Annotated in this window: 71 protein-coding genes, 1 other RNA gene and 2 pseudogenes (1 of these 74 only partly in view); 34 read left to right on the top strand and 40 right to left on the bottom strand. The window is 41.0% G+C overall.

The annotated features are described in order from the left end of the window. The 14 genes from ACWIUE_RS08075 to ACWIUE_RS08010 form a co-directional block, all read right to left on the bottom strand. Positions 1–190, bottom strand: partial view of a hypothetical protein gene (locus ACWIUE_RS08075; RefSeq protein WP_454136211.1) — the 5' end (the start) only. Its footprint begins 425 nt before the window's first position; the window shows 190 of its 615 coding nt (coding positions 1–190); its start codon is at positions 188–190; its stop codon lies off the left edge, out of view. Between the two features lie 13 nt (positions 191–203). Beyond that, entirely contained in the window at positions 204–542 is a 339-nt protein-coding gene (locus tag ACWIUE_RS08070; RefSeq protein ID WP_454136210.1) for a hypothetical protein, read from the bottom strand. Beyond that, complete coding sequence (locus tag ACWIUE_RS08065) at positions 539–1,906, bottom strand: ankyrin repeat domain-containing protein (RefSeq protein ID WP_454136209.1); 1,368 nt, start codon at positions 1,904–1,906, stop codon at positions 539–541. Before ACWIUE_RS08065 ends, ACWIUE_RS08070 begins: the two co-directional genes overlap by 4 nt. 62 nt (positions 1,907–1,968) lie before the next feature. After that, complete coding sequence (locus ACWIUE_RS08060; protein ID WP_454136208.1) at positions 1,969–2,949, bottom strand: hypothetical protein; 981 nt, start codon at positions 2,947–2,949, stop codon at positions 1,969–1,971. 119 nt (positions 2,950–3,068) lie between these two features. Further along, entirely contained in the window at positions 3,069–3,764 is a 696-nt protein-coding gene (locus ACWIUE_RS08055) for a hypothetical protein (RefSeq protein WP_454136207.1), read from the bottom strand. A gap of 158 nt (positions 3,765–3,922) precedes the next feature. Beyond that, positions 3,923–4,453, bottom strand: coding sequence for a L,D-transpeptidase family protein (locus tag ACWIUE_RS08050; protein ID WP_454136206.1), 531 nt, complete (start codon positions 4,451–4,453; stop codon positions 3,923–3,925). 131 nt (positions 4,454–4,584) lie between these two features. Continuing rightward, positions 4,585–5,448: a sulfate ABC transporter permease subunit CysW gene (cysW, locus tag ACWIUE_RS08045; protein WP_454136205.1), complete on the bottom strand. Its 864-nt coding sequence runs from the start codon at positions 5,446–5,448 to the stop codon at positions 4,585–4,587. Continuing rightward, on the bottom strand, positions 5,430–6,269 hold the full coding sequence (cysT, locus tag ACWIUE_RS08040) for a sulfate ABC transporter permease subunit CysT (RefSeq protein ID WP_454136204.1): 840 nt from the start codon (positions 6,267–6,269) through the stop codon (positions 5,430–5,432). Before cysT ends, cysW begins: the two co-directional genes overlap by 19 nt. A 57-nt stretch (positions 6,270–6,326) precedes the next feature. Then, positions 6,327–6,593: a type II toxin-antitoxin system RelE/ParE family toxin gene (locus ACWIUE_RS08035; protein WP_454136203.1), complete on the bottom strand. Its 267-nt coding sequence runs from the start codon at positions 6,591–6,593 to the stop codon at positions 6,327–6,329. A 3-nt stretch (positions 6,594–6,596) separates the two neighbouring features. Continuing rightward, the gene (locus ACWIUE_RS08030) at positions 6,597–6,884 is read right to left on the bottom strand and encodes a type II toxin-antitoxin system RelB/DinJ family antitoxin (protein ID WP_454136202.1); all 288 of its coding nucleotides are present in this window, start codon (positions 6,882–6,884) and stop codon (positions 6,597–6,599) included. A 100-nt stretch (positions 6,885–6,984) separates the two neighbouring features. Then, positions 6,985–7,782, bottom strand: coding sequence for a Bpu10I family restriction endonuclease (locus ACWIUE_RS08025; RefSeq protein ID WP_454136201.1), 798 nt, complete (start codon positions 7,780–7,782; stop codon positions 6,985–6,987). Further along, a complete protein-coding gene (locus ACWIUE_RS08020) occupies positions 7,775–8,905 on the bottom strand; it encodes a DNA-methyltransferase (RefSeq protein WP_454136272.1) in 1,131 nt (376 codons plus the stop codon). Before ACWIUE_RS08020 ends, ACWIUE_RS08025 begins: the two co-directional genes overlap by 8 nt. Before the next feature lie 153 nt (positions 8,906–9,058). Then, positions 9,059–10,087 carry a sulfate ABC transporter substrate-binding protein gene (locus ACWIUE_RS08015; RefSeq protein WP_454136200.1) on the bottom strand — a complete coding sequence of 343 codons (1,029 nt, stop codon included), beginning with the start codon at positions 10,085–10,087 and terminating at the stop codon, positions 9,059–9,061. Positions 10,088–10,098: 11 nt separating this feature from the next. Then, complete coding sequence (locus ACWIUE_RS08010) at positions 10,099–11,853, bottom strand: nitrite/sulfite reductase (RefSeq protein ID WP_454136199.1); 1,755 nt, start codon at positions 11,851–11,853, stop codon at positions 10,099–10,101. Between the two features lie 133 nt (positions 11,854–11,986). On the opposite strand from ACWIUE_RS08010, the gene ACWIUE_RS08005 reads away from it, so the two are divergent. Next, the gene (locus ACWIUE_RS08005) at positions 11,987–12,148 is read left to right on the top strand and encodes a hypothetical protein (RefSeq protein ID WP_454136198.1); all 162 of its coding nucleotides are present in this window, start codon (positions 11,987–11,989) and stop codon (positions 12,146–12,148) included. Between the two features lie 239 nt (positions 12,149–12,387). On the opposite strand, the gene ACWIUE_RS08000 is transcribed toward ACWIUE_RS08005, so the two are convergent. Genes ACWIUE_RS08000 through ACWIUE_RS07975 form a run of 6 tightly spaced genes read right to left on the bottom strand, consistent with a single transcriptional unit; the run spans position 12,388 to position 18,186 of the window. Next, positions 12,388–14,052: a saccharopine dehydrogenase family protein gene (locus ACWIUE_RS08000; RefSeq protein ID WP_454136197.1), complete on the bottom strand. Its 1,665-nt coding sequence runs from the start codon at positions 14,050–14,052 to the stop codon at positions 12,388–12,390. Between the two features lie 43 nt (positions 14,053–14,095). Continuing rightward, a complete protein-coding gene (locus tag ACWIUE_RS07995; protein WP_454136196.1) occupies positions 14,096–15,622 on the bottom strand; it encodes an MATE family efflux transporter in 1,527 nt (508 codons plus the stop codon). Continuing rightward, entirely contained in the window at positions 15,622–16,494 is an 873-nt protein-coding gene (locus tag ACWIUE_RS07990; RefSeq protein WP_454136271.1) for a carbon-nitrogen hydrolase, read from the bottom strand. Before ACWIUE_RS07990 ends, ACWIUE_RS07995 begins: the two co-directional genes overlap by 1 nt. Before the next feature lie 6 nt (positions 16,495–16,500). After that, entirely contained in the window at positions 16,501–16,653 is a 153-nt protein-coding gene (locus ACWIUE_RS07985) for a hypothetical protein (RefSeq protein WP_454136195.1), read from the bottom strand. A gap of 2 nt (positions 16,654–16,655) precedes the next feature. Further along, positions 16,656–17,486, bottom strand: a complete 831-nt coding sequence (gene fabI / locus ACWIUE_RS07980; protein WP_454136194.1) for an enoyl-ACP reductase FabI — start codon at positions 17,484–17,486, stop codon at positions 16,656–16,658. A gap of 4 nt (positions 17,487–17,490) precedes the next feature. After that, positions 17,491–18,186, bottom strand: a complete 696-nt coding sequence (locus tag ACWIUE_RS07975; RefSeq protein ID WP_454136193.1) for a triose-phosphate isomerase — start codon at positions 18,184–18,186, stop codon at positions 17,491–17,493. Positions 18,187–18,253: 67 nt separating this feature from the next. On the opposite strand from ACWIUE_RS07975, the gene ACWIUE_RS07970 reads away from it, so the two are divergent. Beyond that, complete coding sequence (locus ACWIUE_RS07970; protein WP_454136192.1) at positions 18,254–19,366, top strand: hypothetical protein; 1,113 nt, start codon at positions 18,254–18,256, stop codon at positions 19,364–19,366. Between the two features lie 34 nt (positions 19,367–19,400). On the opposite strand, the gene ACWIUE_RS07965 is transcribed toward ACWIUE_RS07970, so the two are convergent. The 5 genes from ACWIUE_RS07965 to ACWIUE_RS07945 all read right to left on the bottom strand — a co-directional run bounded on the left by ACWIUE_RS07965 (position 19,401) and on the right by ACWIUE_RS07945 (position 22,924). After that, positions 19,401–19,676: a DUF362 domain-containing protein gene (locus ACWIUE_RS07965; protein WP_454136191.1), complete on the bottom strand. Its 276-nt coding sequence runs from the start codon at positions 19,674–19,676 to the stop codon at positions 19,401–19,403. Between the two features lie 88 nt (positions 19,677–19,764). Next, positions 19,765–20,481 carry a hypothetical protein gene (locus ACWIUE_RS07960; protein ID WP_454136190.1) on the bottom strand — a complete coding sequence of 239 codons (717 nt, stop codon included), beginning with the start codon at positions 20,479–20,481 and terminating at the stop codon, positions 19,765–19,767. Beyond that, entirely contained in the window at positions 20,478–21,827 is a 1,350-nt protein-coding gene (coaBC, locus tag ACWIUE_RS07955) for a bifunctional phosphopantothenoylcysteine decarboxylase/phosphopantothenate--cysteine ligase CoaBC (RefSeq protein WP_454136189.1), read from the bottom strand. The genes ACWIUE_RS07960 and coaBC overlap by 4 nt, the downstream gene beginning before the upstream one ends. Positions 21,828–21,837: 10 nt before the next feature. Next, complete coding sequence (locus tag ACWIUE_RS07950; RefSeq protein ID WP_454136188.1) at positions 21,838–22,662, bottom strand: Fic family protein; 825 nt, start codon at positions 22,660–22,662, stop codon at positions 21,838–21,840. A gap of 82 nt (positions 22,663–22,744) precedes the next feature. Then, a complete protein-coding gene (locus tag ACWIUE_RS07945; RefSeq protein ID WP_454136187.1) occupies positions 22,745–22,924 on the bottom strand; it encodes a hypothetical protein in 180 nt (59 codons plus the stop codon). Positions 22,925–23,112: 188 nt separating this feature from the next. On the opposite strand from ACWIUE_RS07945, the gene bcp reads away from it, so the two are divergent. The 6 genes from bcp (at position 23,113) to ACWIUE_RS07915 (ending at position 27,425) form a co-directional block, all read left to right on the top strand. Further along, positions 23,113–23,631, top strand: coding sequence for a thioredoxin-dependent thiol peroxidase (bcp, locus tag ACWIUE_RS07940; RefSeq protein ID WP_454136186.1), 519 nt, complete (start codon positions 23,113–23,115; stop codon positions 23,629–23,631). A 17-nt stretch (positions 23,632–23,648) separates the two neighbouring features. Then, positions 23,649–24,479, top strand: coding sequence for a threonine/serine exporter family protein (locus ACWIUE_RS07935; protein ID WP_454136185.1), 831 nt, complete (start codon positions 23,649–23,651; stop codon positions 24,477–24,479). Between the two features lie 2 nt (positions 24,480–24,481). Beyond that, entirely contained in the window at positions 24,482–24,997 is a 516-nt protein-coding gene (locus ACWIUE_RS07930; RefSeq protein ID WP_454136184.1) for a threonine/serine exporter family protein, read from the top strand. Between the two features lie 212 nt (positions 24,998–25,209). Next, the gene (locus tag ACWIUE_RS07925; protein ID WP_454136183.1) at positions 25,210–26,277 is read left to right on the top strand and encodes an aldo/keto reductase; all 1,068 of its coding nucleotides are present in this window, start codon (positions 25,210–25,212) and stop codon (positions 26,275–26,277) included. A gap of 104 nt (positions 26,278–26,381) precedes the next feature. After that, entirely contained in the window at positions 26,382–26,813 is a 432-nt protein-coding gene (locus tag ACWIUE_RS07920) for a cupin domain-containing protein (protein WP_454136270.1), read from the top strand. Positions 26,814–27,161: 348 nt separating this feature from the next. Continuing rightward, positions 27,162–27,425 carry a hypothetical protein gene (locus tag ACWIUE_RS07915; RefSeq protein WP_454136182.1) on the top strand — a complete coding sequence of 88 codons (264 nt, stop codon included), beginning with the start codon at positions 27,162–27,164 and terminating at the stop codon, positions 27,423–27,425. Here ACWIUE_RS07915 and ACWIUE_RS07910 read toward each other — a convergent pair. Genes ACWIUE_RS07910 through ACWIUE_RS07900 form a run of 3 tightly spaced genes read right to left on the bottom strand, consistent with a single transcriptional unit; the run spans position 27,344 to position 29,730 of the window. After that, entirely contained in the window at positions 27,344–28,285 is a 942-nt protein-coding gene (locus tag ACWIUE_RS07910) for a hypothetical protein (protein ID WP_454136181.1), read from the bottom strand. The two genes, ACWIUE_RS07915 and ACWIUE_RS07910, sit on opposite strands and share 82 nt — an antisense overlap. A gap of 26 nt (positions 28,286–28,311) precedes the next feature. After that, the gene (pseF, locus tag ACWIUE_RS07905; protein WP_454136180.1) at positions 28,312–28,998 is read right to left on the bottom strand and encodes a pseudaminic acid cytidylyltransferase; all 687 of its coding nucleotides are present in this window, start codon (positions 28,996–28,998) and stop codon (positions 28,312–28,314) included. Between the two features lie 27 nt (positions 28,999–29,025). Further along, positions 29,026–29,730: a flagellar basal body L-ring protein FlgH gene (locus tag ACWIUE_RS07900; protein WP_454136179.1), complete on the bottom strand. Its 705-nt coding sequence runs from the start codon at positions 29,728–29,730 to the stop codon at positions 29,026–29,028. Positions 29,731–29,803: 73 nt separating this feature from the next. On the opposite strand from ACWIUE_RS07900, the gene ACWIUE_RS07895 reads away from it, so the two are divergent. From ACWIUE_RS07895 to ACWIUE_RS07880, 4 genes are read left to right on the top strand one after another with little or no spacing between them, the layout of a single operon-like run. Further along, positions 29,804–30,244, top strand: coding sequence for a GatB/YqeY domain-containing protein (locus ACWIUE_RS07895; protein WP_454136178.1), 441 nt, complete (start codon positions 29,804–29,806; stop codon positions 30,242–30,244). Between the two features lie 24 nt (positions 30,245–30,268). Beyond that, on the top strand, positions 30,269–31,426 hold the full coding sequence (gene alr / locus ACWIUE_RS07890) for an alanine racemase (protein WP_454136177.1): 1,158 nt from the start codon (positions 30,269–30,271) through the stop codon (positions 31,424–31,426). Further along, the gene (locus ACWIUE_RS07885) at positions 31,423–31,605 is read left to right on the top strand and encodes a hypothetical protein (RefSeq protein ID WP_454136176.1); all 183 of its coding nucleotides are present in this window, start codon (positions 31,423–31,425) and stop codon (positions 31,603–31,605) included. The genes alr and ACWIUE_RS07885 overlap by 4 nt, the downstream gene beginning before the upstream one ends. Before the next feature lie 38 nt (positions 31,606–31,643). Then, a complete protein-coding gene (locus ACWIUE_RS07880; RefSeq protein WP_454136175.1) occupies positions 31,644–32,180 on the top strand; it encodes a phosphatase PAP2 family protein in 537 nt (178 codons plus the stop codon). Here the strand turns inward: ACWIUE_RS07880 and ACWIUE_RS07875 are convergent. Next, the gene (locus tag ACWIUE_RS07875) at positions 32,177–32,932 is read right to left on the bottom strand and encodes a TSUP family transporter (protein WP_454136174.1); all 756 of its coding nucleotides are present in this window, start codon (positions 32,930–32,932) and stop codon (positions 32,177–32,179) included. The genes ACWIUE_RS07880 and ACWIUE_RS07875 overlap by 4 nt on opposite strands. Before the next feature lie 95 nt (positions 32,933–33,027). On the opposite strand from ACWIUE_RS07875, the gene ACWIUE_RS07870 reads away from it, so the two are divergent. Then, positions 33,028–33,348: a hypothetical protein gene (locus tag ACWIUE_RS07870; protein WP_454136173.1), complete on the top strand. Its 321-nt coding sequence runs from the start codon at positions 33,028–33,030 to the stop codon at positions 33,346–33,348. Then, complete coding sequence (locus tag ACWIUE_RS07865; protein WP_454136172.1) at positions 33,338–33,631, top strand: type II toxin-antitoxin system RelE family toxin; 294 nt, start codon at positions 33,338–33,340, stop codon at positions 33,629–33,631. The genes ACWIUE_RS07870 and ACWIUE_RS07865 overlap by 11 nt, the downstream gene beginning before the upstream one ends. Here ACWIUE_RS07865 and ACWIUE_RS07860 read toward each other — a convergent pair. After that, positions 33,626–34,570, bottom strand: a complete 945-nt coding sequence (locus ACWIUE_RS07860) for a DMT family transporter (RefSeq protein ID WP_454136171.1) — start codon at positions 34,568–34,570, stop codon at positions 33,626–33,628. The two genes, ACWIUE_RS07865 and ACWIUE_RS07860, sit on opposite strands and share 6 nt — an antisense overlap. 5 nt (positions 34,571–34,575) lie before the next feature. Further along, a complete protein-coding gene (locus ACWIUE_RS07855; RefSeq protein ID WP_454136170.1) occupies positions 34,576–35,373 on the bottom strand; it encodes an SIR2 family NAD-dependent protein deacylase in 798 nt (265 codons plus the stop codon). 123 nt (positions 35,374–35,496) lie between these two features. Between ACWIUE_RS07855 and hemE the strand changes: the two genes are divergently transcribed. From hemE to ACWIUE_RS07840, 3 genes are read left to right on the top strand one after another with little or no spacing between them, the layout of a single operon-like run. Continuing rightward, a complete protein-coding gene (gene hemE, locus ACWIUE_RS07850) occupies positions 35,497–36,528 on the top strand; it encodes a uroporphyrinogen decarboxylase (protein WP_454136169.1) in 1,032 nt (343 codons plus the stop codon). Continuing rightward, positions 36,529–37,440: a radical SAM protein gene (locus ACWIUE_RS07845; protein ID WP_454136168.1), complete on the top strand. Its 912-nt coding sequence runs from the start codon at positions 36,529–36,531 to the stop codon at positions 37,438–37,440. Positions 37,441–37,487: 47 nt separating this feature from the next. Beyond that, complete coding sequence (locus ACWIUE_RS07840) at positions 37,488–38,183, top strand: ankyrin repeat domain-containing protein (protein WP_454136167.1); 696 nt, start codon at positions 37,488–37,490, stop codon at positions 38,181–38,183. A 55-nt stretch (positions 38,184–38,238) separates the two neighbouring features. On the opposite strand, the gene ACWIUE_RS07835 is transcribed toward ACWIUE_RS07840, so the two are convergent. After that, positions 38,239–38,478 (bottom strand): hypothetical protein, encoded by a 240-nt coding sequence (locus ACWIUE_RS07835; protein ID WP_454136166.1) that lies wholly within the window; start codon positions 38,476–38,478, stop codon positions 38,239–38,241. Between the two features lie 28 nt (positions 38,479–38,506). Between ACWIUE_RS07835 and ACWIUE_RS07830 the strand changes: the two genes are divergently transcribed. From ACWIUE_RS07830 to ACWIUE_RS07820, 3 genes are all read left to right on the top strand, one after another. After that, entirely contained in the window at positions 38,507–39,436 is a 930-nt protein-coding gene (locus ACWIUE_RS07830; RefSeq protein ID WP_454136165.1) for a tRNA dihydrouridine synthase, read from the top strand. Positions 39,437–39,480: 44 nt separating this feature from the next. Beyond that, positions 39,481–40,302 (top strand): SurA N-terminal domain-containing protein, encoded by an 822-nt coding sequence (locus tag ACWIUE_RS07825; RefSeq protein ID WP_454136164.1) that lies wholly within the window; start codon positions 39,481–39,483, stop codon positions 40,300–40,302. Between the two features lie 109 nt (positions 40,303–40,411). Then, positions 40,412–41,083: an MqnA/MqnD/SBP family protein gene (locus ACWIUE_RS07820; RefSeq protein ID WP_454136163.1), complete on the top strand. Its 672-nt coding sequence runs from the start codon at positions 40,412–40,414 to the stop codon at positions 41,081–41,083. On the opposite strand, the gene ACWIUE_RS07815 is transcribed toward ACWIUE_RS07820, so the two are convergent. Then, positions 41,024–41,152, bottom strand: coding sequence for a hypothetical protein (locus ACWIUE_RS07815; RefSeq protein WP_454136162.1), 129 nt, complete (start codon positions 41,150–41,152; stop codon positions 41,024–41,026). The two genes, ACWIUE_RS07820 and ACWIUE_RS07815, sit on opposite strands and share 60 nt — an antisense overlap. Beyond that, positions 41,121–41,327 (bottom strand): hypothetical protein, encoded by a 207-nt coding sequence (locus tag ACWIUE_RS07810; protein WP_454136161.1) that lies wholly within the window; start codon positions 41,325–41,327, stop codon positions 41,121–41,123. Before ACWIUE_RS07810 ends, ACWIUE_RS07815 begins: the two co-directional genes overlap by 32 nt. 33 nt (positions 41,328–41,360) lie before the next feature. On the opposite strand from ACWIUE_RS07810, the gene ACWIUE_RS07805 reads away from it, so the two are divergent. Next, on the top strand, positions 41,361–41,840 hold the full coding sequence (locus ACWIUE_RS07805) for a hypothetical protein (RefSeq protein ID WP_454136160.1): 480 nt from the start codon (positions 41,361–41,363) through the stop codon (positions 41,838–41,840). Here the strand turns inward: ACWIUE_RS07805 and ACWIUE_RS07800 are convergent. Genes ACWIUE_RS07800 through ACWIUE_RS07785 form a run of 4 tightly spaced genes read right to left on the bottom strand, consistent with a single transcriptional unit; the run spans position 41,794 to position 44,162 of the window. Then, on the bottom strand, positions 41,794–41,964 hold the full coding sequence (locus ACWIUE_RS07800; protein WP_454136159.1) for a hypothetical protein: 171 nt from the start codon (positions 41,962–41,964) through the stop codon (positions 41,794–41,796). The two genes, ACWIUE_RS07805 and ACWIUE_RS07800, sit on opposite strands and share 47 nt — an antisense overlap. 12 nt (positions 41,965–41,976) lie before the next feature. Continuing rightward, complete coding sequence (locus tag ACWIUE_RS07795; RefSeq protein WP_454136158.1) at positions 41,977–42,351, bottom strand: hypothetical protein; 375 nt, start codon at positions 42,349–42,351, stop codon at positions 41,977–41,979. After that, the gene (locus ACWIUE_RS07790) at positions 42,348–43,076 is read right to left on the bottom strand and encodes a hypothetical protein (RefSeq protein ID WP_454136157.1); all 729 of its coding nucleotides are present in this window, start codon (positions 43,074–43,076) and stop codon (positions 42,348–42,350) included. Before ACWIUE_RS07790 ends, ACWIUE_RS07795 begins: the two co-directional genes overlap by 4 nt. Positions 43,077–43,079: 3 nt before the next feature. Next, positions 43,080–44,162, bottom strand: a complete 1,083-nt coding sequence (locus ACWIUE_RS07785; protein ID WP_454136269.1) for a metallophosphoesterase — start codon at positions 44,160–44,162, stop codon at positions 43,080–43,082. A gap of 64 nt (positions 44,163–44,226) precedes the next feature. Between ACWIUE_RS07785 and ACWIUE_RS07780 the strand changes: the two genes are divergently transcribed. Then, positions 44,227–45,741, top strand: a complete 1,515-nt coding sequence (locus ACWIUE_RS07780) for an SH3 domain-containing protein (RefSeq protein ID WP_454136156.1) — start codon at positions 44,227–44,229, stop codon at positions 45,739–45,741. Positions 45,742–45,918: 177 nt separating this feature from the next. Next, a complete protein-coding gene (locus tag ACWIUE_RS07775) occupies positions 45,919–46,119 on the top strand; it encodes a hypothetical protein (RefSeq protein WP_454136155.1) in 201 nt (66 codons plus the stop codon). Here the strand turns inward: ACWIUE_RS07775 and ACWIUE_RS07770 are convergent. Then, complete coding sequence (locus ACWIUE_RS07770) at positions 46,091–46,372, bottom strand: hypothetical protein (RefSeq protein ID WP_454136154.1); 282 nt, start codon at positions 46,370–46,372, stop codon at positions 46,091–46,093. The genes ACWIUE_RS07775 and ACWIUE_RS07770 overlap by 29 nt on opposite strands. Before the next feature lie 9 nt (positions 46,373–46,381). Between ACWIUE_RS07770 and ACWIUE_RS07765 the strand changes: the two genes are divergently transcribed. Then, positions 46,382–46,879, top strand: coding sequence for a hypothetical protein (locus ACWIUE_RS07765; protein ID WP_454136153.1), 498 nt, complete (start codon positions 46,382–46,384; stop codon positions 46,877–46,879). Between the two features lie 345 nt (positions 46,880–47,224). On the opposite strand, the gene ffs is transcribed toward ACWIUE_RS07765, so the two are convergent. Further along, positions 47,225–47,322, bottom strand: an RNA gene (gene ffs / locus ACWIUE_RS07760) — signal recognition particle sRNA small type. Between the two features lie 573 nt (positions 47,323–47,895). On the opposite strand from ffs, the pseudogene ACWIUE_RS07755 reads away from it, so the two are divergent. The 10 genes and pseudogenes from ACWIUE_RS07755 to ACWIUE_RS07710 form a co-directional block, all read left to right on the top strand. After that, positions 47,896–48,255, top strand: a pseudogene (locus ACWIUE_RS07755) (LPP20 family lipoprotein); the annotation flags it as partial. Continuing rightward, positions 48,256–48,783 carry a hypothetical protein gene (locus tag ACWIUE_RS07750; protein WP_454136152.1) on the top strand — a complete coding sequence of 176 codons (528 nt, stop codon included), beginning with the start codon at positions 48,256–48,258 and terminating at the stop codon, positions 48,781–48,783. Then, on the top strand, positions 48,755–48,943 hold the full coding sequence (locus tag ACWIUE_RS07745; protein ID WP_454136151.1) for a hypothetical protein: 189 nt from the start codon (positions 48,755–48,757) through the stop codon (positions 48,941–48,943). The genes ACWIUE_RS07750 and ACWIUE_RS07745 overlap by 29 nt, the downstream gene beginning before the upstream one ends. A 76-nt stretch (positions 48,944–49,019) precedes the next feature. After that, entirely contained in the window at positions 49,020–49,955 is a 936-nt protein-coding gene (gene argF, locus ACWIUE_RS07740; RefSeq protein WP_454136150.1) for an ornithine carbamoyltransferase, read from the top strand. Next, positions 49,952–50,296 carry a DUF2603 domain-containing protein gene (locus ACWIUE_RS07735; protein ID WP_454136149.1) on the top strand — a complete coding sequence of 115 codons (345 nt, stop codon included), beginning with the start codon at positions 49,952–49,954 and terminating at the stop codon, positions 50,294–50,296. The genes argF and ACWIUE_RS07735 overlap by 4 nt, the downstream gene beginning before the upstream one ends. Next, a complete protein-coding gene (gene hemN, locus ACWIUE_RS07730; RefSeq protein WP_454136148.1) occupies positions 50,289–51,650 on the top strand; it encodes an oxygen-independent coproporphyrinogen III oxidase in 1,362 nt (453 codons plus the stop codon). The genes ACWIUE_RS07735 and hemN overlap by 8 nt, the downstream gene beginning before the upstream one ends. Before the next feature lie 64 nt (positions 51,651–51,714). Continuing rightward, positions 51,715–53,007: a (Fe-S)-binding protein gene (locus tag ACWIUE_RS07725; protein ID WP_454136147.1), complete on the top strand. Its 1,293-nt coding sequence runs from the start codon at positions 51,715–51,717 to the stop codon at positions 53,005–53,007. 53 nt (positions 53,008–53,060) lie between these two features. Then, positions 53,061–53,836: pseudogene (locus ACWIUE_RS07720) on the top strand (hypothetical protein). A 206-nt stretch (positions 53,837–54,042) separates the two neighbouring features. Beyond that, positions 54,043–54,441, top strand: a complete 399-nt coding sequence (locus ACWIUE_RS07715; protein ID WP_454136146.1) for a MarR family winged helix-turn-helix transcriptional regulator — start codon at positions 54,043–54,045, stop codon at positions 54,439–54,441. Between the two features lie 124 nt (positions 54,442–54,565). Beyond that, a complete protein-coding gene (locus ACWIUE_RS07710) occupies positions 54,566–54,751 on the top strand; it encodes a hypothetical protein (RefSeq protein ID WP_454136145.1) in 186 nt (61 codons plus the stop codon). The last annotated feature ends 47 nt before the right edge of the window (positions 54,752–54,798 follow it).

The following is a 54,798-nucleotide window of genomic DNA, read 5'->3' as shown; positions in this document are numbered from 1 at the left end:
CGGATTTGTCTAAATTTGCACTTGAATCTGCACTAGATTCGTTAGATTCACTCTGTGAATCGTTAGCATTTATCATTTGTGATTCTCCAGAATCTGCACTAGATTCAGCTTTTGAATCCTTTGAATCCCCACACGCGCTAAACCCCAAAATCGCCACGAAAATCAAAAATATCAAACCTAATTTTTTCATTTTCACATTCATTTTATTTGCAACTTTGCAATTTCATTGTTTGTATAAGTTTATCGCCTTTGTAAATCACTAGCGACTCATCGTGCGTTATATGGTAAGTGTAGCCTTGATTTACAAACTCATATCCAGCATATTTGTAAGCTATTATCGCCTTGCCTTTGAGCGTGATAAACTCGCCACTTTGTTTATTTAGCCCGATATATGCGACTTTATCGCAGGATATATCGCCCTCACCACAAAGCTCAATGATTTTTATCCAAAATGTGTCATTTTGAAAGGTGCATTGTTCGCCAAATGGCACAAAATCCGCCCATAAAATACTTGCCAAAAATATCAAACCCAACTTTTTCATTTTTTACTACTTCTCCCTTGCAAAATTTTAAGCATTTTGTTATCAGGTTTGTATTCGCAACCACAGCCTTCACTTTCAGCTAGTGAAATCGCACTTATTCTTTCTTTATTTTTCATATATGGATTCGCACCTTTTTGCATAAGCAATTTTGCAATTTCATAAATCTTATCGTTGCTCTCACACTCAGACGACCTAATCTCACAATTCATATCTACTGCTATAATCAGTGGCGTATCGCCATTATCATAGCGCATATTGACATCGAAATTTTTATTTTTCACCAAATATAGTGCTATGTCAAAACGCCCACTATACACGCTTTTGTCAAATGCACTGCGACCATTACAATCCGCCGTATTGACATTTGCGCCACTTTGTAACGCTTGCTTTATTGCCTCAATATCGCTTTTTGTTGCCTTTATATTACTTTGCCATATCGCTTCGCATAATAATTGATTTTTGCTTAAATCTTGCGCAGATTCACTTAAATCTTGCGAATCACACGACAATTTTAGCTGTGAGCTGTGGATATAGCCATAGATTGCCTCTTGGGGCTTTTTGGCATTTAGTGGGTAGTAAAAGACTTCCAACCATTTATTTTGTGGCAATTTTTCAATCTTTGTATCAGGTGGATAATCCGCCCATAAAATCTCATCATTTTCAGCTCCACAGCGCATATCCTCGCGCTTAATTTGTGCGATGATATTGCCATTTGGCTTATCGCGTAGATTTACAAAGCTATCTTTTGAGCCGTATTTAAGCGATATAAACTCTCCGCCGTCTTCGTAATGCTCATATACCTTGCCAAGTGGGCTAAATTCTATAAGCGTAGCGTAAGCATCGTGTCCCGCTTCGCCCTCGCCATAAAAGCTATAATCTTTTAAGCGCACTTTAGCGCGAATCCTACTCTCGCCTAAATGCTTATCCGCAATCGCTTTGGGTAAAAATACTTTTTTGCTATCGATTTTTAAAAGCACACCAAAATCTAATCGCTCAAATTTGACTTTAACCTTACTGCAATCCAATCTTTGCATTTTCTCATCAAACACGCCACCATCGCAATAACCCCAACGCAAAAAAGGCAAATCCAAATTGTTATCAGGGTAAAAGCGCGTTTGAAAAAAGTTTTCATCATATTCGTTATGATACGCGCTTACAACTACGCCTGTAAGTTCTACTTCACCACTAAAACAAGCCATATTCGCAAATTTATCAGCGCAATTTATGCGTTTGAGTGTGTTTTTACTCATCACGCCTTTATTGCTTAAATATGGCTTACATTCATAGCAAAAATCTGGCGGAAAAGCAAACGCCACTTGTGCTAAAAATCCTACTATCAACAACGCTAAACTTAATTTTTTCATTTTTTATCGCTCCATTTTTTGATTTAGATTCACATTTTAGATTCACGCGAATTATAGCCAATTTATTTGCACGACACTTTTAGCTGTGAGCTGTGGATATAGCCAAAAATTGCCTTGCTAACATCAAGATAATCTCCCATATCATTCTTTGTTATCATTTCTGTTATTTCTATTGTGGGCAGGTAATATACCTTTAGCCATTTCTTTTTGCCACTAGCAATTTGTCCCATTGATTTAGTATCTTCATCTATGAGATAAATCCTGCCTTTTTCTTTACCACAACGCATATCTTTGGCATAGATTTTGGTGATAACCTTGCCATTTGGCGAATCGCGTAGATTTACAAAGCTATCTTTGGAGTTGTAGTGCATTATAAGCAGTTTCCAATCTGTATTGCCTTTAAAAATACTATATACGCCCGAATATATGCAACTGTCGCATTCGCGCATACCTACGCAATCCGTCTCATCGTAATGCTTTAGTTTATGTATATATTTATATTCCTCATTTGCAAAGGGTGTAGCCTCCATAAGCGTAGCTTTTATATATAAATCATTATCCATATACCCGTATTTATGTAAATATTTGTAATCTTTTATTTTTATTTTTGCCATTATGCCTACACCACCAAAAGTGCGCTTTTGCAATGGTTGTGGTAAAGTTGCACTGCCTTTTGTAAGTAAAATTACATCAGTTAAGCTAGGTTTTCCCCACTCCATAATAGGTAAGCGAAAATTCTTATCTAAGACGACATACAATATATCGCCAAGCCTAGATTCCTCGCGCACTAACATACCGATAACCTCTATCTCGCCACCAAAGCAAGTGTAGCCCTCATCTAAATCCTCTTTACTTTGACATTTTGTCTCTTGCAACTTATATTCAATGTTGTTTTTGATGATTATTTGCGTGGTTTTATTTGTGCTTTCTTCTAACTTATCTCTCCATTCCGTATATGCGAAATTAACGCCACCAAAGAGCTGTCCCCCATATACAAAGGCTACAAACGCTATGATTTTTACTATTTTGCTTACATTTTGCATTTCTCACACTCCGTTTTAATCTAAAAATTTTAAAAGCGCGATTTTAGCAAAAAATTCGCCTTTTTTAGATTAGTTGTCATTTTATATCCTTTGTAATTGTGTGGTTATATCAACAATATTCATCTATTTATTTGTCCTATCCATTTGATAATATTTCCCTTATCGTCAATTTCTACTTCTAAATCTTTGTATTTATTAAAAAATCTTGGTGCTAAAATTTCATTAAAATATTTTGTGCCTTTGGGTGTTCTACTTACCCAAAATCTATATTTATCCCAAAATTGCGGAGTATCCCAAGCAGAGTAGATATAGTCATCATCGCTCATATCTTTATATTTTGTTCTAATTTCTATCATATCTCTATTATAGGCATTTGTATAAAAGAAATTGTCCCTAAAATATACCCAAGCTTGATATTTATCCACTTTTTGATTAGATAGCAGATTCTCTTTTTTATCTTGTAAGCCGCACATACCAAATTCTATATATCCAGCCAAAAAAAGTTGTCCTACGATATTTATATATTCACTAGCATAGCTAGGCTTGGCGTCATTTTCCAAAAGATTTTTATCTAAATCTCTTGGATATTCTAAAAATTGGCTATCAAGTTCTCTAATGCCATTATCCTCCCTAAAAGGTCCCGTTACTAAATCTAAAATCATATACTCAAAGCATTCTAAAATATCCACTTTGACAAGATTTGGAATCTGTAAAAAAAGTTCTAGTTGCCAACCGCTTTTATCATAAGCAATATTATTTAAAAAATCATAAAACAATATGGATTTTATTTCGTTTATTACTCTACCAATCGCCATTTTCTTACCTTAATTTTATTGTTTGTTGTATTTTTCATTATATTTGAATCTAAAATTTTAAAGACACAATTTTAGCGAAAAATTTATGCGTTAGATTCGCACACTTTTTAGATTCACGCCAACTTCACGCGAATCTAAAGCACAGATTCACGCTAGATTTATGGCACAATCATAATCTTTGTGCCGACTTTGACACTCTCATACAATTCTTTGATTTCATCATTTAGCACCGCGATACAGCCATCTGTCCAATCACCCGCCACATAGCTTAACTTCCCCAAAAATCCAAGCCCATTACGCAATCCGTGAATCTTTATATCCCCACCAGCACTCACGCCACGCGCCTTTGCCTCTGCCAAATCCGCGCTATTTGGGTAAGAAATGCCTAGATTTAGAAAAAAGCGCGATTTTGGATTTTTGCTATCGATGAGATAGAGCCCCTCAGGCGTCTTGCTATCGCCCTCTTGCATTTTGTGCCCTTGTGGATTGCCACCTAGCGCGATATGATAGGTTTTGGCGACATAGATTTCGCCATTTGTAGAATCTTTTGCCAACACTTTTAGCACTCTATCGCTTTTTTGGACAAGCAATGAATCGATTGCATTGCCTTTGAGTGCGGAGTCTAGCGAATGCGAATCACTAGGATTTATGCTTGAAATTTTCGCGCTTATAATCGCACCCAAGCCCACAGCGCACACCGCCACGACAATTACAATTGCTAAACTTAATTTTTTTATTTTTGCACTCCCATTATTTTGATTTGTATTCGCAGCAATCTTAAAAAACCTTGCGCTGATTTATGCCACTAGATTCTGCGTTTTTACGCTCTCTCATATTTCTCAATGATACATTTCAAAATAAGCGCGATGATTGAAAGTAGCGTTAGCACACTTGCCACCGCAAACGCCGCCGTGTAGAGATAGTCATTGTAGAGAATCTCAATGTATAAAGGCATCGTGGTAGTAAGCCCGATGATTTTCCCGCTCACCACCGCCACCGCGCCAAACTCGCCGATAACCCGCGCATTTGTCAGCACGATACCATAGAAAAGCCCCCATTTGATATTTGGCAAAGTTACCTTAAAAAAGCTCTGCCACCCATTTGCGCCCAAACTTATGGCGGCTTCCTCTTCCTCTTTGCCTTGCTCTTGCATTAGCGCGATGAGCTCTTTTGCGACAAAGGGGAATGTTACAAACGCGCTTACTAGGATTATCGCGGGGATGGCAAAAATGATTTTTATATCCCACGCGTTTAAAATCTCGCCAAAAAATCCGCTATTGCCAAACAAAAGCACAAAGCAAAGCCCCACGATGACGGGTGAAACGGCAAATGGAATCTCAATAAGACTTGATAATATAAACTTGCCACGAAATTCAAACTTTGCGATTGCATAAGCGATAAAAGTCCCAAATATCGCATTTATCGGCACGACAATGACAACGCAAGTAAGCGTCAAAAGCAATGCTTTTATAGTGTATTCATCGCTTAACGCCTCCACATACACGCCCACACCCTCACTCAATGCCTCCACAAAGACGATGATTAAAGGCAACGCCACCATAATGCCCAAAAACGCAAAGCTAATGCCAATGCCAATGTAGCGCAATGCCTTTGGCTCTGTGTTTTTTATCATTTGCGCGTTTTTTTGCGCCATATTTTTGCCATTCATACGCGCTTCCTCCATTGTCCTAAAAGATTGATAGCAAGTAAAATCACAAATGCCACGCTTATCATTAGCACGCCCACCGCGCTTCCGCCCAAATAATCAAACGAATCTAACTTCTTTACGATTAAAAGGGGCAGTATTTCGCTTTCAAATGGGATATTGTTTGAGACAAAAATCACTGAGCCATACTCGCCAAGCCCCCGCGCAAAGGCTAATGCGAATCCAATGAGTGCAGATGGGATTAAAGAAGGCAAAATCACAAAATAAAAACTCTGATAAAAGTTCGCTCCCAAGCTCCCTGCGGCTTCTAAACTCTCTTTGTCTAAATCTTTGATGACGGGTTCTAGTGTGCGAATCACAAAGGGAATCCCCACAAACACAAGTGCCACGACAACAGCTACAAAACTGCGCCCCTCCAAATCCACGCCGATTGCCAAAAATGCCTTGCCGATGATGCCATTGCTTGAGAGCAAAAAAGCGATTGCGATGCCCGCTACGGCAGTGGGGAGCGCGAAAGGCAAGTCGATTAGGGCTTCTAAAAGTCGTTTGCCAAAAAAGTCATATCGCGCCAAACTCCACGCCACGACAAATCCCAAAATGAGATTGATAAGCGCGGCGATAAGCGCGGTGGAGAGTGAGAATTTTAATGCACTTAGCACTTGTGAATCGCTGATGATTTCTATAAATTTTGCCCACTCAAGCTTAAAGCTAAACGCAAAAAGTGCGATTAGCGGGATAATCACAAGCAGACTAAAATATGTCATACCAAGCCCAAAGCTAAGCCCAAAGCCCTGCAAAATCGATGGCTTTTTGGCGATGATTTTGTTTAAAATTTGCATTTTTTAATCCTTAAATTTTATATGAAATCGCAGAATCTGCGCTAGATTCTGCGATTTTTATTTAAAAAGTTGCGAATGTGTGCCGATTCGCAATAGTCGAATTTCATCATTTTCAATCAAATAAATCACTAGCTTATCGCCACCGATATGAAATTCCCTAGCATCTGCATATTCCCCTTTTAGCGCGTGGTCATTTGCGCTTGGTGGCAGTGGTTTATCATTTGCTAATAATGAAAAATATTCCACCATTTTATTAAACTCGCTATCGCTTAATCGCACCTTTGATAAGTCATTGATAAATTTTTTCTCGCGTTTTAGATTCATCGCTTATGCCTTATTTTGCGCCTTTATTGCTTCAAATTCCGCCCTTAACTGCTCCAAAGTAAAACTCTCTAAATTCTCGCCTTTTCGTGCGTTTTCTATCGCCTTTTTGGTTTCATCATTTGGTATCTCGCTTCTACCTTGCAGGCTAAAAGGTATCGCATTTTCGCGTATCACGGCTTTGGCAAAGACATTAAACGCAGAGCTAAGATTTAGCCCCATATCGCTTATGATTCGCTCAAATTGCGCCTTGTCATCTTTATCCATTCTAAAAGTTACATTTATAGTTTGCATTGCTTTGTCCTTATTTTGAAATTAAAATATGGCATTTTACCATAAAATATATAAAATTCACAGAATCTATATTTGGTAATTTCCAAATATCTTGTTATTTTTATAGCACAATGCCATTTTCACGGATATTTTTCTCAATATTTGTCCAATCTTTTTGTAAATATTCTATTGTATCATCATAAAGCGTTTTGACGACATTAAAATCAATTTCTTTTGTTTTGTGATTTGCTTTGGTTGCATCTTTCTTTAGCACATAAATTTGGTCAATTCTACTTGAGCGAATATCTACTGATTTATCTACTTCATATCGCTCTGTTACAATGCAAAAACGACAACTTGGATTACCTGCTTTGATTTTTTCTGCCGTTGCTACACTAGATTCAAGCATAGTTTTGTCAAGATAAGTTTTACATTCAAAAGCTACAACAGGCACAGACATTTCAATTTGTTCGTCATTTTGTAATGCAAAAATTACATTTTTATAAATGGCAAAATCTTGGTCTTTGTGGTTGATTTTTATATTGTCTTTTATTTTAAATTCATCAAAATTTGCTGGACTAAAATACAGATTTGAATATGCTTTTGCGCCACCGATTTTAATTTCTTGTTCTTTTAGATGTTTAAATAGTCGAAACAATACCTCTTCTAAAATAGTAGATTCAAATTTGGATTGTGAAGTAAATAAATGATTATTGTTGCGCACAAAGTTTAAATATTGATTCCACGCATTAACTTGCAATTCTAAATTATCAACTCCAAATTCTCTATCAAAAATTTTATATTTTTCAATACATTGTCGCAAAAAATCCAAGTGTTCGCCTTTATTGAATTTTGTAAGCATATTTTTTGCGTGAATATATCCTTTATCAAATTGCTGTAAAAATTCCAAATCACTCATCTAAACTCCTGTGCGTAAAAAGTGTTGTCTCTACGCTTTTCAATCTCTCTTTTGCCACTTCACAGTATTTTTCGCTTATGTCTATGCCTATGAATCTACGCCCTAATTGTTTGGCTACCTTTGTAGTCGTCCCTGCACCATTAAAAGGGTCTAATATAATGTCATTTTGATATGAAAATAGCTTTAAACATCGCTTTGCTAACTCTTCGGGGAACATCGCATCGTGTCCATATTGCTTCATATTGCGTTCAGGTGCGAAGCTCCACTTGCCATAAACCCACTTTTTAAATTCATCATCGGTTATGTCTATGTTTTCTTTGTCGCCATCTTTTTTTAGGCTATTTTTGCAAAAGATTTCTATAAATTCCCACGAGTATTTTAGATAAGGTGAAGCGGGGCTTTTCCAGCTTCCCCAAGTGCAGTATTTGCAGTTGTAGTTGTTTTTCTCCCATAAAATCTCACCTTTCCAAATTAGCCCACTATCTATAAAAAATTTACTAACAAAATGGTGTGTAGGGATATAATCACTAAACATAGGCTGGATATTTACGATGATTCGCCCTCCGCTTTTAAGCACACGAATGCACTCTTTAAAAATTGCAAAAAGCTGATTAAAATAGCTCTGCCATTGATTCGCGTCATCTGTCGCGTTGTAATTTATACCAAAATTATAAGGGGGTGAAGTTAGCACAATGTCTATGCAGTTGTCGGGGAGCTTTTTTAAAAACTCCAAGCTATCCGCGCAGTAGATTTGATTAAGATAGCTTTGAATCTCATTTGTCTCATTGCTAAAATCTTTTTTATAAGATTCATAAGCTAATCTTGCCTTTGCATTTTGCTTTTTGTTTGCGACTTTTTTTGCTTTATTGAAGCTCTTAAATACAATTTTGCCATTTTGGCTAGAAAATGAGCGAATCTTATATAATTCCTCTAATGTCTTTTGAATAAGCGCGTTTTGCGCAGTAGATTCAAGCATTTTCAAATCTACAATGTCAAAATTAAGCGTAATATTTGAAGTATTTACGATAGATTCAATGCCACAGGATTGCAATATAGGCAAGGCATTGTTTATATCGCTATATTTATAAATATTTTGCAGTGTAATGCTTTTATAGTCAATCATCGTAATTCCCGTTTTTTTGTTATAAGTAACGATTGCGAAAAAATAATCATTTGGCATTCTACATCAAAATCACTTAAAGATATTTTGCCAAAAATTAAAATTTAAGCATAATTAGATTCGCGTGAATCTTACGCGAATCCACAAATTCACGCGCTATTTTTTCCCCTTTTTAATCGCTTCAAAAATCTTATCAAACTCCCCGCCATCGCTAAAATGTATCTTTTGTGCTCTGCTCCAGCCACCAAACGCATCGATTTTCACTAGCTCTAATGCAGGAAAATTCGCGCTATATTTTTTCGCCACCGCTTCATTTATGGGGCGATAGAAGTTTTTGGCGATGATTTCTTGCGCGCGTTCATCATACAAATGCGTGATATACGCCTTTGCAATCTCGCGCGTGCCTTTTTTATCCACGACTTTATCCACGATTGCCACAGGTGGCTCAGCCAAAATGCTAACACTAGGCACAACAATCTCAAATTTGCCATTGCCAAGTTGCTTTTGCGCTAAAAGGGCTTCGTTTTCCCACGCGATTAGCACATCGCCCACATTGCGCTTCACAAAGGTATTTGTCGCGCCCCTCGCACCTGAATCTAGCACAGGCACATTTTTGTAAAGTTTTGTCAAAAATTCTCGCGCTATATAATTTTGCGCCTGTGGTTTATCGTTGTTTTTCTCCATTTTAAGCGCGTAAGCTAGGGCTGCTAGGTGATTCCACCGCGCACCGCCCGAAGTTTTGGGATTTGGCGTAACGACTTTTACATCATCTCTAATTAAATCGTCCCAATCTTTTATGCCCTTTGGATTGCCCTTACGCACAAGAAAAACGATTGTTGAATAATATGGCGTAGAGTTGTTTGGAAACGCTTTTTGCCAATCTTTTTTTAGCAATCCACGCTCCGCAATCGCGTCAATATCAAACGCCAATGCAAGTGAGACTATGTCAGATTCAAGCCCATCGATGACGGAGCGCGCTTGTGCGCCTGAGCCTCCGTGTGATTGACGAATCGATACTTTATCGCCTTTTTGCTTTGCATACCACGCGCTAAATTCGGCATTATACGCTCTATAAAGCTCTCTTGTAGGGTCATAAGAGACATTTAAAATCTCATAATTCGCCCCAAACGCCACGCTTACAAATCCTAAAATCGATGCTACGATTTTGAATGCTGTTTTTTTCATTTTTTATCCTTTTAATGTGGTTTAATTTCTTTAAAATGCTCTTCGCCAATGCCTCGCTCTTTGCTTGTCTCGCCAAAGAGTTTATCGCTCGTGTAGTCATAATATGGCGCGGGATTTTCATCAAAGCTAGGAATCTCTTGCAATGATTCTGCGATAGCCACTATTTCAGCCTCGCCCACGCTATCGACATAATCCTCAAATAGCGGATATTGCGCTTTTTGCGGGATATATTTTGCCAAAACACGATAGATAAATTCAGGCAAGTGAAATGCCGAAATGTCCGCGACTTTTTTCGCAAAGCGCGATTTTTTCTCCGCACTCGCACTCACAATCCCGCCGATTACGACATTATACGCAGGATAGCTATAATCGCCATTGCGTTTAGACTTGCCAAAAAAGCCCAAATTCGCGCTAAAATGATTCGCACACGAATTTGGACAGCCAGAGAGCTGAATCCTAAATCCTTGAAGCGCGTCTAAATCTAACCCCTTGTCCTCCAAATATTCCTCGATTTTTAGCACTGCGCCACGCGGACGCGCGATACCTAGCTGACAAGTCGCCGCACCCGTGCAAGCCACCATATCGCCGATAATGGCAGGTTTGGCACTTTGGGTTGAAAACTGCGTAATCAAATCGTGCAAACTAAGCAAGTTTTTCGCGCTTAAATTTCGCAAATACATATTTTGATTTGGCGCGAAAAATAAGCTGTGATTGCCGATTTTTTCAAGCCTTTGCGCAAGCTCCCTTGCGTGAGTGGATTTCAAATCGCCCAAACTCAAAGGCACTTTGGCGCAAAAATAGCCATTTTGCACTTGCTTTATCACAAAGCGATTCCACCATTTTTGTTGCGATTCGCTCATTTGTGGAATCTCCAAATCCGCGCCACTTAATTTAGGCAATTTTGGGCTAGATTCAACATTCAAAGCACAATCAAAATTTGTCCGCACGATTTTCATCTCATCAAAAATCATCTTTGAGAGCTCCGATTCGCCGAATCGCTCCGCCACGAATCTAAATCGCGCTCGATTTTTGCGCTCTCTATCGCCGTGCCTATCATAAATCTGCTTTGCCGCCTGTGCCAAAACAAACAAGTCTGATTCGGGCAAAAAATCCATCAGTTTAAATCCAAGCAGTGGTTTTGCGCCCATTCCACCTGCTACCCACACTTCAAAACCGCGCTCTTTGCCTTGAATCTTAGCGATAAATCCCACATCAGTAATCGTTGCCATCGCTCTATCCGCGCTTGAAGCAGAAAAGGCGAATTTGAATTTTTTAGGCAAGTAAAAGGAATCTTTAAGCCCTAACATTTTGGTTGTGAGCGCATTCGCGTAGGGAATCACATCAAAAACACAATCACTTGCGACATTTGAGAGAATGTCTGCGTTAATATTGCGCACCGTAGCTCCTCCACCACCACGCGAAGTAAGCCCGATAGAGTGCAGATTCTCCAAAATCTCGCATAAATCATCTAACTTTGTATAATGCAACTGAATCCCGCCACGCGTAGTAATGTGAAGCTGATTGTTTGCATATTTGTCCGCATAGTCCGCTAAAATACCAAGTTGTTTTGGCTCTATCTCCCCGCCATAAGTTTTCACGCGCACCATATAAGTCTCGCGTTCCCTTTGCTCATACACTCCAAAAGGCACACGAATGCCCTTAAAATCGTCCTTTGTGATTTTGCCATTTTTTAAATCATTAAGCGACTTCTTAAAAAACTCAAAGTCGCCCCTGCTAACCGAATCTGGGATTTTATATCCGCTCATTTTTATCCTTTGTATTTTGTGATTTTTAAAAGCGAAAATATAGCATAAATTTTCAAAAAATCAAGCATAAATTTTTAAAATCATATTGTATTTGTAAAAATTCGCAAATTTTTGGAGCAAAAAAGGGCAAAAATTGCATAGATTCTGCGAATCGCAGAATCTACACATAAAATCGCAGAATCTCGCAGAATTTTCGTGGCAGATTCTGCGAATCACGCAAAAATCGCAGAATCTACTGAATTTTTCATTGCGAAATTTGTTTGTGATTCCTATAAATAAATTCATAGGATTTTAGTAAGAAATTCTGCGCTAGATTCGCAACTGCTTAGCGTTTTTTATATGGCACAATTTTATATTCTACATTATTTTCTGCCACAAATCACTCTACGCCAAAGTCCGTGCGCTTACAGCCCGTTACAAACACAGCGAATCTTGCGCTTGGCAAGGTATTTTTGATTGCGCTCAATATATGCCGTGCAGTCGCCTAAAAAGATTCGCAAAATTTTAATAAGCTGAAAAATCATTTATTGCCCCCTATTTAGTTTTGCGTCCGTCCTCCAAAACCTTTGCATTTCCATTTAAATCAAACTCCACCACGACATAGGGCAAACCTTGCAAATTTAGTTCGCGCATAAAGAAATCAGGGTCATTTTGCTCCATATTCCAAACTCCCGCGCCCTGCATTGTCTCTTGGGTAATTTCGCGGGAGTTTGCCACTCGCTTCGTCAATGAACGATTTAGTTCTATTTCCTCGCTCGTGGCTTCACAACCCACGAAATTCCCGCAAGATACTTCCGCAGGATTCCCTTTTTTTGATTGCAATTCCACTGCATTATCTACGCCTTGCCATTCTCCGCCTTTTGGCATATCATCATTATTTGCGTCATTTAGCGTTTTCTCACACCCCGCGCCCCATTTGCCCTCACAGATTAGCTTCGCCCCTATCATCGCAGGCACACCTGTGGTATAGCTAACCCCCTGTGCGCCGACTTCCTCATAGCATTTTTCGTGCTCGCAAATGTTGTAAATATAGATTGTCCGCTCCGCGCCATCTTTTATGCCCTTTATGTAGCAGCCGATGTGCGTTTGCCCTTTGGTGCGTGGGGCTAGGCTCGCTGGGTCTGGCAGTAGCGTTTTTAGCACTTCGATTGGAATGATTTTGCCCCCTTTGTGCGCGACTTCATCGATTCTCAAAAGCCCGACATTTTCTAGGCATTTCATATGCGTTAGGTAGGATTCGCCAAATGTCATAAAAAAGCGGATTTTGCGCAAGCCCTTTATGTTGCGGATAAGCGATTCTAGCTCCTCGTGGTAGAGTAAGTAGCTGTTTTTCACGCCCACGCCTAGATAGTCCCACTCTTTCATAAGTGCAAGCGGTGCGACATCGCGCCACTGCCCGCCAAAGTAGCTTTGATTTTGCAAATCTTGCGTGTTTGATTCTAATGCAAAATGCTTTTCCTCTCTCTCAAATTTGCGATAAATTTTATCCTCTTGCAAATCAGAATTTAAAGCAAGGTTTGATTCTAGGCTTGTAGAATCTACCCACCCCCTAGCCCCCTCCGCAAGGGAGGGGGGATTTGCCAAATCCACCCCATTTTTCACCCAAAATCTCCCCTTGCTACTCACCTCGCGCAAATTGATTTCAGGGTTAAAATTTGTCGCAAACGCGTATCCGTGGTCGCCTGCATTGCAGTCCAAAATATCGATACTATGAATCTCATCAAAATAATGCTTTTGCGCATACGCACAAAAGACATTCGTAACGCCCGGGTCAAAGCCACTCCCCAAAAGCGCGAAAATCCCCGCTTCCTTGTAGCGCGTATCATAAGCCCACTGCTCTTTATACTCAAAGTGCGCGCTATCTGGGTGCTCATAATTTGCCGTGTCTAAATAATGCGTTTTCGTGCGCAAACACGCCTCCATAATCGCCAAATCTTGATAAGGCAACGCCACATTTACCACGAGTTTTGGGCGGTATTTTTCTATCAAAGCCACCACAGATTCCACGCTATCGGCATCTACTTCGTCAATCTCAATCTCGCCAAAGCCTTTTGCGCGGATAGATTCTGCGATTGCTTGGCATTTACTCAAAGTGCGCGAAGCTAATATGATTTTTGAAAATACGCCACGATTCATCGCCATTTTGTGTGCGACTACGCCACCTACGCCACCTGCTCCGATTTGCAATACACACGCCATTTTGCACCTCCATATATTTAAAAATCAAATTTTAGCAAAATCGCTACCTAAAAATCCTGCCAAAATATTTTCTAAAAATATAAAAAAACACAAATCCACGCAAAAATGTCTCAATCAAAATAATGAGATATATCGCAAGGATAGGCATTTTTAGCATTAAACAAACATACATTGGCAAGATTCGTAAAATCCAAATACAAGTCGTATTTACAAAAAGCGAGATTTTTGTCGCCCCCGCCCCGCGAAACGCCCCATCGATGACAAAGATAAACACAAGCGGGATTTGCGACAATCCCACGCACACTAAATACAAATAACTACTATAAATCACTTCGCTTCTATCGCTAAAAAACGCGCTCAATCCCCCGCCAAAGGCAACCATCAAAATCCCCATAACGCCCATAAATGCAGACGCCAAAATGATTGTGGTGTGGATATATTTTCGCACCATATCCGCTCTCCCCGCGCCTAAAAACTGCCCTGTGAGTGCCATCGAAGCGACTACGAATCCAAATGATGGCATTATTGCGATAAATTCGATTCGACTGCCGATTTGAAGTCCTGCGAGATAGTCGCTCCCGTAGTTTGCGACAAATTTGGCGATTAGCATTAGCGAAATGATGGTGAATGCGCGTTCAACGCCGATTGGCACGCCGATGATTAGTCCTTTTTTGAAAAGTCGCCATTTTAGCGTGTAGCGCAGTTTTAGCACCGCATTTTTCCGCGCTAAGAGGCATAGTAAAATCAAAAACTCCATATACGCCGTGATGAGATTTGCAAGCGCAATGCCTACGATGTCGAGATTTGCGACAAAAATCAGCACCAAATTTAGCGCGATATTTAGCGCGGTGGTGAAAATCTTTATGTAAAAGGGCGTTTTTGTGTTGCCAATGGCGTTAAATGCGGCGATGATGATTGTGCGAAGTAGGACTGCGGGGATTGTGGCGATGATGATGGTAGTGAAAATCTCGCCTAAAATCTGCGAAGTGCCATCTACGCCAATCCACTCAAAATAGGTGCGTTGAAGCGAATCGGCGACTAAAAAAATCGGTAGCGACAGCAAACACACGCCAAAAAACATACTTGATAAAACCGCGCAAATCCCGCTAAAATCACCCATTCCATAAAGGCGCGAAATTTGCGCATTTGTGCCGACAAAAAAGATATTTGTGATGGCAAAAAGCATCATAAAGAAGTTTAATCCAAGTCCTACGGCGATGATGTGAAACTGCGAGAGCTGCCCCATCAAAAATATGCCGATGATGATGTTTGCGATGTCTAAAAGCGAGTTTAGTCCCGCAGGGATGGCGATTCGAAGGATTTTGCGTGCGCGAGATTTGAAGGTGGAGTGTGCGAAATTTGCGCGATTGGGTGAATCTTGCATTTGATTCACAGAATCTGTAATTAAATCATTTGCAATTCTAGTATCTTGCGCGAGATTCGTGGGTTGCGCTGAAAAATTCGAGCGAAAATAGGACATAAAGTCCATTAAGCGAGAATTTTTCAAGCTCCCGCGAAGGTTGCGTAAGAGACGAATTGCTTTAGATTCTGCGATTTTTTTGCGTGGCATTAGTCAATAAATCGTTTTGTCAAATTATGATAATATTCAATCCTTCTATCGCGCAAAAAGGGCCAGATATTGCGGACTTGTGAGATTCTTCGCCTATCAATGCAAATGCGTAAAATCTCATCTTTATCCGCACTCGCCATCGCTATTTCTTCGCCCTGCGGTCCAAAGGCAAAGCTATGCCCCCAAAAATTTATCGCACTTTGCGTGTTATTCGGTAGATTCTGCGTTTCAATCCCGTGCCGATTTATCGCACAAACAAAAATGCCATTTGCAATAGCGTGTCCCCTTTGCACCGCAATCCACGCATTTAGTTGCCTTTTTTTCTCGTCATCTGAATCGCTCAAATCCCACCCGATTGCGGTAGGATAAATCAAAATCTCCGCCCCGCCCAACGCCATCAAACGCGCCGCTTCGGGATACCATTGGTCCCAGCAAATTAACACGCCGATTTTACCAATCGAAGTTTTAATCGGCGCAAAGTCATTGTCACCGGGTGTAAAGTAAAATTTCTCATAGAAGCTTGGGTCATCGGGGATGTGCATTTTGCGATACTGCCCTGCTATGCTACCATCTTTGTCAAACACCACCGCAGTATTGTGATAAAGCCCCGCCGCACGCTTTTCAAAGAGCGAAGTGACAAGCACGACTTTATGCGCTTTTGCGAGTTTTGCAAAGAATGCCTTTTGGCTCTCAAAAGATTCTGCGTATTTGAAAAACTCGACATTTTCGCTTTGGCAAAAATACTCAAATGAATGCAACTCTTGCAATGCGACTAAATTCGCGCCAGATTCTGCGGATTTGGCGATAGATTCTGCGATGAAGTCATTTGTCGCTTCGCCTTTGAAGCTGTGCTGAATTAACGCGAGTTCTATCATCGCCTACTCATCCTCGTAATCATCATCGCTGTAAGTGTAATCGTCCTCATCGTAGTCGAAATCCTCATCATCTTCAAAGTCATCTAACTCATCAAAGTCAAAGTCCTCATCAAAGTCCTCTTCGCCAACATTTTCGTTTTCGTCAAAATCGCTCATTTTTATTCTCCCTTATTTTCCCACGCTATGTGGATTTTGCCGTCTTTTTCCTCTGTGGCAGCCATTCCCATTATGCTATATCCGCAATCGACATAATGCACTTCGCCCGTAACCGCGCTTGAAAGCGGGGATAGCAAATACATAGCCGAATCGCCAACTTCGCTAATGCCGACATTTTTTTTGAGTGGCGCATTTATTTCATTCCACTTTAAAATCATTCTAAAATCGCCAATTCCACTTGCCGCCAAAGTGCGAATGGGACCCGCAGAAATGGCATTTATGCGAATCCCGCGTTCACCCAACTCATAAGCCAAATATCGCACAGATGATTCAAGCGCAGCCTTTGCCACGCCCATCACATTGTAATGTGTGATATATTTTTGCGCTCCCAAATAGCTGAGTGTCAAAATCGCGCCATTTTCGTTCATAATAGGCAGCATTTCGCGCACAAGCTCCACAAGCGAATACACAGAAATCTCCATCGCCGTGTTAAACGCACTTTTTGAAGTCGCCAAAAACTCGCCATCTAACGCCTCTTTTGGCGCAAAAGCCACGCTATGCACGATAAAGTCGATTTTCCCAAAATCTCTTTTCAAACTCTCACGCAACGCGCCAAAATGCGATTCATTCCCCACATCTAGCTCATAAATCTTATCGCTACCAAACTCCGTAGCTATCGGCTCTACGCGCTTTTTTATGCTGTCATTCATAAAAGTGAATGCTAGACTTGCCCCTTGCTCGTGGCAAGATTTCGCTATGCCATAGGCTATGGACTTATTGTTTGCGATGCCTACAATTAGCCCTTTTTTGCCTTCTAAAATATTCCCTTGCATTATCTTAACTCCTTATGATTTGATAAAAATGCTCTACTTCCAAACTAGCACCACCCACCAAAACGCCGTCTGTCGCGGATATTATCTCTTTTGCATTGTTTGCATTTACGCTCCCGCCGTAAAGAATGGGCTTTTTGGCGATATTTTGCAAAAATTCATAGACTTCGCTAATCTGCTCCAAACTTGCATTTTGTCCCGTGCCTATCGCCCAAATCGGCTCATAGGCGATGATTAGATTTGGATAATCTAAATCTATTTTTTCAAGCTGTGAGCGCAAAAAATCTTTTGTTTTATTGGATTGGCGAATCGCCAAATTTTCCCCCACACAAAGAAAAATCTCAAAATTTTGCTTTGCAAAAAACGCAAATTTCTTTGCCACAACTTCATCGCTTTCACCAAAAAGCGTCCGCCGTTCGCTATGCCCGATTAAAATCGTTTTTATGTGAAATTCGCTCAAATGGCAAAGCGATATTTCGCCCGTAAATGCGCCGCCTTCGGCAAAATGCGCGTTTTGTGCGCCAAGCGTAAGATTCGCAAAATCATTTGCCACAAGCGAAGTAATCGCAGGAAAAATATAAATTTTTCGCGAATCCAAAAGCTCTTTTGTCGCCGAATTTAGGCGCGAATCCAGCGCATTTAGGTAGCCAATCGAATCGGCACGATTTTTGTTGCTCTTAAAATTACCAGCGATGATTTTCATTTTTCTAAAATCCTAATAAAAAAATTGTAGAATTTTAACAAAAATATTTAAGGATTTCACGCAAAAAATGCTCTATCAAAAATTTAAAAAAAATCTTAAAAAAACGCTCCAAACAATTATCCCAAACAAAATGCCCGATTTTAGCGTGTGTGAGGTTGAAAACCCGCTGTTTTTTGCGTATTTTGTGAATGGCGATATTTTTCACATTTCACATAGCGAAAATATCGCATTTAGCGAGGTTATCATCGATGAAGTGGTAAAAGTGGGATTTGAAAATGATGAGTTTATCTTTTATCCACAAAACGCAGAATCTGCCTATTTCAAGGGCGATTTTGAGCTTGATACTTATAGATTTGTCGAGTTAATTTTGGAGAATAATTTGAGCGAAATTGCAAGTGCGATTCACGCTAAAATCGCGCAATTTAGGGAGAAAATCGTAGATTCTGCGATGCTTTACAAGCTAAAAATGCAAAATGCGATTTGCAATGTGGAGTTTGTGGGCGAGGTATTTGATGAAGATTTGAAATGGGAGATTGAAAGCGCGATAAAGTCCCTTATTTGCGAGATTGCGAGTGAAAATATCATCGATTCAAAACGGCATATTTTTGAAGTGCTCTTTGAAAATGGCATTTATGATTTTGACAATATCGCTGAATCTGCCCCTGTGCGCGATATTTTCAAGCGATATTATAATCGCTCAAATCTAAGCGATAATATTCAAAGATCGCTTGAAATAAAACTAAACAAAATGCGATTTTTTATAAGTTATTTTTTTGAAAATATTTTTTTAAGCACAAATATTAAGGGCAAAATTTTTATAGATTCAAAGGTTTTCATAAATGATATTTTTCTCATCGGTGCGCCAGAAATCAACTATGCAAATGCGGATTTAAAAATCGCATTTAGTGGCGAAAATATAGAAATCACAAACTTGCAAAAAATACAAGTTATTTTACACAGCATAAAGAGCAATCTAAAAGCACAAAACGCAGAATCTACATTTGATTCAAACAACGAAATCATCATAAATGACAAAATTATAGTAAAAAACACCGCACTTTTGGCGATACAAAATAAGGCAAAAGATAGCAAAATCGCTCATAAATTAGAGCTAATTTACAGCGTAGGTGGCGTAGAGAAGCGATTTGTGGGTAGTGGGAGTGTGAAAAATATACTTTGAATGCGCTACTTGCGGACAAATAGCGCACTTAAAATTACACGCAGGCGGTGTCGCCACCTCGCATATTTTCGCCAATATCATCGCGATTTGTGCTTCCTAGCGCACTCCACACGATGCACCCATCAGTCGGGCACGCAGTGGCGCACGCTGGGGCGTCATTATGCCCTACGCACTCCACGCATTTATCGCCATACACATAGTAAATGCCCTCGCCTGTGGGATTATCATCATCATCGACAATCGCACTCACAGGACACTCATCAATGCACGAACCGCACGAAATGCAAATATCCGTAATCAAAACAGCCATCATATCTCCCTTAAATTTAAATTTTGGCAAAAGCCAAGTTGAAATTTTAGTGTGTTTTTTGCAAAAAATACCATAAATTTTGCAAATTTTATGCTTGTATAAACAAATCTTCCATCATCTCATAAAGCACCGAATTGTCCCGCACTGCGATATTAACCTCGCTAAAATCTAATTTATATGTATTTTTTTCTAGCAGTTTTTTGACATTTTCGTAATTCACGCTTAGATGCAAAATCTTATTTTTATAAATGCTTCCGCTTACAATCCCCAAATTATGAAACACCGCGCAGAAGGTAATTTGCTCGTTTTTTTGCCTTTTTATTTGGAGTAAAATGTGGCGATTTTGCTCTTTTATCACAAGATTTAAAATGCCCTGATTTAGCGCATACAGCGAGTTTGAGATGAAATCAAACTCATCTTTTAAATGCGTATTTAGCGCAGAATCTATCAATTTATCCCTAAATTCTCGCACGAAATCCGCATTTTTTGCCATCGCCTCCAAATCTTTTGGCGTGAAAAAAATGGGCGAATTTTTGGCAGATTCTGCGATTTTGGGGCGCATTTTTAGCTTTGAAATCAGCAACTCACCGCCCGAGTCTCTCACAATCGCCCAATATTTCGCGCCAAGTTGCAAATTTGCATTGCTTTTTGCCTCTATTGTGGTGTTGCCGAGTTTTAATAAAAATCCTTTTTGCGTTTTTTGCAAGATTTCTAAAAGCAATGGGAGCGTGGTGTTGAAATTTTTAATGCTATTATTTTGCGTTGTTTGGGCGATTTTGGCGATGTTTAAAATCTTTTGAATCATTTTTTTACAAGATTTTTGGCGATATTTTGCGCGATTTTAAAGCTAATATTTAGCTTTGAATCTTGTGGGATTTTTGCGCTAGACTCGCGTGTGAAAATGCGCACTTCATTGCTATCCCTGCCGATTTGATTAGATTCGCTAATCACATTTAGCACCACCATATCGCAACCCTTTGTATCAAGCATTTTTTGGGCATTTAAAATCGCAGAATCTGCGTTTGATTCTGCCTTAAATCCCACAATATAGCACGAATCGCCAAATTTGCCAGAAATCTGCGCTAAAATATCAGTATTTTGAATTAAATGCAAATCCCACTCTTTGCCGATTTGCTCTTTTTTTAACTTGCCTTGCGCAGGTTGCGCCACTACATAATCGCTAATTGCCGCAGCTGAAATGAAAATTGTGTTTTTAGATTCTGCGTTTTGATTTTTGTCATTCTGAGATTGCGAAGCAATCGAAGAATCTCTATTTTGAGATTTTTCGCTACGCTCAAAATGACAAAATGGAGCAGATTCTGCGTTTTTTGTGCGATTCGCATACGAATCTAACTCCGCTTCAATCGCATTTTGAAACTCCGCACTACTTTTCACAGCGATTTTTTTCACGCCTAGCGGGAGATTTAGCGGAAATTGTGATGCGATTAAACTCACATTTGCGCCCAAAAAATAAAACGCCAAAGCCAAATTTGACGCTTGTTTGCCACTTGAATCATTTGAGATATGGCGAATCGCATCGATTTTCTCTACGCTCCCGCCACCTGATATTATGACATTTTTATCACGCCAAAAATCGCCGTTTGATTGAGCGCAAAAAGCGCGTTTTAGATGAAATATGATTTCGCAAACCTCCGCCATCGCGCCATTTGCGATGATATTACACGCCAAAAGGCTAGTGCGGGGCGGGATTATGTGGTAGCCCATTTGTTGCAACGAATCCATATTTGCCCTATTTTGCGCAGATTTAAGCATATTTACATTTGCGCTTGGAGCGATAAAAACGGCGCATTTACACGCCAAAAGTGTTTCGATTATCAAGCTATCGGCGATTCCGTGTGCGAGTTTGGCGATACTATTCACACTTGCAGGGGCTAAAATTGCGATGTCAGCGAGATTTGCATAAGAGATATGCGATATTTGGGGGAAAGATTCGGTTGATTTGCAAAGGACTTTGTTGCCACTCATCGCCTCAAATGTGAGCGGAGCGATGAATTTTGTGGCTTCCTCGCTCATCACCACAAAAATCTCTGCGCCCTCTTTTTTAAGCGCACTGATTAAATCAAGCGACTTGTAAATCGCAATCCCCCCGCTTACAAGCAGTAAAATGCGTTTGCCATTTAATAGATTCATATTTTACCCCTTATAAATTTTGCGATTCTGCGATATTTTGTGGCATTGGCTCTAATTTCAATGATGGATTTTCAATAAGTTTCTTAAAAAAGCTCTCTAAATACACTTTATTTAGGGCGATGCCTTTTTGAATATCGCTATAATTTGCCATCACAAGGGCATTTCTAAAATATTTTGAGTGCTCTTTAAATATCGCATTATCACATAAAATCCCCTTGCTTCGCAAATATTTGATGGTAAATACCGCGATTGTCCGCGTGTTGCCCTCTGCAAATGGGTGAATCTGCCAAATATTAGCGATAAAATGCGCGATATTTTTGCTCCATTGCTCTTTTTTGATAAGTGCGTAATTTTTATTTGCTTCTGCGCTAAAATCATAATTTAAATATTCTATTATTTCATCATAATTGCCATAATGCACGGATTTATCGCCTAAAATCGCTTCTTTTTTTGCGATATTAAAGTCTCTAAAATTGCCGACATATTTTTCATCTATTTTTGTAAAAATACCGCTAAATAGTTTTTTGTGAATGACTTTTAGCGTGGCAGGCGATAAAATGAAGTGATTTTCATCAAGCATTTTGGCAATTCTTATGGATACCAAATCGCATTGCTTCTCATTGCAAATCGCCATATCGCTTAAATTTTGCGTGGCGTAATATGCCTGCAATTGGCTTTCGATTTCATTATATGTATTTGATTGAGCGATGGCGGTGTAGAAATATTTTGAAGGCATTAGATTATCGACTTTGTTTAATCCCACGCCTATTTCTACATTTTCCTTTTTGTAGGGCAAGTTTTCGTTATCAATAATCGCGTGCTCTTGCTTCTCCACAATCTGCCTTTTTTTGTTGAATGTGGCATTATATCATATTTTGATTTGTAGATTCTGCGAATTTTAAGTGAAAGATTCGGCTCTAAAATCGCAAGCACTTTTTTAGCAAAATCACACTTAATATTACCACGCAAATTTCAGCGAAAAATCCCACCAAAAATACGCCATTTACGCCAAAGATTCGTGGCAAAATTAGCAAAAATGAAAGCCCAAAATACACCAAAAAGCCCACTACGCACGAGATTCCCACTATCGCTAACACACAAGCGCAAAAAATTTCGTCTTGTTTCTTTGAGCGCGTTTTTGCGATTCAAAAATCACAAAAATTTTAGTTTCAAAAGCCACAAAATTCTGTGTGAATCTACAAAAAAATAGCGCGATTTTACTAAATTTTTCGCTAAAATTTCATTTTTAAAGATTCTGCGATTTATAAATTGAAAGGACGCAAAAATGAGATTAGAAGCAACTACAAAAGCCCCAGATTTTACCACCACAAATCAAAATAGCAAAAAAGTTAAACTTAGCGATTTCAAAGGCAAATTTGTCATTTTGTATTTTTATCCAAAAGATATGACAAAGGGTTGCACGATTGAGGCAAATGATTTTAGCGCGCTAAGCGCGGAGTTTGGCAAACTAGGCGCGGAGATTTTAGGCGTTAGCCCAGATAACGAGCAATCGCACCAAAAATTCATCGTAAAAGAAAATCTAAAAATAAACTTGCTTTGCGATGAAAACCACAAAATCGCCGAATCTTACGGCGCGTGGGGATTAAAAAAGAATTACGGCAAAGAATACGAAGGCATTATCCGCTCAACTTTTATCATAAAAGATGGCATTATTTTAAAGGCATTTTATAATGTCAAAGCCGCAAATCACGCACAAAAAGTGCTTGAATCGCTTAAAAATATCGCAGAATCTGCCACAGATTCTGCGAATCCAAGCAAAAAAAGCATAAAAAGCACGAAATAAAGGCGATTTTACGCACAATGCACTTTAATAAATTCACAAAATTTTACACGCCAAAAGCACCCGAATTTCACGCAAAAAGTGCCGAGATTCAGGCACTCGCGGAGTTTTTGATGGATTACACTTTGGCGATGCTATCCATCGGCACTTACACTTCGCGCGTGGAGAAGTGCGCAAAGCGCATAGGACAGGCGTTTGGCTACGATGTGCATATTGCCATTTTCTCACACACCATAAATATCAGCATTTTAGCGCACGATAACTACACCAAAAGCAAAACTTTCGTGCGTGGATACAGCGATTTGGCACTTGACTTTAATAAAATCTCCGCACTCTCCGCACTTTCGTGGCACGCCTATGATGATAAAATCACATTTGAGGCACTAAAAGCGAACTTCGAGCGGATAATGCGCCAAAAACGCTATGGATTTTTTGGCAATTTGATTTTGTCAAGCTTCGCATTTGCGGCGTTTTGCAGGATTTTTGGCGGGGACTTTGGGGCGGTTGGCGTGATTTTTGTATCGACTTTTATTGGCGTTTTGGTGCGCCATATTTTGGTAAAAATGAAAATCGATTCACGCATAATTTTCGTGCTGTGCGCGTTTGTGGCATCGATGATTGCCTATTTTGGCGGAGTGATGGGACTTACAAGCAAGCCAGATGTCGCAATCGGTAGCAGTGTGCTATTTCTAATCCCGGGCATTTACCTAATCAACGGCGTTATCGACATTTTGGACGGGCACTCGCTAAATGGACTCTCTCGCCTAATCCGCGTGACAATCCTTATATCTTGCATAGCTGTGGGATTATACGCCACGCTTAGCTTCTCAAAGCTACCGATGGAGTATTGAAAATGGATAGCGCATTGCTTATAAATTCGCTAATTGACGCGGGATTTGCCGCGGTGGCGGGACTTGGATTTGCCTACGGGTGTAATCCGCCTATGCGGACGATTTTTGTCTCCGCGCTACTTGCAGCAGTGGCGCACGGCGCGAGATTCTACCTACAAAAAAGCGGATTTGACATCACAAGTGCGACATTTTGCGCTGCATTTATCATCGGGATACTTGGTATGATGCTCGCCAAACGCCTAAAAACGCCCACTGAAATTATCACCTTCCCCGCGATTTTGCCAATGATACCGGGTATGTATGCCTACCGCACGATATTATCCATCGCTAACTTTTCAAGCGAGGGCGATTTAGAAGCGCAAGGACGCCTTTTAGTCCAAATCACAAATAATCTAATCACCACTTTCTCCGTCTCTCTTGCCATCGCCGTAGGCATTTCGATAAGCTTGGTAATCTTTTATGAACAGAGCTTTATGATGACACGCAAAAGCGTAAATGAGAACTTAAAGGGGCTGTGAGGGATTCGTAAGTGCGAATCTAAAATTTGCGATTTTTTATAAATTTTTGCGATTCGCCCCTTGACTTAGAGCTACTCTAATGTTTTATAATTTCAATCGTGGATTTTGGGTTTGCATTTCGATTTGCGATAATATTGCGCAAAATAGGCGCGAATCGCCAAATCAAAACTGCGAATCTAAACGCCACAAATTTAATTTTAAAAGGATAAAAAATGAAAAATGTAACATTGACAGGCGATTTGCAAAGGCGCGAATTTATCAAAAATAGCGCGAAAATGAGCGTAGCTTTGGGCGCATTAGCGACATTTGGCAATTCAACTCTTTTGGCAAAGAGCGCGGATTCAAGCGATTCAAGTGCGAAAAGCGCGGATTTAAAGGGCGCGAATCTAAACACAGATTCGACTAAAAACCCCGCAAAAATCCCCACATTCACGCTAAATAACGGCGTTGTAATGCCAGCAGTGGGATTTGGCACACTCAAACTTGGCGATGCCAAAGCCACGCAAAAAGCCGTAGAGGACGCGCTAGAAGCGGGTTATCGATTATTTGACACCGCACAAAGCTACGCAAACGAGGAAGCCATAGGCTACGCATTCAAAGCCACAGGGGTAAAACGCGATGAATTATTTATCACTTGCAAACTTTTTCGCCCCTACGCAAACGAAGCTTTGGCGGGAAAAGCCTACTTTGAGAGCCTAAAAAAGCTCAAAATCGACTACGCGGATTTATACCTAATCCACCAGCCCGTAAATGACACTTACGGCGCGTGGAGGGCGATGAGTGCGCTTTACAAAGACAAAGCTGTCCGCGCCATCGGCGTTAGCAACTTTAATCCCGCGCGGATTATGGACTTCGTGCAAAACAACGAAATCAAACCAGCAGTCAATCAAATCGAGTGCCATCCGCATTTTCAAAATGAAAAAGCATTGCAAAATCTAAAAGAATTAGGCATTCAAATGGAGGCGTTTAGTCCGCTAAAACAGGCGCGGGACAATATTTTGAATGACAAAGTTTTAAGCACAATCGCCAAAGCACACAAAAAGAGCGTGGCGCAGGTGATTTTGCGCTGGATTTATCAGCGAGGCATTATTAGCGTTGCAAAGACTACGAAGCCCACGAGAATGCGAGAGAATCTAGCTATTTTTGACTTTGAGCTAACAAGCACAGATATGGCAAAAATCGCCAAATTAGAGACAGGCAAACCCTTGCTAGACCATCAAGACCCCGCACGAATCAAGTGGTTTAACGAGCGCACAGCAGGGGAGAACTTTACGCGATAGGGATTTTGTTTGATGAAAGTTGTATAATTTTTAATTTGAAAGGATAAAAGATGAAAAAAATAGCAAAATCTATCGCGCTATGCGTGATTTTGGGAGGTTTGAGTATGGTAAATGCGAGCGAACAAGAGCTAGTCAAAGCGGGGAGTTTGGGCGGATTTGAAGGCAGCGATAAGATTTTCAGTGGCAAAGTCAAAGTAACAACGCTTTTTAAAGACGCGCCTTATCGTGCGTTTGGCGGGGGATTGGTAGAGTTTAGCAAAGGTGCGCGGAGCGCGTGGCATACACACCCTGCGGGACAAACGCTAATCGTTACAGAAGGCACAATCATCACAGGCACGGAAAATGGCGTGGTGCAACTCGCACACAAGGGCGATACAATCCTCTGTCCGCCTGATTTGAAGCATTGGCACGGCGCGACTGACAAGCAGAATGGCGCACATATCGCGCTTACAGGCGTAAAAGACGGGCAAAATGTCGTGTGGCTAGAAAAGCTAAGCGATGAGGAATACAAAAACGCGCTAAAAAAGGCGAAGTAGATTCGTGCGATTTGCGCAAATCTAAAATAAAAAAGAGGTGTCATTGCAAGGCGAATCGCAAATTCGCGCAAAGCAATCCACGCCGAATCGCCACCAATCGTCATTGCGAGTCCTTGCGACAGCAAGGCGAAGCAATCCGTAGGATTTACTAAAGAAACTTCGTTTTGCGAACGAAGTGAAGCAACCATCCAAATCACGCGAATCTAAAAGCTAGATTCGCGCTATGATAAATATGCGAATCGATAAATTATTACATTTAGATTCGCACAAAGTAAGAAATTCGCATAAGATTCATAAGTCGCTGAAATAGATTGCTTCGTTGTTTTCGTTTCATTCACGCGCTTCGCAATGACAAAATTTAATGCAGAATCTACCTTGATTTTGCCATTCTTATCGAAGCACAAAGCAAAGAATCTCTATTTTAGATTCTGCGTTTTTGTGCGATTCGCAGAATCTACGCTAGATTCTGCGAATTTTAATAAGATTCTGCGAATTTCACGCGATTTTCACGCGCATTTAGATTCGCATAATCACGCCAAAACGCGCTTTTTTAGCATTTCTACAAATTTTGGCAATTCCGCGCCGATGGCGACTTTGTTTAGCAAATTATAGACTTTGTTTCTATCCTTTAAGCGGACAAGCGATTTGATGAGCGGTTTTAGGGCATAAGGATTTTGGGCTATTCGCAGTCCTACTTTTTGCCACTGCCTTAATTGATAGCTTTGGTTGGGCGCGATTTCAAGCGCGATACTTGGGGTGCGCGTGGATTGCACTTCTACCGCCGTTACGCCCCCGCCACAGATGATTAAGTCGCTCTCAATCATTAAATCTTTTAGCTCTCTTGCGGATAGATTCGCGTGTATTTGCGTCCCAAAGCCACAATTTAGCGGTTCATAATATCGTGGCAAAACGACACTGATTTGCGAGTATGACAGCTCTTTTTGCACGATGTCAAGGGCTTTTTGCGTGTTGTTTGCAAAGTCATTGCCACCTAGCGTGATTAGCACTTTGTTTATTTCTTTGCTAATTTTTTTTGGCTCTACGCTACGAAATTCTTTTCTAAGTAGCCCATATTCCACCCCCGCAAAAATCTCATTTTGGATTTTGTCATTGTAAAGTCGCTTTGCGTTTAGCGCGGGATTTAGGATAATGCAGTCCTTTGGATAGGCTATTCGACTAAAATCATCTAGCGCAACGCAAATTTTGGCATTTTGCAATGCAAAAGCATAAAATTCAAAGGGCGCGTAGTAGGAATCTATCACGATTAGCACGGCATTTTTTATCAAATCGTGCGGATTTTCTAGCCAATTTGCATTTGTCGCATTTGCGCTCTCATAATCGCCCCTATTATAAATCTCCACCGCAAAATCCGCGTTTTGTAGATAGCTTTTTAGCGCAATGCAACGACTCAAATGCCCCAAGCCAAAGTTTTTCCCCGCTTCTGTGAAAATCACTGCCTTTAACGCGCTCATTTTGTTGCCCTGCCTTAAAAACTCGCCTAAATCTTGTGCGAATCAGCCAAAATCTTGTATTTTAGCTCGGCGATTTCCCAATCGCTAGGAGTATTTATGTCCGCTACAAAAATCTGCGGGATTTTAATAATGCGCGAATCCTCGCTAAAAATAGGCTTTTTTGATAAGAAATTTTCCGCACTTCCAAAATAAAACTGCCCCGCATCATAATACAATGCTTCTAAATCTTGCGAACGCGTAAGCTCGAATCTCTCGGCTAACATTTGAATCTTGTCATCTCTCACAAAAAAGCTTCGCAATGGATTTGCATTATACTCACACGCGCTAAAAATATAAGATTTTTGATTTTGCAAAAATTTCTCAAAGCCTTTTTTTAAAAAATCCACTTTTAGCAACGGCGCAGTGGGATAAATGCAACAAATATTGTCATTTTTTTGCAAATTTAGGCGATTCGCTTCGTAAGCCAAAACCTCCAAAGTCGTAGCAAAATCATCGCAAAAAGATTCGCGCAAATGTGGCACTTCCGCGCCAAAATCCACCGCGACTTGCGCAATCTCCGCGCTATCGGTGCTAACGATGATTTTATCAAAGATTTGCGAATCTTGTGCTACTTTAATCGAATATGCGATGATGGGTTTGCCGCAAAAATCTTTGATATTTTTACGCGGGATTCGCGCACTTCCGCCCCGCGCTGGGATTATGGCGAGATTCATCAGCAAATCTCTAACGCAAGATTTTTGCTAATAAGGCCACGCGTTTTCAATCTCTTTGCTCCCCCAATTTTTGTGCCTCTTATCGCTTATATCGCCCTCGCTTGTATAGTTTAGTTTCAGCTCAGAAATGTAGCGCGAAGCAATCGTATTGTTTGAAGTAATGTCATAGGGGCGAATCACGCCACTTAAAAGCATCACCTTTTTTTCGCCATCCACCATAATTTGGCGCGTCCCCTCAATGTAATAATTGCCGTTTTCTAGCACCTTTATCACTCGCGCCATAAGCTCAAAATTCACGCGCTCCGTGCGGTTTTGCGAACCGCCACCGCTGAAATTTGTCGCAGAATTTGCTAAATTCATATTAAACGCACTGCCATCTTTGAAAGAGTTGATATTTTGCGCGATTTGGGCGTCATTGCCCGTATAATCCACGCTAGGCGCGGTAAGTGTGCCGTTTTGATTGCCCGTGTATGCCTTTTGCGTGTTAAAACTCGCACTTGAACTCTCATCAACTAGCACTAGCAAAATGTCATTTACCCGCATAGCGCGTCTATCGGCAAACATAGGACGCTCACCTTGCCCAAATAGCGAACCAAGTTTGGGAAACTCTTCGATAAAATCTTTTTCGGGCAACTCTTCGACATATTTTGGCGGAGAAAAATCCATAATCGGGTCGGCAAACAGCGCAAATGGCGCAAGATTCGCACACACAAACAAAAAAATCTTTTTCATAAAATCGCCTTAAATTTTTGGTATAATTCGCGCATTTTTAAAGCAAAGTTTATTCCAAAAAAGGATTGTTACGATGACGATAAAAGAGCGATTAAGCGCGGATTTGAAGTCTGCGATGAAAGAAAATGACATTTTTAGGCGCGATACGATTCGCCTTATAAATGCGGGGATTAAGCAAGTAGAAGTCGATAAGCGCGTGAGTTTGGACGATGAAGGCGTGATGAAAATTTTGCTTGGCGCAAAAAAACAGCGATTAGATTCGATTGCGGCTTATGAGAGCGCGAAACGCGATGATTTGGTGGCAAAAGAAAAGGGCGAATTAGAAATTATTTTGCAATATTTGCCAAAACAGCTTGGCGATGATGAATTGCGCACAAAAATCGCTGAAATTATCAAAAATGTGGGCGCAAATAGCGCAAAAGATTTAGGCAAGGTAATGGGCGCGTGTAAGTCATTGCAAAGCGTGGCAGATGGCGCAAAAATCGCAAAAATTGCAAAAGAGTTGTTAGGCTGATTTTAGGCTAATTTGGGGGCTAAAATGGCGGATTTTGGGGAGTGCGAATCCTTTTGCTTTGCGGAGGTAAATTTAGCAAATTACGCGCATAATTTGGCGCAAATCAAAGCGCATTTGCCGATTAGTGCGAAAATCCTAGCAGTCATCAAAGCAAACGCCTATGGTTGCGGAATCGCAGAGATTGCAAAAATCGCGTATAAATGCGGAGTTTATGCGCTTGGCGTGGCTAGAATGGACGAAGCCTTAATCGTGCGAGAAGCCCTGCCAGAGGCAAAAATCTTAATTTTAGGCTACACGCCAAAAGAGTTGCTAAACACCGCAATCGCGCATAACATCGAGCTTTGCGTCTATCACAAGGACATTGCCAAATCAATCTCACGCGAAGCACAAAGGCAAAACAAAACCGCACACATTCATATCAAAATCGACACAGGAATGGGGCGAATCGGCTTTTTGTGCGATGAATTAAATACAGATGATTCGCTAAATATTATCGAATCTATCTCAAAACTGCCAAATATCCAAATCGCAGGGGTTTTCACGCATTTTTCAAGCGCAGATGAGGCGGATTTAGGCTACACGCAAATGCAGGTGGCGCGATATTGCGACTTTGTGAAAGCGTTAGAATCGCGTGGGATTAAGGGCTTTATGCGACACTGCTCAAACTCTGCGGGGATTTTCAGCTATCCGCAAGGCATTTTTGATATGGTGCGCGTGGGGATTGTGAGCTATGGTATCTCTCCACTTCCTGCACTACCCGTGAATCTAAAACCTGTATTAAGCCTAAAAGCCCGTGTGGTGCATATCAAAACGCTTCCAAAAGACTGCGCGATAAGCTATGGGCGGACATTTATCACGCCAAAAACTATGCGAATCGCCACGATTTGCGCAGGTTACGCCGATGGATATAGCAGACTTCTCTCAAATAAAGGCGAAGTTTTGATTCGCGGGATTCGCGCAAAAGTCGTAGGTAGCGTGTGTATGGACCAGCTGTGCGTGGATATTAGCGACATTAAAGACGCGCAAATCGGCGATAGTGCGGTGCTTTTTGGCGTTGATGAATGGGGCAATGAGATTAGCGCAGATGAGTTAGCGCAAAAAATCGGCACGATAAGTTATGAAATAATTTGCGCGGTGTCAAATAGAGTGCCAAGAATTTATAAAGGCGCGTTGTCTCTTTGATTCTTTCGCGGGATTCGTCATTGCGAGACTTGTTTGCAAGTCGTGGCAATCCATACGATAGATTCTGCGAATCGCACGAAAAACGCAGAATCTGCGAAAGATTTATGATTTTTTATGATTTTTTCGTGCGAGATTCTGCGATTTTGCGAAAAAATATTATGTTTTCGCTACAATTTTGACTTTTTAGATTTTTTATGAGTTTTTTAAAGGTTGCATTATGCCAAATTCAAAAATAGAAAATATCGCCCAAATCGTGGCATTTATCGCGCTAATACTCACCGCAATCGCGCTAATTGCGTGGGACTTTAAGATTTATGGAGATATTTTTCGCTTCATCTTGCCTATTTTGTGCGCTTTTGCGCCATTTTATGAAAGAGATTTTGAGAAATTAAAAGAGTTGATTTTTGCTATTTTAATCAGCAGTTTAGTCGTGTATGTGGCAAAATTTGGTATTTCGTATATGGTGGCAAATTACGATGTGGCGGAGATTTTGAGCTTTGCACGGCGTCCCATAAATGACGAATACAAGGGCTTTCCAAGCGGACACACACAAGGTGCGTTTATCGCGGTGGCGTTTGCCTTTGTGTATTTTCATCTGCGATGGAAAATATTGCTTTTTTGCCTTGCCACTCTTGTCGGGATTTCGCGCATTTATAGCGAGTATCACACGATTTTGCAGGTAATTTGTGGGGGGATTATTGGATTTTTTATAAGTTATTTTGTGATTAAATTTTTGCAAAATCGCAGAATCTAGCTAAAAAATAGCAATTTCACGCACATTGCGAATGATACGGCGACAACAAGTGGTTTTATGATTTTTATGCCGTATTTTAGTGCCATTTTCGCGCCCAAATATCCGCCGATGATTTGCCCCACTGCCATCGCCGCAGCAAGCGCAAATATAATATGTCCAAATACCGCAAACGCAAGCACGGAGGCAAAATTCGTGGCGAAGTTGTAGAGTTTTGCCTGTGCTAGGGCGTCTTTTATGCCAAAGCCACCAAGTGAGATTAGCGCAATCATCAAAAACGAGCCTGTGCCCGGTCCAAAAAATCCATCATAAAAGCCAACTATCCCGATGATAAAGGCAAGTGCGATTTTGCCGATTCGCGCTTTGTTTGATTCTTCGCTCACTTTTGGCGAAAAAAGAAAATACAGCGCGAAAAACATTAGCAAAAATGGGATTGCCTTGCGTAAAATATCCGCGTTTATCACTTGCACCGCAAGTGTCCCGCCTAGCGCAAATACAAAGGCAAAGGTAGCAAAAAGTGCGCATTTTCGCCATTGCAAATATCCCTTGCGCCAAAAATGCAAAGTCGCGCTAAAAGAGCCAAAAACCGCCTGAAATTTGTTTGTGCCAAGTGCTTCGTGTGGCGGGATTCCTGCAAACATTAGCGCGGGGATTGTTATCATTCCGCCACCACCTGCGATACTATCGACAAATCCCGCCACCAACGCCACCACGCTTAAAATTAAAATAGTGGTTATATTCAAATCAAAATCCATTTTTGTCCTTTGTGTGCGCTAGATTCTGCGAATCGCAGAATCTACATTAAAACTTTTGCTATAATTTTGCGAAATTTTAACTTTAAGGACAAAAAATGGCAAGTATAAATTATGAAAAATATGCGCGTATGTCGCAAAAACAGCTTTTTAACTCGCTATTAAATGCGGAGAAAAAAGAGCGCGATATTATGGAGCGGACAAATCAAAAGTTAAGCGATACGCGGGATTTGATAGCGTTTTTAAAGGCGAAAATCAAAGATAGCTTTGAGCCAAAATATGAGTTTGTGCCACTAAAAGAAACACAATCTTACAAGTTAGCAATGGAGTATAAAAAGACGCTCACTCCGCAAGAATTAGCAGAGATTGAGAGAGAGTTAGACGAAGAAATAAATAGGGATTATGGCGATGAATTTTGAAATAATTGTAGATAAAAAAGCTGATAAAGCCCTATCAAAACTGCAAAAATCCGCGCCAAAAGCACATTTACGGATTATCGAGTTTTTAGATAGCAAGCTCTCAAACGCCAAAAATCCGCACCTTTTGCCAAATGCGAAGCGTTTGCAGGGCTTTGATGATAATCGCTATCGGTGGCGCGTGGGCGAATATCGCATTATAGGCATTATCGAAAATGGCACTTACAAAATTATCCAAATCATCAAAATCGCCAAGCGTGATGATGGCACTTATAAAGGACTATGATTTATCCCGCAAAGTGCGCAAAAATCGTCCCAAAAATCTAAAATGCTTTTTATTATAAAGGCTGATTAGATAAATGGCGATGATTGCCAAAATACCGCCGATTGCCGTGCTAATCTCTGGCTTTTCGCCCAAAATGATAAATGACAAAAGCACCGCAAAAAACGGCACAAGTAGCGTGAAACTTGCGCTTTTGGTAATGCCTACCACTTCAATGCCTTTGTAATAAATGCTTGTGCCAAAGACGGTGGATAAAAGCGCGATAATTAGCAAAAATCCAAGCGATTCGCCCTCGCTAAATATCGCAAAATCCGCGCTTTGCAAAAATGGCACAAACAGCACCGCACTAAAAAACGCGCTATAAAAATTTATCACAAGCGGGTGGAGCGGAAGTTTGCGGACGCTTAAAGTTACACACGCCCACAAAAACGCCGCCAACATAAAAAATAGATTAAATGAATCAAAAATCGCACCCTTACCAGAGATAAAGAAAACACCCGATATTAGCCCGATTCCAAGCCCTATGCACTCCAATCTGCTGAGTTTTGCGCCAAAAATTACCACGCTTAACAAAGTCGCCAAAATAGGCGATAAAGTCGTGGTTATCACACCTGCGCTCCCTGCGTTGCCTAAATTTATCGCGTAGAAAAATACAAGCGAATAAAGCGCGTTTGAAGCGATATTTGCGCCAAGTCGCACAAAGCAAGAGCGTGGGACTTTTAGGCTTAAACCCAAATATTTTATGATAGGCAGTAGGCACACTGCCACAAGCGCAAATCGCCCAAATGCCACGATAAAAGGCGAATGAGTTGATGATAGGATTTTGGATATGGGCCACGAAAGCCCCCAAAAAAACATTGCGACAAATAGTAAAAAAATAAAAGTTTTTTGCATTTTAGATTTGTGCTTTGCGCTTTGGATTCGCGCTAGATTTACAGCCACGAATCTTAACCATTTTTTAGCCTTAAAATCTCATCATAAATCTTTGGAAACGCGCTTGTGCTAGGCTCTAAATACACGCTATCAAAGAGATTTTCATTGATTCCACGCGCGGAGTTGAGATTATTTAGAATTTTGTAGCCTTTATTTATCATCGCACAAATATTCACAACCTCCCCGCTAGTGCCACTTACGATGATTATGTCATTATCTCTCACGCGTCCAAAAATCTCATACATTTGCGCGTATTTGGGAGCTTGCTCATAAAAAAATACGATATTTGGCTTTAAGATGGCATTTCCGCATTTAGGACAGGGCGAAAAGTCGTAAGGCGCGTAGCCGATATTGATAATATTTTCGCAATTTTTGCAACGAATCTCCCATAATTTCCCGTGTAAATGCAAGATATTTGCATTGTCGTATTGTGAAAAATCTAAATTGTCATTGCGAGAATTGCTTTGCGATTCGTGGCAATCCAAAGTATTAAAATCCCCCAAAAGCTCCAAATACGCTCTCTCAAACAAATCATCGACATTTTGCGTGATATTTATGACTTCAAAATTTTGCGCTAATTTTTGGGCGATTTGATGTGCGATATTTGGCTTCACACGCGCTAATTCCTCGCGCCGCAAATTATAAAATTTATGCACAAGTTCGTAATTTTGTCGCCACGAATGGTAATTGCAAACGACATTTATGTCATAATTTGCCCAAAGTCCATTGCTATCTCTAAATGTCGCTAACCCACTCTCCGCGCTGATTCCCGCACCGCTAAAAATGATAATTTTGCCATTTTTGAAATTCATTTGGATTTGTCCTAAAAATTATTTTAAAAGCGCGATTATAGCAAAATCATTTTTGTGCTAAAATGCCGAATTTTCACGCCAAAATTTATTAAAAAGAATTTATTTAAGAAAAAGGGGGAAGCGATGATTTTTATCGATGCTTGTTTTAGGAAAGAGACGCCATATACGCCCATTTGGCTTATGCGTCAGGCGGGGCGATATTTGAGCGAATACCGCGAAGTTCGCGCAGAGGCGGGGAGTTTTTTAGATTTGTGTAAAAATGTAGATTTGGCAACGCGCGTAACGCTTCAACCTGTGGAAATTTTCGACTTTGATGCGGCGATTTTATTTAGCGATATTTTGCTAATCCCGCTTGAAATGGGACTAAATTTAGCATTTATCAAAGATGAAGGACCGAAATTTAGCACCACAATCCGCAGCGATGCTGACTTAAAATCCCTAAAAAGTGGCGCACACACGCGCCTAAATTATGTTTATGATGCTGTGAGTGCCATTCGCGCAAAACTGCCAAAAGACAAGGCGTTGATTGGCTTTTGTGGCGCACCTTGGACGCTTGCGACTTATATGATTGAGGGGCAGGGCAGTAAAAATTATGCGAATTCTAAAAAAATGCTCTATCAAAATCCGCAGTTGCTCCACGCCCTTATGGCGCGAATTAGCGATGAGCTAAGCGCGTATTTGGAGGCGCAAATCCGTGCTGGGGCGGATGCCGTGATGCTTTTTGACTCGTGGGCAGGGGCGTTAGAGGGCAGTGCGTATTTGGAGTTTGGATTTAAATACATTTTGGCGATTGTCTCGCATTTAAAGGCGAAATATCCAAAAACGCCAATAATCGTCTTTCCAAAGGGCGTGGGCGGGTATTTGCAGAGATTTGGCGAGTTTGGCGGGAAGTTTGAGGTTTTTGGGATTGATTGGGGATGTGATTTGGGAGGTGCAAGGGCGATTTTGGGCGATAAATTTGTCTTGCAGGGGAATTTAGAACCCGCGAGATTATATGATGGATGCGCGATGGAGCGGGGCGTAGAGGTGATTTTGGAGGTATTTGGCACACAAAGTGGGCATATTTTTAATTTAGGGCACGGAATGTTGCCTGACTTGCCCCGCGAAAATGTCGCAAAATTAGTGCAGATTCTGCGAGAAAAGACGGCGCGATAGATGAATATCATCTTTGGACCGCTGCGCTCACGGCGGTTTGGAATCTCGCTTGGCGTGGATTTATCGCCAAATAAAAAGCAGTGCAATTTTGACTGCATTTACTGCGAGTTGCGTGGTGCAAAGAGCGTGGAGCGATTTAGCGAGATTTTGCCACTTGAAGCGTTGCTAGATTCTGCGAAAGAGGCACTAAAAAAGCATAAAAATATCGATGTTTTGACAATCACGGCAAACGGCGAACCCACGCTCTATCCGCATTTGGAGGATTTTATCGTAGAGATTAAAGCATTTTTGCCAAAGGGCGTAAAAACGCTAATTTTAAGCAATGGTTCAAAATTCGCAGAATCTAGCGTCCAAAACGCCCTAAAACACTTCGATATCGTAAAATTTAGTTTAGATTCTGCGGATGAAAAATCGTATAAAAAAATCGATAGAATTCACAAATCTTTGGATTTTGAAGCGATAAAAGATGGCATTAAATCTTACGCAAAAGTGCGCCAAAACCTGCTAATTTGCGAGGTTTTGCTAGTGAAAAATATCAATGATAATGAAAAGTCCTTGCGCCCTTTGGCGGAGTTTTTGCGGGAAATCAAAGTCGATAGGGTGGATTTGGGGAGCATTGATAGACCGCCGGCATATAACGCAGAATCTGTCGAAGTGGCGCAAATTAGCGAGTTTGCGAAGTATTTTGAGGGACTTTTTGTAAGCATTCCTACGCGCGAGATTCTGCGCCAAAATGAAAAGTTAGATTTGCAAAAAAGCGAAATTTTGGATTTATTAAAACGGCGTCCATTTGAGGTAAATGAGGCAGATTCTGCGTTTTGTGCGCGAAGTTTGGCGCATTTGAGAGATTTGGTAAAGGCAAATAAAGTAAAAATAAAAAGCGTAGGTGTGCTAAAATTTTACGCAGTTTAGAAAAATTGTAGTATAATCGCAAAAATTTACACAATTAAGGGGAAAAAATGGGTTTGTTTGATAGATTGAAAGATAAATTTATAAAAAAAGAGGAAGAGGAAGTAGTGCCACCGCCAAAGGTTTATGAAGGCAATTTCTTCACCGTGGCGCGCAGAGGAAGCGCGGATGATGTGAAAAGCGCGATTTTGGATGGGGCGAGTGTGTATATCAAAAATGACGCGCATTGCACGCCTTTGATGTTTGCTGCGGAGGAAAATGGCGACCCGGGCGTGATAAAGGTGCTTTTGGAGGCGGGTGCGATTTTGGAAGCACCCACAAAAGGCGGCGCAACCCCGCTTATGGGCGCAGCGCAGAAAAATAAGAATGTCGAGGTTTTACAGGCGTTAATTGACGCGGGGGCGAATGTGAATAAAATCAACGATATTGGTTTCACGCCCCTAATTTACGCTGCTGCGTATAATCCAAACGCCGAATTCACCCTTCGCCTTTTAAAGGCAGGTGCGAATGCGAACTTTACGAATAAATTTAGTCGCTCGGTTTTCATTTATGCTGCGCTAAATAACCCAAATGCCGAGATTCTGCGACTTTTGCTAGACTTTGGCGCGGATTATACAAAGCAGGATTTGCAGGGGAAAACGGCGTTTGAAATTATCAAAGATGAGGGCAAAATCAGCGCGGATAGCGAGGTTTATAAGCTATTAGAGAGCATCGAAGCAAACGGATATGAGAAGCGCACACACTAGATTCTGCGAATCGAATAAAAAACGCAGAATCTACCGCAGATTCTGCTCCGCTTTGTCATTGTGAGGCACGAAGTGCCGAAGCAATCCACAGCATTTGCGAACGCAGTAAAGCAACCATACACGAATCAAAAAATAGATTGCCACGAAGTCGCCCAAGTGCGACTTCTCGCAATGACGGAATTATTTTTTTTGGATTTGCAAGTGTGGGTCGGTGCTTCGCACAGACGCCACGATTCTGCGAATGTGAGATTCTGCGAATCAAATAAAAATCGCAGAATCTGCTATAATTTTCCATAATTTTTAAAAAATCTTTCGAGGAAAATATGCAAATAAATTTCGACAATGTCCTAATGCTTGCTCCGCTTGCTGGGTGGAGCGATTTGCCATTTCGTGCGGTGGTGAAAAAATTTGGCGTAGATATTACGGTTAGCGAGATGATTAGCTCTTACGCGCTAAATTATAGCACACAAAAAACGCTAAAAATGATAGCCAAATCCCCCGCTGAATCGCCTTTTAGCGTCCAAATCTCTGGCAACAAAGAGGAAGTGATAAAGCGAAGCGTAGAGATTTTAAATGAGCAAAGCGGCATTGATATAATCGACTTAAATTGCGGTTGCCCCGCGCCAAAAGTTAGCTCTCACGGCAATGGAAGCGGACTTTTAAAGGATTTAAATCTGCTTGTGCGCCTTGTAAATACAATCAAAAAGCATTCAAACAAGCCCTACACAAGCCTAAAAGTGCGTTTAGGCTTTGATAAAAAAATCCCGCTTGAATTAGCACACGCCATAAACGACAGCGGAGCGGACTTTGTCGTAGCACACGGGCGCACAAAAGTCGATGCCTACAAAAAAGAGCGCATTGATTATGATGCAATCGCGCTGATTCGCCAAAATATCCGTATCCCGCTAATTGCAAATGGCGAGATTGATTCGTATCAAAAGGCAAAAGAAGTGCTTAAAATCACAGGCGCAAATGGGCTTATGATAGGACGCGCCGCGCTAAAAACCCCTTGGATTTTCTATCAAATAAAACACAATGACGCAAACCCGCCAAATCTCATCAAACGCGACATTGTTTTGGAGCATTTTGACAATATGATTAGCTTTTATGGGGAGCGCGGGTGCATAATGTTTCGCAAAAATCTGCATAATTATGCGCGTGGATTGCCCGATTCAAGCGAGTATCGCGGGATTGTAAATAATATTAGCGATTCAAAAATTATGCGCGAATCAATAATGCGATTTTTTGGCTAAATTGTGCTAAAATCGCGCTTTAAAATTTTATAAAGTGAGTGATTATGAAAAAACTAATTTTAATCGCAATTTGCGCTATTTTAAACGCTGAGACAATCGATGGAATCGCAATCAAAGTCGATAGCAATATCATCACGCTTTTTGAGATTAGCGAATTGCAAAAGAGTAAGAAAATCCCGCGCCAAAAGGCAATTGATGAGCTGATAAGCGAAAAATTGCGCGAAAATGAGATTCGCCGACTAAATATCAATGTCGATGATTCGCGCATAGAAGGCGAGATGAATAGTATCGCAATAGCAAACAAAATCACACGCGCAGAGCTTGAAAACGCGCTAAAAGGGCAAAAAATCGATTTGACGCAATACAAAGCGCAGTTAAAAGAGCATATTGTAAATCGCGAGTTAATGCAAAAGATTTTACAGACAAACTCAAACATCGCAAGTGAGAGCGATTTGATGGCGTTTTATGAGAAAAATAAGAGCGATTTTGCCATCCCTACGAAAATCAAAGTTACGAGCTACGCTTCAAATAGCGATGTGGAGTTGCAACGATTTTTGCAAAATCCAATGATGCTAAATCCAAACATTCAATCAAAGGACGAAGAAATCGACATTCGCACTCTGCCCGTGCAGATAATGGGGATTTTTTTAGACACGCCTGAGCGAAGTTTCACGCCCGTGCTAAACTCGGGCAATACGCTGATTGTCTTTTTTGTCAAAGCAAAGGGTGGTAAAGAGATTTTGCCATTTGAGAGTGCCAAAACAATGGTAATGCAGAAATATTCACAGGCGCGAGAGAGTGAGATTTTGAATGAATATTTTGCCAAAATCAAGGCAAATACGCGCATTGAGATTGTGAGAGAGTGAAAATTGAGCGCAGAATCTAGCGAGTTTTTGGCGATTCGTGTGAAATTTGTGGCGAATCGCAGAATCTTATGGCGAATCTAACAAATCTAACGCAAATTAGGCGAATCTAATGCGCTTTGGCAAAATTAGCTACCTAAATTTAGTGCCATTTGATATTTTTATCAAAAAATATCCTGCCCCAAGCGCATTTAAGGCGTTTTTAAATCATCATAAAAGCTACCCCGCGAAACTCAATAAAGATTTTCTTTTTAGGCGCATTGACGCTGGATTCATCTCATCTATTGCGGGGGTGAGGGCGCAAAAGACAAATAGCGGGATTGTGGCTTATGGGGCAGTTTGGAGCGTGATTGTCCTCCCAAAGGCGACAAAAAGCGACTATCAGTCCGCTAGTTCAAACGCTTTGGTGCAGATTTTAGGCATAAAAGGCGAAGTGCTAATCGGCGATAGAGCGTTGCGATATAAATTAAATGGCGGAAAATATGTCGATTTGGGTTTGGCGTGGTGGGAAAAGCACCACCTGCCCTTTGTTTTTGGGCTGTTGTGTTTTAATAAAAATGCGGATTTTTATAATAAGATTTCGGCGCGATTCAACGCCTCACGCGTGAAAATCCCGCAGTATTTGTTAGAAATTTATGCGCAAAATTCTAGCGTAGCAAAGAATGATATTTTAGAATATCTAACGCACATTCACTACCAAATCACACCCAAAGGCAAAACCGCGCTAAACCGCTTCTACCGCGCCTTGCGAATAAAGGGCATAAAACCGCCCCGCCGATTTTAGATTCTGCGCAATTGAGATAGATTCTGCGTTTTTAGTTTCATTCGCAGAATCTAGCGCGGTTTCCGTCATTGCGAGATTTGCCAAAGGCAAATCGTGGCAATCCAAACCTTAAAGCAAATCGCCCCCACGCCGTCATTGCGAGAAAATGCGTAGCATTTTCGTGGCAATCCACATTTAGATTCTGCGATATTTTCGCCATTTTGTTTATTAGATTTTGTATTCGCAGAATCTGTGCTAAATTCACTTAAATCTTAAAATTCCCCCTCCCTTGCGAAGTTTGAATCCAAACTTTTCCCCCTCCCTTGCGGAGGGGGTTAGGGGGTGGGTAGATTCTACGAATCACACAAAAAACGCAGAATCTATCAAAACCATCATTGCGAGGCGAATCAAAAAAGCCCACGCCGTCATTGCGAGATTTTGCGTAGCAAAATCGTGGCAATCCATTAGGGATATTTTGCAAAGGTGTGTTTTTTTGTCATTCTCGCGCGAAGTCGAAGCACAAAGCGAAGAATCTTTTTTTAGATTCTGCGATTTTAAGATTTTCACGCGAGATTCTGCGAATTTGATTTGGATTGCCACGAAGTCGCCCAAAGTGCGACTTCTCGCAATGACGGAATTGATTTTTTTGGATGGTTGCTTCGCTTCGCTCAAACTTCCTCGCAATGATGGCGTGGGGGTAGATTCTGCGAAAGACAACAAAAACGCAGAATCTATTTCAAATTCGCAGAATCTAATGCGAAATTTACCCGCCCCCTAACCCCCTCCGCAAGGGAGGGGGAACAAATCGCAGAATCTGCCACAAATTTCGCAGAATCTAAAAATGGATTGCCACGAAGTCGCCCAAAGTGCGACTTCTCGCAATGACGGAATTTGGCATTCACAAAATCTCAAATTTATTTCATCACGCCCTCAAATATCACGCCATCGATGCCAGATTCTGCGGTTTTGGCGATTTCTTTTTCGCTTTTAATGACAAGCAAAATTTTTGCGTCAAAAAAATATTCATTTGCGAGTTTTTGGCATTTTCGTGCGAGTTTGGGCGACTTTATGATTAGATATTTCGCGCCAAAGTTCGCATTTAGCATTAACTCCAAAATATTTTTGACAATCACGCCAAAGGCGATTTCATTCTCCGCGCAATGCCTCGCAAACTCCACGCTATGCGGGAAATACACAATATCACTCGCGCTAGTTTTTGCGATATCTTTAATGCTCTTTATCTCGCGGAATTTCGCGCATTTTATCGCGCTATGCCCGATTATTATCACGCTTCATCCTTGCAGTTTAGCGTTAGATTTATCATAATCTCCACCTCCACTTCATCGCTAATGGGTGCTTTCGTATGCGTGGTGTCCGCCTCTGCACTCGCATTTAGCGCGGACTTTGCCATCAAAAGGCGAGGTTTTTGGATTGTGGAAATATCATTTGTGCTAATCTTTGCCACCGCGCACTTCTTTCGCAGAATCTGCGAGTATTGCGCGCTAATCTCGTTGCTTTTTGCCAAAAAGTCCTCGAAAAGTCGCTCTTTTTTTGCGTTGATTTCAATGTGCGTGATTTGGGACTGCACTTGCGGTTGCGGGAGGGATAGAAGCGGATTTTGCTTAATTTTGTCATTGATATTTTTTAGCAAGGCATTATATTCGCCCAAACTCTCATTTGTAAATTTGCAATTTAGCGAGAAATCCACGCTCTGCCCGATAGTGTTTCGCGCTTCGTTTTTGTAACTAATGATTGGATTTATGCTGTAACTTCCGCCCGTGCAAATCTCGCTTTTTTTTGCCTCTTGGATGATTGCATTTAGCGCGGTTGTGATTGTGCCTCTGTCTTTTTCCTTTAACTCGCCTATGTTGCGGAGTTTCGCGCTACTTTCAATGCGGATATTTGCATAAAGCAAAGCAGGTTTCACCACGCCACTTTGAATAAATGACTTTGTGATACTCACTTCACTCGCCCCTAAAATCACGCACACAGCGCATAAAACTAACTTTTTCATAACTCATTCCCCCTTTTTTAATGTGATTAAATTTATCTCGCTTCTGCTTAAAAATCGCCCATAGGTTACCGCCAAATGCGCACCTTGCGAAATGTAAAGTTGCGTCCCGTCAATTTTTTTCACTCCATAAAGAAACGGATTTGCAAAATATGCCCCCACGCTAAAAGGGAAAATCTGCCCGCCGTGCGTGTGTCCGCTCAAAATCAAATCTGCTTTTTTGGATTCTGCGATTTTAATAATATTTGGTTGATGAGATAGCAAAATCTTTGGCAAACTCGCATTTGTGCCTTGTAGCGCGTCATTTATGTTTGGCAAATGCTTCCCCCACCGCTCCGCGCTCAAATCGCTAATGCCAAGTAGATTATAATTTCCATCAATGATTTTGCTTTGATTGACGAGTGGCGTGATATTTTTTGGCAGTTGAGATAACGCAGAATCTGCGTCAAATAAAAACTCGTGATTGCCAAGTGCGAAAAATACGCCGTTTTTTGCGCTCAATCTTTCAAGTTCGGGTAGAAACTTTTCCATTACGCTTGGTTTGGAGTCGATGATATCGCCTACAAGCACGATGGTATCGGCATTTTGCGCGAGTGCTAAATCGATTATTTTTTGCGTTTTTTCAAGCGAAATGAGATTTGATAGATGCAAATCGCTAATCATCAAAATGGTAGATTCTGCGTTTAGGTTCGGCAAATAAATGTCGGTTTTTACGACATTTGGCAAACGAGCGGCGTTGAAAATCGAAGCACAAATGCAAACAATGCAAATGTAAAATAATATTTCTGCGATAAATGCGCGTTTTTTGCCCTTCAAAGCGAGTAAAAACGGCACATTTAAAATGCCAAAGGTAAAGAAAAGCACGGCATTTAGGATTGTGATTGAGAGTGATGCGTATAGAAAATGCGGGATTTCGGCGCGGAAGAGCATTAAAAATCCAAAAATTAGCGCGAGGGCAAAATGCGCCAAAACGCAAAATCCGCCGATGATTTTCCCCTTTGCGGTGACGCACATTGCGCGGATTAGCGCGTAATACGCCACCAAATGAAACGCCACAAAAAAGCACAGAACCACAATTATAAATTTCATCAAAGTTAAATCCAAAAAATTTAGTTAGAATTTTGAAATTATAATTTAATTTATGGAGATTTTTTTGAAAAATTTTATTTTTATTTTGGTGGCGTTGATATTTAGCGCGTGTGCGGTGGAGCGGACGGACTCGATAAACTATATGGCAAATCTCCCGCAAAATGCGATGATTTATGTGAAAGATTCTGCGAAAATAGATTATGCGATTTTAGATTCTGCGAAATTATCAGCAGAATCTAGCGCGAAAAACGCAGAATCTAACTCAGATTCTGCAAAAATCGCAGAATCTAATGCGAAAAACAAAGAAATCTCCGCAGATTCTGCGCCACAAATCGCAGAATCTAGCACAAAAAACGCAGAATCTAACTCAGATTCTGCAAAAATCGCAGAATCCAAACCGCAAAGCGAGTTAAAAAAGCAGTATTTAAAAAAGCATTTTAGCGTGTGGAGCGAGGAATATCCCACGCCAAAAAGGGATGATATTTTTTGGGCGGCAAACACAAAAAAGGGATTTGATGAGACCAAAAGAGCGATAAATGAGGCGTTTTTCGATAATTTAGTCGCTTCGATGAATATCGCTTCCTACCCATCGATGCGAAAAAGGGCGATTATGGTGAAAACCACAAATATTCGCGCCCTGCCGACAAATAAACCGCGATTTTCAAAAAATGATGGATTTCCATTTGATAGATGGCAAAACTCGCTTATTTTCGCATACACGCCGATTTTGGTGCTTCATAGCACGGAGAATAAAGAGTGGTTTTTGGTGCAAAGTTCCTTTGTGGCGGGGTGGGTGAAGGCAGATGAAGTCGCATTTATGGGCGCAAAAGAGAGGCGAGAAATGCAAAATGCCGAGTTTTTGCTCCCGCTACGCGATAATATCGCACTTCATCACAAAGGGCAGTTTTTGCAAAATGCCTTTATTGGGATGTTGCTCCAAAAAGGCGAGATTACAATCACTTCGCGCCAAAATAAACAGATTAAAAAACCGCAAATAATCGCCTACAAGCGCGATTTAAAAGGTAATGCGGTGAGGATAAAAGTGGATTTTGAAATGGGGGACTTTGCGGAATTTCCACTGCCTTTTAGCGAGGTGAATATCGCAAAAATAATTACTGCAATCGGCGCGCAAAACTACGGGTGGGGCGGAATGTATGATAATCGCGACTGCTCGTCATTTATCCGTGATGTGTTTGCGAATGTCGGCATTTGGTTACCGCGAAACTCAAAAGCACAAGTCTTGCAGGGGAAAATCACGCAAGGCAGTCAATATTTGGACTTGCCAAAGGATAATGACGCCAAACTCGCCTTTATTACGAAGTTTGCCAAACCATTTCGCACGATTATTTGGCTGCAAGGGCACATAATGCTGTATGTGGGCGCGGTGGATGGAGTGCCGATTGTCGCGCATCAAGTGTGGGGCATTAGCGGGGAGGCGGGAAGCGAGATTTTAGGTGGCGTATCTATCACAACGCTCACACCGCAAATAAACATAAATAGTCCAAATTTCAGCGATGAGGGCGGAGGGAAAAAGCGGAGTTTGCTAGATAGAATAGAAGCGATAAATATCATAAAATAGGGGCAATTTGTTCTGGGGTATGTAATTTCGCGGATTTTGGGATTTTTGGGAGGCTCACAGACTCAAGTCTAGCTTCGCTCCCAAAAATCCCAAAAAACCACGAAAGCCACACCGCCATTACTTCGATTGTGATTCGCAAAGCGAATCAAATTATAAAATTTTTGTCATTCTGAGGGAGTGCAACGAGCGAAGAATCTCAAAAAATCCGTCATTGCGAGAAGTCGCACTTTGGGCGACTTCGTGGCAATCTATATTTTTTTGTCATTACTACCGCGAAGCACTTATGCAAAGCGCAGAATCTCAAATTTCCCCCTCCCTTGCGGAGGGGGATTAATGGGGTGGGTAGATTTTATATTAGATTCTGCAATTTTAATATAGATTCTGCGAAATTAGCGTGAATCGCAGAATCTGCCCCCATTTCGTCATTGCGAGGCAGTTTGAGCGAAGCGAACACAACGAAGCAATCCAATAAAATCAAAAAAAATAATGGATTGCCACGATTTTGCGTTGCAAAATCTCGCAATGACGGAGAGTAATGTAGATTCTGCGAATTGCACCAAATTTTGCAGAATCTAGCGTGAAAAATCGCAGAATCTCTAAATTCCGCAGAATCTACCCCCCCCCACCCCATACTTCGTCATTGCGAGAAGTCGCACTTTGGGCGACTTCGTGGCAATCCAAAATAAAATTAAATCCGTGCGAAGCGCCCAAATCTCGCCCGCTTCGTGGTGCAAAAAATCGGATTCAAGGTTGCAGTAGTGCAACCGCCGATTTTTTGCTAGAAGCGGAAAAGCGAGGCACTCCCCCTAAAAGCGAAAAAGCGGCTGCTTTTTGGCGAGTAGGGGGAGCGGGGCGGGGGGGGGTGCAGCCCTTTTTGCGAAAAGAAACTATCGAATCTAATTTAAAAAACGGCGAAAATATCGCAGATTCTGCGAATCAAATAAAAAACGCAGAATCTACCATAAATTGTCATTTTGAGCGAAGCAAAAAATCTCAAAATAGAGATTCTTTGCTTCGTGCTTCGACTTCGCGCGAGAATGACAAAATTTTGGATTGCCACGATTTTGCTACGCAAAATCTCGCAATGACGGAGAGTAATGTAGATTCTGCGAATTGCATCAAATTTTGCAGAATCTAGCGTGAAAAATCGCAGAATCTCTAAATTCCGCAGAATCTACCCACCCCCTTAATCCCCCTCCGCAAGGGAGGGGGAAATTTGAGATTTTTCGCTTCACTCAAACTACCTCGCAATGACAGAAAAAGCACATTAGATTCTGCGATTCGCAGAATCTTGCACGAAAATCGCAGAATCTAAACAAACAATCGAAGTAATGGCGGTTGTGCTTTGGATAAAAAAACTTCGGCTGTGCCTTGTTTTGTATTTGTAAAATTTTTTGGGTGTGAGACTAAACTAGTGGTTTGCGAAATTGCATACCAAAGACACAAATTGCCTTGCAGAAAACGCAGAATCTATTAGATTTACCCCCTTTCAGATTGCTATGGCACATATAAACTTCAAGTGCTCTGCTGTGTTCCCACCCTGAAGCATTGCCTAAAATCCACATTGCATAGGTCTAAAAAGAGGCGGTGGAATATTAGTAGAACTTTCCTTAAAAAAGTTTTAATGTGCTTTGGAATGCTTATTGCTTAGATTCTGCAAAATTTCACAAAAAGGTGTATGAAATGAATTGGAAAATATTATCGATAATCGGTAGTTTTGCGTTGATTGCGGGATGTGCGAGTGTGGGCGAGGATGATGGGATGATACCGCCTTCGGCAAATTATTCGCCCATCCAAGCGCCCGTCTATCCACCGCTAAATCAGCCCTACTCGCCGAATTTGCTAAATGATGATGGCGCTTCGCGTGTGCTAAATATCGATAGACTAAATGTCGGCGAGGCGAATATCCCCTCAAATATTCCCCAAGTAGCGCAAACTACGCCACAGCAAACGCCACAAATGCCACATTTCCCGCAAAATGCGTATCCAAATAATTACGAAATGCCCTATCCGCCACAATATTCAGGCGATTATAGCAATGATTTCGTGCCCGGATATATTGCGCCAAATTCTGTAACGCCTGAAATCGTGCCTGAAATTATCCCTTACGAGCAAGAAAAGCAAGTAGAGGTTACGCCAAAAGCAAAAGAGCCAAACATTATCCCAAATTCGCCCATTATCGCCACTGAAAGCATTATCGAGCTAAGCGCGGTGGGAATGGGTGTCGCGCCAGAAAGCACGATTTCGCCTTCACAGGCACTCGCCCTTGCGAAACGAGCGGCGATAATTGACGCATATAGGCAGATTGGCGAGAAAATGTATGGTATCAAAATCAACGCACAAGATACGCTAAAAGATATGGTGCTTAGCAATTCAGTCGTAAAAGCGCGTGTGGAGGCACTTATCAAAAACGCCGACATTGTTGAGACGATTTACAAAGATGGACTTTGCCAAGTCACAATGGAGCTAAAACTCGATGGCAGGGCGTGGAGCAAAGTCCTAGCGACAAACTAAATGCGCCGATTTCTCTTGCCACTTTTCGCACTTGCGCTAATTTTTAGCGCGTGTGCCACACCAAAACCAGCCCCCCAAGCGCAAAAAATTGACGAAGGCGAGCTAAAATTAGTCCTAATCAAAAGCAAAAATATTAGATTTTATGACTTTGGGACGCTAAATATTGACGAAAACGCCAATCGAATAAAGCTAAATGTCTTTAAATTAGGCAAATTTTTAGGCAGTTTTGTCGTGACAAAGGGTGAGATTTGCTACACGGACTTTGTGAAAGTCGATGATTGCGCGCCAAAGTGGGTTGCGGCACGGAGTTTTTTTGGCGATGTGAGCTATGGCGAACTTTTTGAAGATATATTTTTGAAGCGCGATATTTTCGATGGGCAGGGCAAAAGACTTACCGAAAATGGCGCAATAATCCAAGAATTCTCTTATGGCGGCAATAAAATTTATTACGAGCGAAGCGGCGGGCGAATCTATTTTAAAAACTTCACAAACGGCGTAATTGTTTCGATTGAGGATTATAAAAAATAATGCGGGAGATTCTGCGATTCAACCGACAGATTCTGCGAAATTTTGTTTAGTCTGCGTTTTAATTGCGAGATTCTGCGAATGTGTGAGATTCTGCCAAAATTGCGTAAAAATCGCAGAATCTAGCGCAAATTCACTCATTTTAAACTTTAATTTTATTTAGTTTCGCTAAAATCCGCATTTTTAATTTGCTTAAAATCGTGCGTTTATTCGTGCGTTTCGCGTTTAAGGGGGAGAAAATGAAGCATTTTTTGAGTTTGCGGGACTTCTCAAAAGATGAGATTGTGGCGATTTTGCAAAGGTGCATTGATATCAAAAGCGATTTTTTGCGTGGAGTGCGGATTAAACCGTATTTTGAAAATAAAATTTTGGCGATGATTTTTGAAAAAAGCTCCACGCGCACCCGCATTAGCTTTGAAGTGGGCGCGTATCAGCTGGGCGGGAGCGCGATTTTTTTAAGCAACAAGGACATTCAGCTTGGGCGTGGAGAGAGTGTAAAAGACAGCGCACGGGTGATTAGCTCAATGGTTGATATGGTGATGATTCGCACTTTCGAGCAAAGCAAAATCGAAGAATTTGCGAAATTTTCGCGTGTGCCTGTGATAAATGGGCTTAGCGATGATTTTCACCCCACGCAGCTCATTGCGGACTATCTTACGATGATTGAAAATGGCATAGGCACGGAGCTAATCGCCCCTTATGCAAAATCTAAAACGCAAAGAACGCCTATTGTCGCGTATATCGGCGATGGCAATAATATGGCAAATTCGTGGATTTGTATGGCGCAAAAGCTAGGATTTGAGCTTAGAGTTGCCACGCCAAAGGGCTATGAGCCAAAATATAAGGTAGATTCTGCGAATATCACTTTTACAAACAATCCCAAAATCGCCGTGTCTGGCGCAAATGTCATCACTACGGACACTTGGACTTCTATGGGACAAGAGGCGCAAAAAGAGACGCGAGTGCGGGATTTTCAAGGATTTTGCGTGGATAGTGAGATTATGAAATTAGGCGATAATGCAATCTTTTTGCATTGCCTACCTGCCTATCGTGGCTATGAAGTGAGCGATGAGGTTATGGAGTCAAATGAAAGCAAAGTCTTTGAAGAGGCGGAAAATCGCCTCCACGCGCAAAAAGGCATAATGTCATATTTAGAAATGGGAGCAAACAAATGAAACTAACAAAAACCGCCGAATCCGCCCTAAAAAAGGGCATTTCACATATAAATTTTGAAAATAAAGACTATGTGATAATCGAAGAGTCAGAGTATAAAAATTTACTTGATACTTGCGAAAAGATGGACGCCACAATCACGCAAAATTTGATTGAAAAAGAGATTGCAAAAGAAATGCCAAAGGACTTTGATGATGTTTTCATCGTGGCAAAATCTATGCTAAATCCGCACCCAAACGCCACCGAGATTCGCCGCACGGTGCGAGAAATCAAAGCAAAATATCCAAATCTTTTTATCGATATGAACGAATATTTTAAGAATGTAATGGATTTTGATGATTGATTTTGAAAAATTTGCCAAATTTAGCAAACCCGGACCGCGCTACACAAGCTATCCCACCGCATTAGAATTTAGCGAATCCTTTGATGAAAACGCCTATAAAGCGAGTTTGGCGCGATTTTCGCATTTGCCACTCTCAATCTACACGCATTTGCCTTTTTGCAAGAGTGCGTGCTATTTTTGCGGTTGCAATGTGATTTACACTTCAAAAGAGGACAAAAAGCAAGAATATATAAGTTATTTGCAAAAAGAATTAGATTTGATTCGTCCGTATTTGGATACGAATCGTCCCGTATTGCAGTTTCATTTCGGGGGTGGGACGCCGACATTTTATGATGCAAAAAGTTTAGAAAAAATCATCAAAAATATAAGAAATGTGTTTGGCAATTTTGAGCCAAACGCTGAAATTAGTTGCGAAATCGACCCGCGCTTTTTTGATGAATCCCAAATGGCTGTGCTAAAAGATTATGGATTTAATCGCCTTAGCTTTGGGATTCAGGACTTTGATAGCGCGGTGCAGGGCAAGATTCACCGCTATCAGCCATTTGGCATTGTCAAATCCGCAATAGATTTGGCGCGAAAATTTGGCGTAGAAAATATCAATTTTGATTTGATTTATGGACTGCCTTTGCAAAAATTAGATAGCTTTAAAGAAACTTTGCGCCAAGTGGTGAGCCTAAAACCCACGCGCCTAGCGATTTTTAACTATGCCCATATCCCGTGGATAAAAAAAACAATGCGAAAAATTGATGAGACGATTTTGCCCACACCACAGGAAAAACTTGCCATTTTAAATTTTACAATCGACTTTTTGGCGCAAAATGGCTATGAGATGATTGGAATGGACCACTTCGCGCTAAAAAGCGATGAGCTTTACATTGCCGCACAAAATGGCAACTTAAAGCGCAATTTTCAAGGCTACACGGCAAAAAAGCACACGCAAATTATTGGATTTGGTGTAACGAGTATTGGCGAAGGGCACGATTATTATGTGCAGAATTTCAAAGATTTGGAGCGATATAAAAACGCGCTTGATTCGGGCAAACTCCCTGTGGAGCGCGGTATTGCCTTAACGCAAGATGACATTATCCGCAAAAATGTCATTATGCGCCTAATGAATAATCTGCGCCTTGATACGCGCCGAATCGAGCAAAAATTTAACATAAATTTCGCGCAATATTTTAGCGATAGTTTGGCAAAAATGCGCGAATATGTGGAGCTTGGGCTTGTTAGCGTGGGGGAAAATGAGATAAAAATAAGTAGCGAGGGCAAAATGCTTGTGCGAAATATTGTGATGAGTTTTGATAAATATTTAGCGCAAAATAGCGGTGAAAAGCGGTTTTCTAAAACCGTGTGAAAATTAAGATTCGCGCCTTAAAAAGTCGCTCATTCGCGCTAAATCTCAACAAAAAGGGGGCAAAATGAATATAATTGATATGTCAAAATCCTGCGTGAAATGTGCCAAATGCGTCCCGTCCTGCACGATTTATCAAATCCATAGAGACGAAACCACATCGCCACGCGGATTTGTGGATTTACTCGCACTTTGCGAAAAAGGCGACTTAAAATTAGACAAAAACCTAAAAAATATCTTTGAAACCTGCTTTTTATGCACCACTTGCACCACTCAATGCCCCGCAAAAATCGATACCGCCACGATGATTATCAAATCGCGCATTAAAATCGCCCAAAAATACGGCATTTCGTGGTATAAAAGGGCGTATTTTTTTCTGCTCCGCCACCGAAAAATAATGGACTTTGTGTTTGCATTCACGCATTTTGTCGCGCCCTGTGCATTTAAAAGCAATGGCGATAGATTGCGCTCCCGCTTTCCTTTGTCGAAATTTGGGGCGCGAACGATTTTTCCCTTTGCAAAAAAGAGTTTTTTAAATAAATATAAAAATTATCAATTTGTGCCAAAAATCGCAGAATCTAGCGTAGATTCTGCGACTCATACGCACAAAAAAGTCGCCATTTTTATCGGTTGCCTAAGCAATTACAACTACACCGAAGTGGGCGATTCGCTAATCCGCATTTTGGAGCGACTAAATATCCAAGCGGTGATTCCAAAGCAAGAGTGTTGCGCTGCACCCGCCTATTTTACGGGCGATATTAAAAGTGTGGTACATTTGGTGAAAAAAAATATCGCGCTGTTTGAGGGCTTTTGGGGCGAAATTGATGCGATGATAATCCCTGAGGCGACTTGCGCTGCGATGATTATGGTGGATTGGCGACACGCGCTTGAAATGAGTGATTTGGCAGATAAAAGCGCGTGGATTGCGCGGTTGGAGCGACTTTTGCCAAAGATTTTTATGGCAAGCGATTATCTCTATCGGCATACGAATCTGCGCGAATTGCTTGTAAATTCGCCCAAAAAGCGCGAATCTATCACATACCACGACCCTTGCCACGCTAAAAAGGTGCTAGGCGTCTATAAAGAGCCACGCGACTTGCTTGGCGCAAACTACGAAATACGCGAGATGAGCGAGTGCGATAGGTGCTGTGGCTTTGGTGGCGTTACAATGCAAAGCCAAAAATATCGCTTTGCAAGGGACGCAGGGATTGCAAAGGCGCGAAATATCGCGGATTCAGGCGCACAAATCGTAAGCGCGGAATGTAGCGCGTGTCGAATGCAACTAAATAACGCAATGGACGCGGAGAGTGTCCCCACGCGCTTCAAACACCCCATTGAACTAATCGCAGAGGCGTTGTGATGAGTTTAGCCCTTGCATACGCCACAAACACACATTTAGATAAATACGACACTATAAATCTTGGCAGTTTTTACACGCCAAAGGTGCTTGTGGCAAAGGCTTACGCGCTAATGCAAAGGCATATCGCAAATCTCAATCAATACACATTTTTGGATACTTCTTGCGGATATGGGGACTTTTTCACGCAAAATTTGCACCAAAATTTAAAATATGTGGGCGCAGATATTGACAAAATCGCCTTGCAACAAGTGCAAAACGCCACCACAATTCACACAAATTCGCTTGAAGGCGTTTGCAGGGCAAAATTTGGCATTAGCGACACTGAAAATCTCATAATCATCGGCAATCCGCCCTATAACGACAAAACTTCGCAACTTCAAGCGCGAATCAAAAAGCCCATTTTTGAGTGCGATAGTGCGCTAAAACATAGGGATTTAGGCATTTCGTTTTTGCGCTCTTACGCGCTTTTGCGCCCTAAATTTGTGTGTGTTTTGCACCCGCTTTCATACCTCATCAAAAAGGCGAATTTTGACGCACTGCGCGACATTAACGCACTTAAACGCAACAAAACTTTTTTGCCAAACCAAAGCTCAAACGCGATAAAGGTTTTTAGCGAAAATCTCAAATATTACATTTATATCCATTTTTCAAAAAATATTGTGCGAATCTGCCCTATTTTTTGGGAAATTTGGATATTTTTATCTACAATAAAGCGTTTTTGAAAATCGAAAATGAATTTTTGGCGTGGTTTTATCAAAAGCCATTTGATAAATCTAAGATTCAAGCGTATTTTGTGAGATTATTTGAGAAATTTAAGGTGGATAAATAAGAGCCAAATCGTGCAAAAAATTTATCAAAAATAATGAGCTCTCATTTTATGCAACTAAAAATTGCAAAATTTTTTAGGCTAAATTAAAGGCGATTTTTAGCTAAAATATCAAAATTATTAAGTTTGCAGTTGTGTGGTGCAAATCTAGTGCGAATCCCGTGAATCTAAATGTGGTGCAAATCTAATGCCGAATCTAAATCTCTGGCTTGTATGGGCGACTTGAAACCCTGCAAGACATAAATGGTTATATTTTCAAAGTCTTGTACGCGCTTTTGGTAAGCGAGATTCACACACAAAAAGACATAATGCAACGCTACGAAATGCCCAAGCAAACGATAAATAATGTCATTTTATCCTTGCAAAAACAAGGCTTCATACAAGTAGCACCAAGCCCAAATGACAAGCGCGAAAAGATTATAAATCTCACGCCAAGCGGGGAATCTTACGCCCAAGAAATCATCGCAAAATATGTGGCATTTGAAAAAAAGGTTTATCAAAAGTTAGGGGCGCAAAAGTTAGGGCGACTTATCGAAATTTTTAAGGATTTTGAAGTCGCATTTAGCCAAACTTTGGAGCAAGAAATGTCAAAAAAGGGGCAAAAATGAATGCGTGGATAATCCTAATCATCGCAATTTTGTGCGAAGTGAGCCTTGCGCGATAAAATCATCTGCCTTGCACTCATACTCATATGCGTGGTGGGGTTAAAGCTATTATCAAAGGCGTGAGGTTTTGGGGTGGATTTGTGAGAGATTGCGCCGTATTTGCGATAACTTCACCAAAGATATATTTAAGGTTTGCTTTGCATTGTTTGCCTTAATATTGTTTAGCATCGGGCTTCATAACGCCTTACTTTTAAAAAACGCAATGCAACTTTGTTATATCAAAATGTTACCAAAATGCAAGATTTTGGCGTAGATTCTGCGAAAATTTGCTATTTTTGATGATTGAAAATCAAAATTTAC

The organism is Helicobacter sp. 23-1045 (assembly GCF_053654655.1).
The sequence above is the reverse complement of the archived record's forward strand: the minus strand, read 5'-3'. Positions and strand labels throughout refer to the sequence as shown.

Excerpts from the sequence above, each read along its gene's own strand:
- ACWIUE_RS08070 (WP_454136210.1), bottom strand. The coding sequence starts at position 542 with ATGAAAAAGTTGGGTTTGATATTTTTGGCAAGTATTTTATGGGCGGAT.
- ACWIUE_RS08065 (WP_454136209.1), bottom strand. The coding sequence starts at position 1,906 with ATGAAAAAATTAAGTTTAGCGTTGTTGATAGTAGGATTTTTAGCACAA.
- ACWIUE_RS08060 (WP_454136208.1), bottom strand. The coding sequence starts at position 2,949 with ATGCAAAATGTAAGCAAAATAGTAAAAATCATAGCGTTTGTAGCCTTT.
- ACWIUE_RS08055 (WP_454136207.1), bottom strand. The coding sequence starts at position 3,764 with ATGGCGATTGGTAGAGTAATAAACGAAATAAAATCCATATTGTTTTAT.
- cysW (WP_454136205.1), bottom strand. The coding sequence starts at position 5,448 with ATGGAGGAAGCGCGTATGAATGGCAAAAATATGGCGCAAAAAAACGCG.
- cysT (WP_454136204.1), bottom strand. The coding sequence starts at position 6,269 with ATGCAAATTTTAAACAAAATCATCGCCAAAAAGCCATCGATTTTGCAG.
- ACWIUE_RS08035 (WP_454136203.1), bottom strand. The coding sequence starts at position 6,593 with ATGAATCTAAAACGCGAGAAAAAATTTATCAATGACTTATCAAAGGTG.
- ACWIUE_RS08030 (WP_454136202.1), bottom strand. The coding sequence starts at position 6,884 with ATGCAAACTATAAATGTAACTTTTAGAATGGATAAAGATGACAAGGCG.
- ACWIUE_RS08025 (WP_454136201.1), bottom strand. The coding sequence starts at position 7,782 with ATGAGTGATTTGGAATTTTTACAGCAATTTGATAAAGGATATATTCAC.
- ACWIUE_RS08020 (WP_454136272.1), bottom strand. The coding sequence starts at position 8,905 with ATGATTGACTATAAAAGCATTACACTGCAAAATATTTATAAATATAGC.
- ACWIUE_RS08015 (WP_454136200.1), bottom strand. The coding sequence starts at position 10,087 with ATGAAAAAAACAGCATTCAAAATCGTAGCATCGATTTTAGGATTTGTA.
- ACWIUE_RS08010 (WP_454136199.1), bottom strand. The coding sequence starts at position 11,853 with ATGAGCGGATATAAAATCCCAGATTCGGTTAGCAGGGGCGACTTTGAG.
- ACWIUE_RS08000 (WP_454136197.1), bottom strand. The coding sequence starts at position 14,052 with ATGGCGTGTGTATTGCAAATCGGAGCAGGTGGCGTAGGTGGCGTAGTC.
- ACWIUE_RS07995 (WP_454136196.1), bottom strand. The coding sequence starts at position 15,622 with ATGCCACGCAAAAAAATCGCAGAATCTAAAGCAATTCGTCTCTTACGC.
- ACWIUE_RS07985 (WP_454136195.1), bottom strand. The coding sequence starts at position 16,653 with ATGAGCGATTTTGACGAAAACGAAAATGTTGGCGAAGAGGACTTTGAT.
- fabI (WP_454136194.1), bottom strand. The coding sequence starts at position 17,486 with ATGCAAGGGAATATTTTAGAAGGCAAAAAAGGGCTAATTGTAGGCATC.
- ACWIUE_RS07975 (WP_454136193.1), bottom strand. The coding sequence starts at position 18,186 with ATGAAAATCATCGCTGGTAATTTTAAGAGCAACAAAAATCGTGCCGAT.
- ACWIUE_RS07970 (WP_454136192.1), top strand. The coding sequence starts at position 18,254 with ATGCTCTATCAAAAATTTAAAAAAAATCTTAAAAAAACGCTCCAAACA.
- ACWIUE_RS07965 (WP_454136191.1), bottom strand. The coding sequence starts at position 19,676 with ATGGCTGTTTTGATTACGGATATTTGCATTTCGTGCGGTTCGTGCATT.
- ACWIUE_RS07960 (WP_454136190.1), bottom strand. The coding sequence starts at position 20,481 with ATGATTCAAAAGATTTTAAACATCGCCAAAATCGCCCAAACAACGCAA.
- coaBC (WP_454136189.1), bottom strand. The coding sequence starts at position 21,827 with ATGAATCTATTAAATGGCAAACGCATTTTACTGCTTGTAAGCGGGGGG.
- bcp (WP_454136186.1), top strand. The coding sequence starts at position 23,113 with ATGAGATTAGAAGCAACTACAAAAGCCCCAGATTTTACCACCACAAAT.
- ACWIUE_RS07935 (WP_454136185.1), top strand. The coding sequence starts at position 23,649 with ATGCACTTTAATAAATTCACAAAATTTTACACGCCAAAAGCACCCGAA.
- ACWIUE_RS07930 (WP_454136184.1), top strand. The coding sequence starts at position 24,482 with ATGGATAGCGCATTGCTTATAAATTCGCTAATTGACGCGGGATTTGCC.
- ACWIUE_RS07925 (WP_454136183.1), top strand. The coding sequence starts at position 25,210 with ATGAAAAATGTAACATTGACAGGCGATTTGCAAAGGCGCGAATTTATC.
- ACWIUE_RS07920 (WP_454136270.1), top strand. The coding sequence starts at position 26,382 with ATGGTAAATGCGAGCGAACAAGAGCTAGTCAAAGCGGGGAGTTTGGGC.
- ACWIUE_RS07915 (WP_454136182.1), top strand. The coding sequence starts at position 27,162 with ATGACAAAATTTAATGCAGAATCTACCTTGATTTTGCCATTCTTATCG.
- ACWIUE_RS07910 (WP_454136181.1), bottom strand. The coding sequence starts at position 28,285 with ATGAGCGCGTTAAAGGCAGTGATTTTCACAGAAGCGGGGAAAAACTTT.
- pseF (WP_454136180.1), bottom strand. The coding sequence starts at position 28,998 with ATGAATCTCGCCATAATCCCAGCGCGGGGCGGAAGTGCGCGAATCCCG.
- ACWIUE_RS07900 (WP_454136179.1), bottom strand. The coding sequence starts at position 29,730 with ATGAAAAAGATTTTTTTGTTTGTGTGTGCGAATCTTGCGCCATTTGCG.
- ACWIUE_RS07895 (WP_454136178.1), top strand. The coding sequence starts at position 29,804 with ATGACGATAAAAGAGCGATTAAGCGCGGATTTGAAGTCTGCGATGAAA.
- alr (WP_454136177.1), top strand. The coding sequence starts at position 30,269 with ATGGCGGATTTTGGGGAGTGCGAATCCTTTTGCTTTGCGGAGGTAAAT.
- ACWIUE_RS07880 (WP_454136175.1), top strand. The coding sequence starts at position 31,644 with ATGCCAAATTCAAAAATAGAAAATATCGCCCAAATCGTGGCATTTATC.
- ACWIUE_RS07875 (WP_454136174.1), bottom strand. The coding sequence starts at position 32,932 with ATGGATTTTGATTTGAATATAACCACTATTTTAATTTTAAGCGTGGTG.
- ACWIUE_RS07870 (WP_454136173.1), top strand. The coding sequence starts at position 33,028 with ATGGCAAGTATAAATTATGAAAAATATGCGCGTATGTCGCAAAAACAG.
- ACWIUE_RS07865 (WP_454136172.1), top strand. The coding sequence starts at position 33,338 with ATGAATTTTGAAATAATTGTAGATAAAAAAGCTGATAAAGCCCTATCA.
- ACWIUE_RS07855 (WP_454136170.1), bottom strand. The coding sequence starts at position 35,373 with ATGAATTTCAAAAATGGCAAAATTATCATTTTTAGCGGTGCGGGAATC.
- hemE (WP_454136169.1), top strand. The coding sequence starts at position 35,497 with ATGATTTTTATCGATGCTTGTTTTAGGAAAGAGACGCCATATACGCCC.
- ACWIUE_RS07845 (WP_454136168.1), top strand. The coding sequence starts at position 36,529 with ATGAATATCATCTTTGGACCGCTGCGCTCACGGCGGTTTGGAATCTCG.
- ACWIUE_RS07840 (WP_454136167.1), top strand. The coding sequence starts at position 37,488 with ATGGGTTTGTTTGATAGATTGAAAGATAAATTTATAAAAAAAGAGGAA.
- ACWIUE_RS07835 (WP_454136166.1), bottom strand. The coding sequence starts at position 38,478 with ATGGAAAATTATAGCAGATTCTGCGATTTTTATTTGATTCGCAGAATC.
- ACWIUE_RS07830 (WP_454136165.1), top strand. The coding sequence starts at position 38,507 with ATGCAAATAAATTTCGACAATGTCCTAATGCTTGCTCCGCTTGCTGGG.
- ACWIUE_RS07825 (WP_454136164.1), top strand. The coding sequence starts at position 39,481 with ATGAAAAAACTAATTTTAATCGCAATTTGCGCTATTTTAAACGCTGAG.
- ACWIUE_RS07820 (WP_454136163.1), top strand. The coding sequence starts at position 40,412 with ATGCGCTTTGGCAAAATTAGCTACCTAAATTTAGTGCCATTTGATATT.
- ACWIUE_RS07815 (WP_454136162.1), bottom strand. The coding sequence starts at position 41,152 with ATGACGGAAACCGCGCTAGATTCTGCGAATGAAACTAAAAACGCAGAA.
- ACWIUE_RS07790 (WP_454136157.1), bottom strand. The coding sequence starts at position 43,076 with ATGAAAAAGTTAGTTTTATGCGCTGTGTGCGTGATTTTAGGGGCGAGT.
- ACWIUE_RS07785 (WP_454136269.1), bottom strand. The coding sequence starts at position 44,162 with ATGAAATTTATAATTGTGGTTCTGTGCTTTTTTGTGGCGTTTCATTTG.
- ACWIUE_RS07770 (WP_454136154.1), bottom strand. The coding sequence starts at position 46,372 with ATGGGGTGGGGGGGGGTAGATTCTGCGGAATTTAGAGATTCTGCGATT.
- ACWIUE_RS07750 (WP_454136152.1), top strand. The coding sequence starts at position 48,256 with ATGCGCCGATTTCTCTTGCCACTTTTCGCACTTGCGCTAATTTTTAGC.
- argF (WP_454136150.1), top strand. The coding sequence starts at position 49,020 with ATGAAGCATTTTTTGAGTTTGCGGGACTTCTCAAAAGATGAGATTGTG.
- ACWIUE_RS07735 (WP_454136149.1), top strand. The coding sequence starts at position 49,952 with ATGAAACTAACAAAAACCGCCGAATCCGCCCTAAAAAAGGGCATTTCA.
- hemN (WP_454136148.1), top strand. The coding sequence starts at position 50,289 with ATGATTGATTTTGAAAAATTTGCCAAATTTAGCAAACCCGGACCGCGC.
- ACWIUE_RS07725 (WP_454136147.1), top strand. The coding sequence starts at position 51,715 with ATGAATATAATTGATATGTCAAAATCCTGCGTGAAATGTGCCAAATGC.